Below are 57,671 nucleotides of genomic sequence, written 5' to 3' on the forward strand. Positions count from 1 at the left end.
CTGTCGCGGGTCTGGCTGGGTTCCATTGCGCCAGAATCGAAGATCGCCTGCAGGGACTCGGCCATGCCGCGCTTAGCGGCCACGAAGCTTGCGTAGCGGTCCATCCAGCGTCGCAGCGCCGTCGTGGGCGGATGCCGCCCGAGCAGCTGCCCGGCGGCCTCGGCCACCTCGGCGAGCTCGGCGCGGTAGATGGCCTCGACGAGGGCCTCCCTGTTGGGGAAATGGCGGTACAGCGTGCCGATCCCGACGCCCGCGTCGCGGGCGATCGACTCGAGCGAGGCCGCCGCGCCGTGCTCGGTGAACGCCGCGGTGGCCGCCTCCAGCAGCCGCTCGCGATTGCGGCGCGCATCCGACCTTCCCACCAAAGCGGAGGCACCTCCGTTTTCTGCTACGCTGACGAAAGCGGAGGACCCTCCGCATTTCTCCAGTGTCTCACGATCAAGGGAGCACCATGACCGATCTCAACCCCGGCGGCATCGGCACCATCGGATCGCATCCCGTCGCCCGCATGGGCTACGGCGCCATGCAACTGTTCGAGACCTCCCCGCAGGACGCGGCGGCGGTGCTGCGGCGCGCGATCGACCTCGGCGTCAACCACATCGACACCGCGTCGTTCTACGGTCCCGGCGAGGTCAACCGCCGGATCCGCGCGGCGCTGGCCCCCTACCCGGACGACCTCGTCATCGTCAGCAAGGTCGGCGCCCGCTACACCGGCGAGCAACCCATCCCGCTGGCTCCAGCGCAACGGCCCTCCGAGCTGCGCGCCGCCGTCGAGGACGACCTGCGCCAGCTCGGCCTCGACCGCGTCCCGGTGGTGAACCTGCGGCGGCTCGACTCGGGCATCGGCATGGCCGCCGAGGGCGATCAGATCGTCGACCTCGACGACCAGCTGGCCGAGATGATCGCCCTGCGCGACGAGGGCAAGATCGGCGCGATCGGGCTCAGCAGCGTGTCGCTCGACGTGCTGCGGCGGGCGCTGCCCGCCGGCATCGCCTGTGTGCAGAACGCCTACAGCCTGCTGGACCGCTCCCAGGAAGCCGCGCTCGAGCTGTGCGTCGACGAGGGCATCGCGTGGGTGCCGTACTTCCCGCTCGGCTCCGCCTTGCCCGGATTCCCGAAGGTCGCCGACGATCCGGTGGTGGCCGGCATCGCCGGCGAGCTGGGCGTCTCCGGCGCCCGGGTCGGGTTGGCCTGGATCCTGGCGCATGCGCCGAACACGTTGCTGATTCCGGGCACCCGGTCGATCGCCCACCTCGAGGAGAACATGGCCGCGGCCGACGTCACGCTGAGCGCCGAGGCGATCGCCCGGCTCGACGCGGTCGCCACACCCGGCGTCGACCCCTGGGCGCAGGGCGCCGAGCCCTTCCGGGAGGCGTCCCGGAGCTGACTAGTGTGTCAGGCATGGCACGCGCTGACGGGCTCAAGCCGCCCTGGTGGCTGAAGCCGGCGAACAAGGTGTTCATTCAGCTCTCCCGGCTGGGCCTCAGCTTCGGCGGTGAAAGCCCGGTGGTGTTGACCGTGCCGGGCCGCAAGTCCGGCACGCCACGGTCGACGCCGGTGACACCGATGACGGTGGACGGCAAACGCTATGTGGTGGGCGGGTTTCCGGGCGCGGATTGGATCCGCAACGTCCGCGCCGCCGAGCACGCGACGCTGGCCCGCGGCCGGCACCGCGAGCGGGTGAGGATGGTGGAGCTGCCCGCCGACGTGGCGCGCCCGTTCCTGCGGGCGTTTCCCACCGAGGTGCCCACCGGGGTCGGCTTCATGAAGCGCTCGGGGTTGGTCACCGACGGCCGCCCCGAAGAGTTCGAGGCGCTGGCCGGCGTGTGTCCGGTATTCCGGCTGGACCCGGCATAGGAGTTCAAAGACGTTGAGTGACAACCCGTTTGATGCCGACCAGTGGCGTCCCGTTGAGGGCTTCGGCGACCTGACCGACATCACCTATCACCGGCACGTCGACGACGCCACGGTGCGGGTGGCGTTCGACCGGCCCGAGGTGCGCAACGCGTTCCGGCCGCACACCGTCGACGAGCTCTACCGGGTGCTCGACCACGCCCGGATGTCCGCGGGAGTCGGCGTGGTGTTGCTGACCGGCAACGGCCCCTCGCCCAAGGACGGCGGCTGGGCGTTCTGCTCCGGCGGCGATCAGCGCATCCGCGGGCGCAGCGGCTACCAGTACGCCAGCGGCGAGACCGCCGACACCGTCGACCCCGCCCGGGCCGGACGGCTGCACATCCTCGAGGTGCAGCGGCTGATCCGGTTCATGCCCAAGGTGGTCATCTGCCTGGTCAACGGGTGGGCGGCCGGCGGCGGGCACAGCCTGCACGTGGTCTGCGACCTCACCCTGGCCAGCCGCGAGCACGCCCGCTTCAAGCAGACCGACGCCGACGTCGGCAGCTTCGACGGCGGCTACGGCAGCGCCTACCTGGCCCGCCAGGTGGGCCAGAAGTTCGCCCGCGAGATCTTCTTTCTGGGCCGGGCCTACACCGCCGAGCAGATGCACCACATGGGCGCGGTCAACGCCGTCGTCGACCATGCCGAGCTGGAATCCGAAGCCATCGCATGGGCGCGCGAGATCAACGCCAAATCCCCTCAGGCGCAACGCATGCTGAAGTTCGCGTTCAACCTGCTCGACGACGGCCTGGTGGGCCAGCAGCTGTTCGCGGGCGAGGCCACCCGGCTGGCCTACATGACCGACGAGGCCGTCGAGGGCCGCGACGCCTTCCTGGAAAAGCGCGACCCCGACTGGAGCCGGTTTCCCCGGTACTTCTGAGCCCGCCCGCCCGCCTAGACTCGCGTCCCGTGAGCAAGAGTCCGCTTCGCCGGTTCACCGACCAGCTGGTGCTGGCCACCATGCGACCGCCGATGGCCCCGCAGGTGCTGGTCAACCGGCCGCTGATCAAGCCGATCGAGCTGGCGGGCAAGCGCATCCTGCTCACCGGGGCGTCGTCGGGCATCGGCGAGGCCGCCGCCGAGCAGTTCGCCCGCGAGGGGGCCACGGTGGTCGTCGTGGCCCGTCGCCAGGAGCTGCTGGACGCACTGGCCGAGCGGATCACCACGGCGGGCGGTGACGCCACGGCGATCGCCTGCGACGTCTCGGACATGGACGCCGTCGACGCGCTGGTCGCCGACGTCGAGAAGCGGCTCGGCGGCGTCGACATCCTGATCAACAACGCCGGCCGGTCCATCCGCCGGCCGCTGGCCGAGTCGCTGGAGCGCTGGCACGACGTCGAACGGACCATGGTGCTCAACTACTACGCGCCGTTGCGGCTGATCCGCGGCCTGGCGCCGGGAATGATCGAACGCGGCGACGGCCACATCATCAACGTCTCGACGTGGGGGGTGCTCTCGGAGGCGTCGCCGCTGTTCTCGGTGTACAACGCGTCGAAGGCCGCGCTGTCGACCGTGAGCCGGGTCATCGAAACGGAGTGGGGCGAGCGGGGTGTGCACTCCACGGCGCTGTACTACCCCCTGGTGGCCACCCCGATGATCGCGCCCACGAAGGCCTACGAGGGCGTGCCGGCGCTGACGCCGGAAGAGGCCGGCGAGTGGATGATCACCGCCGCCCGCACCCGCCCGGTGCGCATCGCGCCGCGCATGGCGATCGCGGCCAAGGCGCTGGACACCTTTGGCCCCCGCTGGGTCAACGCCGTCATGCAGCGCCAGAGCATCCAGCCCAATCGCAAGGGCGACCGCTGACCGGACCGGCGCGATCGGGCCCGTGTGATAGACACGAGTTATGGAGATCCTGGCCAGCCGGATGCTGCTCCGGCCCGCGGACTACCAGCGGTCCCTGGCCTTCTACCGCGACGAGATCGGCCTGGCGATAGCGCGTGAATACGGCGGCGGCACAGTGTTTTTCGCCGGGCAGTCGCTGCTGGAGCTGGCCGGGTACGGCTCCCCGGACCATTCCCGCGGCCCGTTCCCGGGCGCGCTGTGGCTGCAGGTCCGCGACCTCGAGGCGACCCAGGCCGAGCTACGCGGCCGCGGCGTGTCGATCGCCCGCGAGGCGCGTCAGGAACCCTGGGGCCTGCACGAGATGCACGTGCTCGACCCCGACGGCATCACGCTCATTTTCATCCAGATCCCCCCGGACCACCCGTTGCGCCGCGACACCCGAGGTGAACGGCAGGGAAATTCCGGTTAACTGAGAGGTAACATCTGGCGACGACTCAAGGTACACCCGCGTTTCATGTCATGCCGCATTCGACAATGGATTGCCCCTACCACCAGAATCAGGCCCTGTGAACATCCAATTGTTCCTCTTGATCATTGTCGTAATCACGGCACTGGCTTTCGATTTCACCAACGGCTTTCATGACACGGGCAACGCGATGGCGACCTCGATCGCCAGTGGCGCGCTCAAGCCCAAAACGGCGGTTCTGCTCTCGGCGGTACTGAATCTGGTGGGCGCGTTCATGTCCACCGCCGTCGCCGCCACGATCGCCAAGGGCCTCATCGACTCCAACATCGTGACGCTGGAGCTGGTGTTCGCCGGCCTGGTCGGCGGCGTCGTCTGGAACCTGCTGACCTGGCTGCTCGGCATCCCCTCGAGTTCGTCGCACGCCCTGATCGGCGGCATCGTCGGCGCCACGATCGCTGCCGTCGGCGCGCACGGCGTGATCTGGAAGGGCGTGATCTCCAAGGCCATCATCCCGGCCGTCGTGTCGGCGATCCTGGCCATCGCGATCGGCGCGGTCGCCACCTGGCTGGTCTACCGGATCACCCGCGGCGTGCCGAAGGCCCGCACGGAGGCCGGTTTCCGGCGCGGCCAGATCGGTTCGGCGTCGCTGGTCTCGCTCGCCCACGGCACCAACGACGCACAGAAGACGATGGGCATCATCTTCCTGGCGCTCATCTCCTACGGCTCGGTCAGCAAGACCGCCACCATGCCGCCGCTGTGGGTCATCGTGAGCTGCGCGCTGGCCATGGCGACCGGCACCTACCTCGGCGGGTGGCGCATCATCCGCACGCTGGGCAAGGGCCTGGTCGAGATCCAGTCGCCGCAGGGCATGGCCGCCGAATCCTCCTCGGCCGCGGTGATCCTGCTGTCGGCCCACTTCGGCTACGCGCTGTCGACCACCCAGGTGTGCACGGGTTCGGTGCTGGGCAGCGGGCTGGGCAAGCCCGGCGGCGAGGTCCGCTGGGGCGTCGCCGGCCGCATGGGGGTCGCCTGGCTGGTCACCCTCCCGCTGGCGGGGCTGGTCGGCGCCTTCACCTACGGCATCGTGCACCTGATCGGCGGCTACCCGGGGGCGATCACCGGTTTCGCGCTGCTGGTCGCGGTCTCGGCCACCATCTACCTCCGGTCGCGCAGGGTCAAGGTCGACCACCACAACGTCAACGCCGAATGGAAGGGCGATCTGACCAGCGGGCTGCAGGCCGCCGACCAGCCGCCGCCCGGCGATGACGGACCCACGCTCGGCGGCGTGTCCGCCCGGTACGACTCCGACGACCCGTCGCTGAAAGCCAACGCCTCATGAGCCACATCGGCGACTGGTTCAACTACCAGGCGAGCCTGAAGATTCTGGTCTTCGCGATGCTGGCCGGCGCCGCCCTGCCGGGGCTGTTCGCCCTCGGGATCCGGCTGCAGTCCGCGGGGGCGGGCGACATCAGTCTGGACGGCGCCAGCAACGGCTCCGCCCCGCGGCGCAACCCGATGCTGACTGCGTTGGCGTGGAGCATCTACGCGCTGGTCATCGCGGTGATCGCGCTGGCGTTGCTCTACATTGCCCGCGATTTCATCGCCCATCACACCGGCTATCCGCTGCTTGGAGCGAAACCCAAGTAGCATCGTTTGATGCCCATCGAGTCGGCGAACCGGACGCCGGGGAGAGCTGTATCCGCGTGAACGGATTTCTCAATTCCATCGTCTCGTGGCTCCGCGCGGGCTACCCCGAGGGCGTGCCACCCACCGACACGTTCCCGGTGCTCGCGCTGCTGGCCCGCCGGCTGTCCAACGACGAAGCCAAGGCCGTGGCGTGCGAGCTGGTTCGGCGCGGCGAGTTCGACGACGTCGACATCGGCGTGCTGATCACCCAGATCACCGACGAGCTGCCGTCGCCGCAGGACGTCGAGCGGGTACGGGTGCGGCTGGCGGCCCAGGGCTGGCCCTTCGACGACGCCGATCAGGCCGGGGATCCGGCATAGCCGTACTGCGCGCGCTGCACGTCCCGCCGGGCGCGGCGGCCGAGACGCTGCTGCCCGCCCTGGCGGGCGTGCTGGAGGGACGCGACCCGGCGCTGGTAGCCGTCGGCGACGATCGCGAGTCGGCGGCGCTGCGGGCGGGGCTGCGCGTCGGGGAAACCATCGACGACGACGTGGCCCTGGTGGCGGCGACGTCGGGCACCACCGGCAACCCGAAGGGCGCCCTGCTGACAGCGGCCGCCCTGCGGGCCAGCGCCGCGGCCACCCATGACCGCCTGGGCGGCCCGGGCAGCTGGCTGCTCGCCCTGCCGCCACACCACATCGCCGGGGTGCAGGTGCTGGTCCGCAGCCTGCTCGCCGGCACGTCGCCGGTCGAGATGGATGTCACCGGCGGCTTCGATGAAACCGAATTGCCCAGGGCCATCGGCGCTTTGGGCCCCGGCAGGCGGTACACCTCGCTGGTCGCCGCGCAGTTGGCCAAGGCGCTCGCCGACCCGGCGGCCGCGGCCGCCCTCGCCGAACTCGACGCCGTGCTGCTCGGCGGCGGGCCCGCGCCGCGTCCGGTCCTGGACGCCGCGGCCACGGCCGGAATCACCGTCGTGCGCACCTACGGCATGAGTGAGACCGCCGGCGGGTGCGTCTACGACGGCGTCCCGCTGGCCGGGGTGCGGCTGAGGGTGGCCGACGGGCGCATCGTCATCGGGGGCGCGACGGTGGCCAAGGGCTACCGCGACCCCATCGACCCCGACCCGTTCGCCGAGCCCGGCTGGTTCGTGACCGACGACCTCGGCGCCATCGACGGCGCGGGCGTGCTGACGGTCCTGGGCCGCGCTGACGACGCGATCAGCACCGGCGGGCTGACGGTGTTGCCGCAGCCGGTCGAGGCGGCGCTGTGCAGCCACCCGGCCGTCCGCGATTGCGCGGTGTTCGGGGTGGCCGACGAACGCCTCGGGCAGCGGGTGGTCGCCGCGATCGTGGTGCACGACGGCCGCGTGGCGCCGACTGTGGAGGCGCTGCGCGCGCACGTGACGCGCGCCCTGGACGCCACCGCGGCGCCGCGCGAGGTGCACGTCGTCGACGCGCTGCCGCGCCGCGGCATCGGCAAGGTCGACCGCGCGGCGCTGGTGCGCCGCTTCGCCGGCGCGAGCGATCAATAGGCTGTGCGTCCGTGAGGCGGGGTCGACGGCAGGCGGTGCGCGACGCCGTCGCGGTGTCGATCGGCGCGGCGCTGGTGGCGGCGGCGTTCGTGCTGCCGCGGATGAACCTGGGGGTCCGGCCGCGCCTGGATGTCGGGGCGGAAAAGTTCGCCACCCACGCCGGCTCGGCGCCGATCTTCGGCGAGTGGCTGATCCACGCCGGCTGGGGCACCGGCCCGGCCATTGCCCTCGCCGTCGTCGTCGTCGCGTGGGGACCGACTCTGGCGCAACGACTTTCGTGGCGGGCGCTGACGCTGGGCAGCTGGGCCGTCGCCGGCGGGTGGGCGTTCGCGCTGGCGATGATCGACGGCTGGCAGCGCGGCTTCGCCGGCCGGCTGACCACCCGGGACGAATACCTGTCGCAGGTGCCGGGCGTCACCGACATTCCAGCCACGCTGCGCACGTTCGCCGGCCGGATCGTGGACTACCAACCGCATTCGTGGACCACCCACGTGTCGGGGCATCCGCCCGGGGCGCTGCTGACGTTCGTCTGGCTGGACCGGATCGGTCTGCACGGCGGCGCCTGGGCCGGGCTGCTGTGCCTGCTGGCCGGCTCGAGCGCCGCCGCCGCGGTGGTGGTCGGCGTGCGCGCGCTGGCCGACGAGTCCACCGCGCGGCGGGTAGCCCCGTTCGTGGCGCTGGCGCCGACGGCGATCTGGGTGGCCGTCTCCGCCGACGGATACTTCGCCGGCGTGGCCGCGTGGGGCATCGCGCTGCTGGCCGTGGCGGTGCACCGCCCGGTCCGGTTCCCCGCCCTGACCGCCGCCGCGGCCGGGCTGCTGCTGGGCTGGGGAGTGTTCTGCAACTACGGCCTGATGCTGATGGGGCTGCCGGCGGCGGCGGTGCTGGCGTCCGCGGCGGACTGGAGGGCGATCCTGCGGGCGCTCGGTCCGGCGGCGCTGGCCGCGATCGGGGTGGCGGTGGCCTTCGCCGTCGCCGGGTTCTATTGGTTCGACGGCTATCACCTTGTGCAGCAACGCTATTGGCAGGGCATCGCCAAGGACCGGCCGTTTCAGTACTGGAGCTGGGCCAACCTGGCGTGCGTGGTGTGCGCGATCGGGCTGGGCGGCGTCGCCGGGCTCGGGCGGGTGTTCGACGGGGCCGCCGTCCGTCGCCGCTCCGGTTTTCACCTGCTGTTGTTGGGCGTGCTGGCCGCCGTCGTGTGCGCGGACCTGAGCATGCTCAGCAAGGCCGAGGTGGAACGCATCTGGTTGCCGTTCACCATCTGGCTCACCGCGGCGACCGCGCTGCTGCCGGTGCGCTCGCACCGGATCTGGTTGGCGCTCAACGCCGCCGGCGCGATTGCGCTCAACACGATCATCCTGACGAACTGGTAGGTCCGGTACGAGTGTGAGCTGAGGGCAACGAGTGTGAATCCTGGGCTTTGAGTGTGAACGAGCGGCGGGATTTCAGCGATTTCTCCGCCCTGGCTGCACTCCCAAATCCAACGATTCACACTCAAAGCGCCAGACGCACCGCCGATTCCGCGCTCACAGGCCGGCCGCGCGGGTGATCCGCGCGAAGCGGCTGTCGGGCCCGCAGGCCTCGCGCACCGCGGCGACGTCGTCGACGACGTCGACGTCGGCCAGCGTCTGCACCGTCGCGACGTCGATGCCCGTGTCGCGCAACGCCTTCAACGTCAGTTCCCCGGTGTCGGGCGCCGACATCGGTACGGTGCGCAGGCACTGGGCCATCGCCGGTGCGCCCACGCCCAGCACCCACCAGCCGCCGTCGCGGGCCGGCCCGAGCACGGCCGGCGCCTCGAGCAGCCGGCGCGCGCAGCCGGTCAACAGCTCGGCGGTGACCTGGGGGGTGTCCATCCCGATCTGCAGCACCGGCAGCCCGTCCGACGAGGCGTCGGCGTGCGCGTTGGCGAGGCGTGCGGCGAAATCGTCGCCGCGCTGGGCGATCACGGTGAAGGACGCCAGTCGCCGCCGGATATCGGCGGCGCTCGCGGCGCGGCCGAGGTCCCCGGTGAGGGCGACGACCCGCGCCGCCACCGGCGCGTCGGCCACGGCGTCCAGCGTGTCGAGCAGTGCGGCGGCGGCGATCTCGGCGGCGACGCGGTCGCCGACGCTCGCCGCGAGCCGCGTCTTGGCCCGGCCCGGCTCGGGCGCTTTGGCGACCACCAGCAGCGTCACCGGCAGGGCGGTCACGAGATCACCTTCCAGAAGTCGAGGATCGCGGTGATGCTGCCGCGCAGCGATCCGCTGACCTTCGACTTGCCGCCCGTGCGCGGGCCGTAGCTGACGTCGAGTTCGACGACGCGCCAGCCGGCGGCCGCGGCGCGCACCAAAAGCTCGAGCGGATAACCGGATCGGCGGTCGGCGACGCCCAGCGCCAACAGCGCCTCGCGCCGGGCCACTCGCATGGGCGCGATGTCGTGCACCGGCAGGCCGTGGCGGGTGCGCAGCCGCCAGCTCATGACGACGGTCCCGATGCGGGCCACCCACGGCCAGTGCAGGCCGGGCACCGGCCGGCGCCGGCCGGTCACCAGGTCGGCGCCCTGCTCGAGCGCGGCGACCAGCCGCGGCAGGTCGGCGCCGTCCATCGAGCCGTCGGCGTCGATGACCGCCACGATCGGGGTCGTCGCGGCCATCACGCCCGCGTGCACGGCGGCGCCGTACCCGGCCCGTGGTTCGGCGACGACCCGGGCGCCGTGGCGCGCCGCGACGCCGGCGGTGTCGTCGGTGCTGTTGTTGTCGACCACCAGCGCCCGGTAGCCGGCCGGGATGGCGGCCAGCACGGCCGGCAGCGACTCCTCCTCGTTGAGGCACGGCAGGACCACCGTGACCAGGCCGTCGGCGCCGGGCACGCGTCAGAACCCGCGGTGCGTGCGGGGCTCCTGCGGGAACAGCGGCTGCTGCGAGTGCGTCGGCGGCGCGGTCTGCTGGGTGTGCGTCTGCACCGGCGGTTGGGTGGTCGCCTTGGTGCTCGGCGGCGCATACGTCGTCGTCGGGGGTGCGTGCGTGGTCGTCGGGGGTGAATACGTCGTCGTCGGGGGCGAATACGTGGTCGTCGGGGGCGAATACGTCGTCGTCGGCGGCGAGTACGTCGTCGTCGGCGGCGAATACGTCGTCGTCGGGGGCGAATACGTCGTCGTCGGCGGCTGGGACGTCGTGATGGTCGGCGGCGTGTAGGGCGTCGTCGGGTTGTACGGCGGGTTGTAGGGCGGTTGCCACCCCGGGATCGGAATGGGAATCGGAATAGGAACCGGCACAATAGGATTCGGCCGCGGCGCCCAACCCGGATCGGGGTTGGGCACGACACCGGGGTTGCTCGGCGCCTCGGGAACGGGAGCGACCTGCGGGCCGCCTCCGGACGGGGGCGCGACGTGTTCGGGAGCCGGGACGGTGCCGCCCTGGAACCCGGCGTTGGGCGCCTCGGGCGGGGGTGGGGGCAGCGGCGCCTGCTGCTGGCTCGGCAAGATCGGCATGAATTTGCCCGGGGTGCCGTTCTGCACGCCCACCACCGGCTGCTGGGCGGCGGTCGGGCGGACGGCCACCGCGATCGCGGTGGCCAGCGACGCTAATCCGATGACCGCGAAGGCGATGACGGCGTTGCCGATCACCAGCGACCGCCGCGACAGCTTCGTCGGCGCGTCCTCGCCGGCCTCGGCGTCGTCGCCGAACTCCGGGCCGTAGTCGTAGTCGTCGAATTCGGGGTCGTACTCGTCCATCTCGCCCGGATAGACCCCGCCCTCGTCGGCCATCGAGTACGCCAGCTGCGGCTCCTCGGCGTCCGGCGCGGGCACGACCGTCGTCTCGTCCCCGGTGAGGCCGGCGGCGGGGGCCATCGCGGTCGCGTCCCCGGCGGCGGGGGCCATCGCGGTCGCGTCACCGGTCAGGCCGACGGCCGGCGCCATGGCCGTCGCATCCGGCGCGGACGCCGCCGCCGCGGCGATCGCGGCGCCGCGCGCGAGCGCAAACGTGGGGTCCTCGGCGACCTGCACCCGCATGGTGGACGCGTCGCGCAATTCGTCGGCGACCCGGTTGAGGTCGGGCGAGGCGCCGAGCAGATACACCTCCCCCGGCGCGTCGGGATGCGTGCCGAGGTTCGCCATCATCGTCTGGAACGCGGCGGTAGCGTCCGGGCCCGTGGCGCCGGTCAGCGGCTGGCTGGCCAACACGGTCGGCGGCGCGTCGGGGTCCCCGGCGTCCGGGCCCACCACCGACAGGGTGGCCGTCGCGTCGTCCATCACGAGCGCGGCGCCGGGCCGCCCGGCCGCCCGCATGAGGGCGGCGACGGCCTGCGACTCCGAGAGCACCGCGACGTTGTGAACGCCGGAGTCCTCCAGCGCCCGCCGCAGCTCGTCAGCCCGTGGCTCGTCGGACCAGCACAGGCGCGTGCCGACCAACCGGTGGTTCTCGTCGGCCAACAAGCGATTGGTTCCGACCACGGTCTCGGTGAGCGTGCCGAGCGGGTTGTCGGCGAGATCGATGACGGATTGGTCGATCACGTCGGTGCCCTGGGCGCCCGACCCCAGGAGCGCCAGGCGGGCGACGGGACCGGTGACCGCGACCCCCAAAACGACGTCCATCCCGCTTCTCCTTCACCCTGGCCACCCCGCACCAGCAATGTCCCGGCATCATTACACTTGCGATACCGTCGGCAGTATCAGTCATTCGGCGACAAGGTTCGCCACTAGCGCAGCGTAACCAGCTTTTCGAAGGACAGGACGGTCGCCGCGGAATCGCCTCCGCCCAGCGGCCCGTCCCAGCCACTGCCACGGCAGCCGAACGGAGAATATGTTCGCAAGCGAGCGGTGCATGTGGCTCGGCAGGGCATTCCCCCGCCGGACACCGGCAGCTGCGCCGAAAGTAGTCGTCCTTGAATCCCGGGGGGCATGGTGAGCCAGAGCAGCGACGACACGCCAACCGGCCCCATCGGGGCCCGGGCCCAGCAGGCGCCCGCGCCCCGCATCATCCGCCCGCACGCCACCGGCGGCACGACACCCGTTGCCGCGGGCACGGGACGGCGCCGGGCCATCGTCAGCGACGCGACCGCGGTGGTGCTGTTGGTGCTCGCCGTGTTCTTGCCGTGGAATCTGTACTTCGGTGTCGGGATTCCCGACAGCAGTCCGGCCCTGTTCGCGGTGCTGCTCGCTGTGACGGTGCTCGCCGTCGCCGCCGTCGCGGTGGCCGGTTCCTGGCGGTCGGGCGGCGAGCGGTTCAACCCGGCGTCCGCGGCGCGGCTTCGGTTGGCGCTCAACGCCCCCTATCTGCTGCTGGTGCTCGCCGTCATCGCGTTCGACGCGTACGAGACCGTCCGGTTCGGGGGCACGGTCACCGTGCCCGGCGGGGTGGGGCCCGGGGCGTGGGTCGGCGTCGCCGGCTCGCTGCTCAGCGCCCAGGCGGTGCCGGCCGGGCCGATCCCGGCCGACGACGAGTACACGGGCTGGCATCGCTCCGCCCGGATGATCGGCGCGCTGTCGATGCTCGCGGCGGTGCTCAGCTTCGGGTTCAACCTGTACTGGCGGGTGCGCTACGCGCTGCAAAGCACTAACGGCGCGGCGGAATTCGGCAAGCAGAACATCGCGGTGATCGCCACGGCGGTGGTGTACGGGGTGGTGGCGCTGGTCGCGGTCCTGGTCGCGTCCAGGTGGCTGCTGCAGCGCACCCGGGCGAGCCGGCTGACCACCGTCGCACTGGGTGCGTCGGCATTGGCCGCGGGGATCCTGGTGTGGATCCTGCCCGTCGGCCGCGACCTCGATGCGTTCCACGGCATCGCCCAGAACACCTCGACCGCCGGGGTCGGGTTCGAGGGTTACCTCGCCTGGGCGGCCGGGGCGGCCATCTTCGCGCCGCGGGCCCTGTTCGGTCACCGCAACCCGTCGCCGGCGGAGGAATCCGCGTGGCGGTCCACGACCCGAAATGGCTTGCTGCTCATCGCCGTCTGGGCCGTGGGGTCGATCGCGATGCGGCTCACCGACCTTGTCGTCGGCATCGCCTTGAACTATCCGTTCTCCGGGTACGACAGCGTGGTGCTGGCCGCGTTCGACCTGGTGACCGCGGCCCTGGCGATCTGGCTGCGCCGCCGCCTGGCCGGAATCTCGGCGCGACTGGTCACGTCGCTGTGCGGGCTCGTCGCCGCCCTCAGCGTCGCCCGCGTGATCGTCGGCGTCGCGCTGGCGCCGCGGTTCGCCGACTCGCCCAATTCGCCCGCGCAGCAACCTGTCTACGGCAACGACCTCGCCCAGCAGATCACCAGCACCTTCGACGTGACGCTGTGCGGGCTGGCGCTGGGCATCCTGGCGGCCGCCGTCGTGGCCGGGCAACTGCACGGGCGGCGCCTGGCTCGCCGCGCCGCCCGCAAGCGCGCGGCCGACGCGAATGCGGCGGCGCCGACCACCCGGGTCCGCGTGGGCCAGGCCGCCGGGCCGTCGGCCGCGGCCACCACCCGCATGCCCACCGGGGGGCCCGGCGCGGAGAGCGACCCGCCCACCGCGGAGATCCCGCCGCTGGCCGGCTCGCCCCGGATCTTTCGCGGCGACGACTCCGGCACGCGGCAGATACCGGTGCGGGGGCCCCAGATCTTCCGCCCGCCGCAAACGTAGGGGTTTACCGAAGGGGCGCGAACGCGAACTCGCGCAACCCGTCACCCGGTAAGACCGAAGCGCTAAACCCCAGCACCTCGGCCGCCCGGGACGGGTCGGCGACGATGTGGCGCACGTCGCCGCTGCGATATTCACCGGTGACCACCGGCGACAGTGAACCGCCCCGCGCGTCGCACAGCGCCGCGGCCACCTCGAAGATCGAAATCGGCTGCCCCGAGCAGACATTGGCCGCGAGAAAACCGTCGTCGTGCGCTAGCGCCGCGACGTTGGCGGCGGCCACGTCATCGACGTGCACGAAGTCACGCATCTGGCCGCCGTCCTCGAAAATCCTTGGCGGCTCGCCCTTTTCCAGCGAAGACCGGAAGATCGCCGCCACGCCCGAATACGGGGTGTCGCGCGGCATGCCGGGGCCGTAGACGTTGTGGTAGCGCAGCGCCACCACCGAGCCGCCGGTGGCCTCCGACCAGGCCAGCGCGTAATGCTCCTGCGCGGTCTTGCCGGCCGCGTACAGGCTGCGGGGGCGCAGGCAGGCGTCCTCGTCGACGAGGCGCCACGCCAACTCCTCCCCGCCGACCGGGCACCGGTGCTCGAAGGCCCCGGCGTCGAGGTCCGCGCGCCGGCGCGGCAGCGGGTCCACGCGCCCGTGCCGTCGGCAGTGATAGTTCCCCTGCCCGTAGACGACCATCGAGGACGCCAGCACGAGGCGCCGCACCCCGGCGGCGAACATCTGCGCCAGCAGCACCGTGGTGGCCAGGTCGTTGTGGCCCCCGTAGGCGGGCGCGTCGGCGGCGTCCACGCCGGCGCCCACCATCGCCGCCTGATGGCACACCGCGTCCACGCCGTCCAGGAGCGGGGCCAGCGCGTCGGCGTCGCGCACGTCGACGCGGTGACATCCCTTCGGCAACACCGGGTTCGGGCCGTGCGCGGCGGGCAGCAGGACATCGACGGCGACGACGTCGTGGCCGGCGGCGCGCAGCGCGGCGCCCACCCGCGAGCCGATGAACCCGGCCGCGCCGGTCAACAACACCCTCATGGCAGCTCGATGGGCAGCGTCACCCCGGTGTGCGGCAGGCAGGTGGTGCAGGTGCGGTCGGCGGCGACCCGGCCGATGGCCGCGCGCACCAACGCCTTGAACGGCCCGATGTTGCGTTCGAATTCGGCGAACACGTCGACGGTCCGCACGCCCTCCCCGGCGCTCACGCCGGCGTCCAGGTCGGTCACCAAAGCGATTGCCGCGTAACAGATTTCGAGCTCCCTAGCGAGCACGGCCTCCGGGTATCCGGTCATGTTCACCAGCGAGAACCCGGCGGAGGCGAACCACCGGCTTTCGGCGCGGGTGGAAAAGCGCGGCCCCTGGATCACCACCATGGTGCCGCCGTCGACCACGCCGGGGAGGTCGGTGACCGCCGCGCGCAGCGTCGGGCAGTACGGATCGGCGAAGTCGACGTGGATCCCGCCGGAGTCGAAATAGGTGTCGGCGCGGCCCCGGGTGCGGTCGACCAGCTGATCGGGCACCACGATGGAGCCCGGGCCGAGTTCGGGTTTGAGGCTGCCGACCGCGCACGGCGCGAGCACCCGCCGCACGCCGAGTTTGCGCAGGGCCCACATGTTGGCCCGGTAGGGAACGGTGTGCGCGGAGAATTCGTGCTTGGCGCCGTGGCGGGGCAGGAAGGCGACGTCGTGTCCCTCGATGGCGCCCACGGTGACCGGGGCGCTGGGCGCTCCGTAGGGGGTGTCGACCGTGACGTCGTCGGCGTCGGATCCGAAGAAGGTGTAGAAGCCGCTGCCGCCGATGACTCCGAGCATCCGACCATTGTGGTGCATGACCACGCGGTGATCGCGGGGCCTGGGGAGCGGCGGCCCGCATCCTGGCAGGATGACGTTGTGGCCAATCTCGGGCAGTGGGTTTCGGGTGCGCGGCCGCGGACGTTGCCCAACGCGGTGGCGCCGGTCGTCGCCGGCACCGGCGCCGCGGCCTGGCTGGGATCCGCGGTGTGGTGGAAGGCGCTGCTGGCGCTGGCCGTAGCGCTCGCGCTGACCGTGGGCGTCAACTACGCCAACGACTACTCCGACGGCATCCGCGGCACCGACGACGACCGGGCCGGCCCGGTGCGCCTGGTCGGCTCGCGGCTGGCGGCCCCGCGGGCGGTGCTGGGCGCCGCGCTCGCGAGCCTGACGATCGGGGCGCTCGCCGGGGTGGTGCTGGCGCTGTTCAGCGCGCCGTGGCTGATCGCGGTGGGCGCGGCCTGCATCGCCGGGGCGTGGCTGTACACCGGCGGCTCGAAACCCTACGGCTACGCCGGTTTTGGCGAGGTCGCGGTGTTCCTGTTCTTCGGGCTGGTCGCCGTGCTCGGCACCCAGTACACGCAGGCGTTGCGGGTGGACTGGGTGGGGCTGCTGCTGGCGGTGTCGGTCGGGGCGCTGTCGTCGTCGGTGCTGGTGGCCAACAACCTGCGCGACATCCCCACCGACGCGCGGTCGGGGAAGATCACCCTCGCGGTGCGGTTGGGCGACGCCCGCACCCGCGTCCTGTATCAGGCGCTGCTGGGCACCGCCGGTGTGCTGACGCTGGCGCTCATGGTGGCCACCCCGTGGTGCGCCGCCGGACTGGTGGCCACGCCGCTGGCCCTGCGCGCCATGGCCCCGGTGCGATCGGGCCGCGGCGGCCCGGAGCTGATCCCGGTGCTGCGCGACACCGGGCTGGCGATGGTGGTGTGGGCGATCGCGGTGGCGGCCGCGCTGGCGATAGGTACCTAGAGTGCGAGCAGAGGCAAAGGCCCCCGAAAACGGCGCTGGTGGGGTACTTTTGCGTCTGCCCCGGGGATAGCGAAGGACCGCAATGAAGCAGATTTCCGCGACCAGCGGGCCCACCAACATCGGCTTGCTCAGCGTCGGGTCATACCGCCCCGAACGCGTGGTGACCAACGACGAGCTCTGCGAAAACATCGACTCCTCCGACGAGTGGATCTATTCGCGCACCGGGATCAAGACGCGCCGGTTCGCCGCACGCGACGAATCCGCCGCCTCGATGGCGACCGAGGCCGGGCGGGAGGCGATCGCCAAGGCCTCCCTCGAGGCCTCCGACATCGACTGCGTCATCGTGGCCACCAGCACCCACCTCCTGCAGACCCCCGCGTGCGCCCCCGCGGTCGCGGCGGCGCTGGGCGCCACCGGCGTGCCCGCCTTCGACATCTCGGCGGGCTGCGCCGGGTTCGGGTACGCGCTGGGCGTCGCGGCCGACATGATCCGCGGCGGGACCGCCGCCAGGGTGCTGGTCCTGGGCTCGGAGAAGCTGTCCCCCACGATCGACATGCAAGACCGCAGCAACTGCTTCATCTTCGCCGACGGCGCGGCCGGCGTGGTGGTGGGCGAGACGCCCACGCAGGGCATCGGGCCGACCGTCTGGGGTAGTGACGGCAACCAGGCCAGCGCCATCCGCCAGGACATCGACTGGCTCGACTACCTGGAGAATCCCACCGGCCCGCGCCCCTTCCTGCGGCTCGAGGGCAGCGCGGTCTTCCGCTGGGCGGCTTTCGAGATGGGCAAGGTCGGCCAGCAGGCCATGGACGCGGCGGGGATCCGGCCCGACGAGATCGACGTCTTCGTGCCGCACCAGGCCAACAGCCGAATCAACGAGATTCTGGCCAAGAGCCTCGAGTTGCGGCCGGACGCGGTGATCGCCAACGACATCGAGCACACCGGCAACACCTCGGCGGCGTCCATCCCGTTGGCCATGGCCGAGGTGCTGGCGACCGGGGCGGCCAAGGCCGGCGACCTGGCCCTGCTGATCGGTTACGGCGCCGGCCTGAGCTATGCCGCCCAGGTCGTCCGGCTGCCCAACGGCTGAGCCCTCACCCGTCCTCGCGCGTCTCGTCGGGCGGGGCGTCCCCGTGCAGCCGGGCCTGCAGCAGCTCGCGCTCCCGTCGGCGCCGTTCGCCGGCGATCGCCAGCGCCGCGGTGGCGCGCCGGCGCAGCGGCCCGAACACCCAGATGCCCAGCGGCATCGCGATGATCAGCGCGAACAGCGCGGCCACCACGAGGGGGAACTGCGTGATGCCCGCCAACCGCGCGACGCCATAGATCACGGCGGTGAGCACGACCGCCAGCAGCAACCGCGCCGCCATATATGCCAAAACGGGGACGACGACGTGGTTTTCGGCGCTCTCGCCGCCAGCGCCGTTTCCCGGGCCCCCGATGGTGTTGTCGCTACCTTCGTGTGACACAGCCAAAGCCTACGGCGCGGGTATATTCGCCCGAAGGAGGTGTTGTGTGGTCTACCTGCTGCTCGTCGTGATTTTGGGAACGCTGATCTACGTCGGCTGGCGTGCCGCGCGATCCCAGGTCCACCGACCGAAGACGCGCGTCATCGGACCCGACGACGATCCGGATTTCCTGCGGCGGCTGGGCCACGGCGATAACAACCCGCGCTAGCCAGCTGGATAGCGACCGCCGCTAGCCCAGGACTCCCGGGTTGCGCTGGTCGCCGGGGAATCCGTCGGCGACGATGGCGGCCAGCTCGGTGAGCGCTTCGCGGGTGGGCCGCCGCAGCCGCTCCAGGTCGATCTCGGCGCCCTCCTCCAGGTGCGGGTCGAACGGCACCAGCTGGACCGCGCGGCAGCGCCGGGAGAAGTGCTCGATCACCTTGTTCATGTCGACCTTGCCGGGGCGCGGGCGCACCCCGTTGATGACCGCGATCGAATTGCGGACCAGGTCTTCGTGGCCGTGGGCGTCCAGCCAGTCCAGCGTGGCCGACGCGCTGCGCGCGCCGTCGATGGAGGCCGAGCTGACCACGACCAGGGCGTCGGCCCTGTCCAGCACCGACTTCATCACCGAGTGCAGCAGGCCGGGTCCGCAGTCGGTGAGCACCAGGCCGTAGAACCGCTCCAGGATGTCCAGGATCCGCCCGTAGTCCTCGGCGCTGAAGGCCTCCGAGATCGCGGGGTCGGTCTCCGAGGCGAGCACCTCCAGGCCGCTGGGACCCTTCGAGGTGTAGCGGCGCACGTCGCTGTAGCGCTCGATGGTTCCGGCGTCGTGCAGCAGCTGACGCACGGTCGCGGCGGTCTCCAGCGGGATCTTCTGGCTCAGCGTGCCGCGGTCGGGGTTGGCGTCCACGGCCACCACGCGGTCGCCGCGAATGGAGGCGAAGGTGGCGCCCAGCGTCGCCGCGATCGTCGTCTTGCCGACACCGCCCTTCAGCGACAGGAACGCCACCCGGTACGAGCCGCGCAACGGCCGGTTCACCTGGGCGACCAGGTTGTTGTAGCGGCTGGCCCGGGGGCTTTCGCCCAGGTTGATCAGCCCGCCGGACATCTTGTACAGCAGCAGCCGCCACCCGTCGGACGGCGGCGGCTGGACCGGCCGCAGCAACATGCCGGTGGACAGCTCCGGATACGGCGTGTGCGGGAGGTGCTCGGGGCGCTGCGGCGCCCCCTGCATCTGGGTGGGCGGGGCGTCCGGCCCGGCGTAATAGGCGCCGTAGGCGGTCGGGTCGACGCGCGGGATGCCGGTGACCGGGGTGGAGTCCCACGGCGGCATGGCGCCGGGCCGCGGCGCGGTGGGCGGGGCCGCCTGCTGGTGTTCGGGGGTGGGGACGCGGCGCTCGGTGCGGAATCCGGCGAAGGCGCGAGTCGGGGCGTCCCCGCCCGACTCCGGTTGCGGTTCGCCCGCGTCCTGCTGGGCGGGCGCCGATGACGTCTGTGGGGGAATTTGCGTGGTCGGTTGTTCGGGCGCCCCCACGCCCGCCGTTGGATGCTCGGACACTGCATTCCCCCTTGTTGTGCGCTTGTCGTGCGCTATTCCGTTGTGTGCGTTATTCGGGGCGGTTGTTCGCTCTCACCCGACGCCCGCATACGAATGCAGGCCGACAGTCACCAGATTAACGAAGAACAAATTGAAGACCATCGCCACAAAGCCCGCGACGTTGATCCACGCGGCTTTGCGGTCCCGCCATCCGGCGGTCGACCTGGCGTGCAGGTAGGCGGCGTATATCACCCACGCGACGAAGGACACGGTCTCTTTGGGGTCCCAGCCCCAATACCTGCCCCAGGCCTCTTCGGCCCAGATGGCCCCGAAGATGACCCCGAACCCGAAGACCGGAAACGCGAAGATCGTCGTGCGGTAGGCGATGCGGTCCAGGGTTTCCGCGTCCGGGAAGCGCCGCACCAGCCGGGCCGCGGCGCTGTCGGTATCGGGATCCCCCAGCCGCGAGGTGCGCAGCAGGAACAGGATGCTGGCGATCCCGGCGACCAGGAACACCCCGGATCCCAGGCTGACGACGGACACGTGGATGGGCAGCCAGTAGGACTGCAACGCGGGCATCACGGGCGCGGCGTTGGTGTAGAGCCAGCGTCCCGACACCGTGAGCAGGATCAGCACCGGCAGCAGCAGAAAGACCCACAGGGGACGGTATTGGGGGCGGCGCAGCACGACGGCCCCGGCGATCAACCCGCACAGGCAGGTCAGGTTGATGAATTCGTACATGTTGCCCCACGGCACCCGCACCGTGGCCAGGCCGCGCAGCACCAGGCAGGCAAACAGCAGGCCGATGCCCAGGTACACCACGGACAACCCGGCCCGCCCGACGCGCTCGTCGAGCGGGCGCTGGTCCGGCTGTTCGACCACCCCGGGGGTGGCGGAGTCGGCGCTCACCGCGCCGGCCAGCACCCGGGCGCGCTGGTCCGCGCGGCGCCCGCCGGCGTACGCCAGCTCGAAGGCCAGCAGCAGCAGCGCGATGACCAGCGCGACGACGGCCGACGTAAACGCCCAGTCGGAGTAGCGCGCCAGCTCGACGTTGACGTGCAGCGTGTTCATGTGACGTCCACCTGAGAACTCCTTTGGGACGCGGGGGGCGTCTCGGCGCGGCCGGCCCCGCCCAATCCGTCCAGCAACCGCTCGGTCAATCGCTCGAACTCGTCGCCCCACCCGGAGTTGTCGGTGCGCGCCAGCCCGCCCAGCTCGACGTTCACCGTACCGGGTGCCCCGCCGGCGTCGGGCGTCAGACGGACCCACACGCGGCGGCGGCGCACCAGCAGCGACACCACCAGACCGCCCATCATCGTGATCGCGAAGACGAGCACCCAGGTCTGGCCGGGGTCGTGGGAGACCTGGAGGTTGACGAACGGCACGGCGCCGACGAAGCGGATCACGGTGCCGGCGGCCGGCCCCTGGTCGATCCGGACCGCCTGGCCCGCGCGCAGGTTGACCCGCTTCTCCTTGGTCAGCCGGCCCTGCTCGATCAGCCGGGGATCGAGGGTGAACAGCGACTGGGGCCGCCCGGTGTCCAGGCCGGTGTCGCCGCGGTAGATGTCGACGGCCACCGCGGGGGCGTTCAGGGCCGGGAACCGCGACGACAGCAGCGTGCCGTCCAGCTGCTCGGTCGGCGCGAGCAGGCCCTGGATCGCGATCTGGTGCGCGCGGCGCTCCGCCGGGGTGGGATAGGTGCCGGCCGGCGGGTCGATGCGGGCCACGCCCGAGGAGAGCAGGGTCTGCGGATTGTCGGGTCGCCACTGCACGGTCGACGTGCGGACCTGCCCGTCCGGGAACGTGACGCTGAAGGTGGGCGCGTAGCCGTGCCCCTGCAGGTACACCCGGTCACCGCCGAGCCGCAGCGGGTGGTTGACCTCGAGCCGGTAATGGCGCCAGGTGTTGGCGGTCAGGTCCTCGCCGGACTGGTAGGCGATGTTCGCCGCGAACGAGGTGGCCTGCCCGGACGGCAGGTAGTGCGCCGCGAAGTCGTCGACCCGGATGCACAGCGGGTGCAACGAGGTGCCGTCAACGGTGTTGCCGGCTCGGAACGAGTCGAACGCGGCCGGCGACGCGGAACAGAAGCCGGGGCCGCCGTCGGCGATGACGATCACGTTGCCCTCGTAGCCGAACAGCTTGCCGACGGCCACCGCGACCAGCAGGCCCAGCAGCGAGAAGTGGAAGACGATGTTGCCGAATTCGCGGAGGTAGCCCTTTTCCGCGGACACCTCCACGACGTCGGAAGCCGCGCCGTCTTCGTGGCGGATGGCGGTGCGCCAGCCGCGCAGCCGGTCGGTGATCGCGTTGGCCAGGGTGTTGAGCTCTTCGGCGCCGGCCCGGATCTGGTGGCTGGCGTGCTTGGGCAGCCGGGCCAGGTTGCGCGGGGCGGCGACCGGGGTGGACCGCAGGCTGCGGACGTGCTCGATCATCCGTGGGGTGAGGCAGCCGACCAGGGACACGAACAGCAGCACGTAGATGGCGGTGAACCAGAAGCTGGAGAACACGTTGAACGCCTGCAGCCGGTCCAGCCAGGGCCCGATCACGGGGTGGGCCTTGAGGTAGTCGTCGACCTTGCCGGCGTTGAGGTTGCGCTGCGGCAGCAGGGCGCCGGGGATGGCGCCGAGCGCGAGCAGGAACAGCAGCACCAGCGCGGTGCCCATCGAGGTCAGCGCGCGCCACGTGTTGCGCCCCCACGCGAGGAGTTGCCTCAAATCGGGAGCCTCACGTCGGACACGAACGCGTCGCGCAGCCAGGAGACGAAGTCGTTCCACACCCCGGTGACCAGCAGGGCGCCGACGGTGATGAGCAGCACGCCGCCGAACACCTGGATGGCCCGGGTGTGCCGGCGCAGCCAGCCCAGGCCCGCCACCGCGCCCGCCGAGCCGAATGCCAACAGCACGAACGGGATCCCCAGCCCCAGGCAGTACGCGATCACCAGCACGATGCCGCGCGCCACGCTGGCGCCGTCGGTGGCCGAGGCGACGGTGATCACGCCGGCCAGCGTCGGCCCCAGGCACGGCGTCCAGCCCAGCGCGAACACCGCGCCCAGCACCGGCGCCCCGGCGACCGTCGTCAGCTGCCGCGGGCTGAACCGCGCCTGGCGCTGCAGGGCCGGGATGAGCCCGACGAACACCAGGCCCATCACGATGGTCAGCACGCCGCCGGCCCGCTGCAGCAACAGCTGGTTGGTGATCAGCGTGGTCGTCATGCCCAGGACGGCGACGGTGCCCAGGATGAACACCGCGGTGAACCCGGCGACGAACAGCGCCGCCGATCCCGCGACCCGCCAGCGCGCGCCCGGCGGGGCTTTCACGGCGCCGGGGGGCGGTTGTTCGTCCACGCCGACGACGGCGGCCAGGTACGACAGGTAGCCGGGCACCAGTGGCACCACGCAGGGCGAGGCGAACGACACCAGCCCGGCCAACAGGCACGCGCCGAGCGCCACCAAAAGCGGTCCGGCGGCGGCGATCTGGGTGAAACCGGTCACTCGTGGGCCAATCGTTGCACCATCGGCTGCAGGTCGCCCGCCAGCATCTCGCGCAGGAAGACCGCCGCGACGCGGTGCTGACGGTCCAGGACCAGCGTGGAGGGGATCACGGTGGTGGGGTACTTGCCGCCGAACGCGATCACCGTGCGCATGGCCGGGTCGTAGATCGACGGGAACGTGACGTGGCGGTCGTTGACGAAGTCCAGTGCCGCCTGCCGGTTGTTGTCGCGGACGTCGATGCCGAGAAACGACACCCCGGCGCCGCGGGTGGCGTCATACACCTGCTGCAGCTGGGTGACCTCGGCGCGGCACGGCCCGCACCACTGCCCCCAGATGTTGATGACCACCACCCGGCCGGCGAAGATCGGATCGTCCAGCGACAGCGTGTGCGCGGGGTCGGCCAGGTCGGGGCCCGCCAGGGGGCCGGGGCGGCCACGGCTGGACGGCGGGTCGTAGGAGATGTCGGTCTTGCCGCCGGGCGAGACGAACTCGAAGGTGCCGCCCTGGGCGACCGCATCGTGGCCCGAGGAACAGCCGGCGAGCAGGCCGGAAACCAGGGTCGCCAGCGCGGCCCCGGTCATCGCCAGCCCTCGTATGTTCAAGGGGCCGCCGGCTCGGAGTACTCGACGCCGGCCAGCCGGTCGCCGTCGTAGACCAGGGTGGTCACCGACGCGAGGCCGCATTGCCGCCGCCGCGGGTCGTGCCACAGCCGCTGACCGGTCAGGTGCAGGCGCAGCGTCCACACCGGCAGTTGGTGGCTGACGCACACCACCTCGTGGCCGGCGCCGCGGGCGCGGGCCTTGTCCACCGCCGTCTCCATCCGGGCCGCGATCTCGGTGTAGGGCTCCCCCCACGACGGCCGGAACGGGTTGCGCAGCTGCCACCACACCCTGGGGTCGCGCCAGGCGCCGTCGCCGGGGCTGACGCGCCGGCCCTGGAAGAAGTTGGCGGATTCGATGAGGTCCGGGTCGGTGTCGACGGGGAGGCCGTGCTTGGCGGCGATGGGCGCGGCGGTTTCCTGGGCGCGTTGCAGGGGCGAGGCGATCACCGCGACGATGTCGCGGTGATCGAGGGCGTCGGCCACCGCGGCCGCCTGCGCCCGGCCCGCCTCGGACAGGTGAAACCCGGGCAGCCGCCCGTAGAGGACGCCGCTCGGGTTGTACACCTCGCCGTGCCGCACGACGTGCACCCGGGTCTGCTCGGCCATCAGGACTTCCCCTCCTCGGCTTCGGCGGCGGCCCGCGCGGCGCCCGGCAGCGCCTCGGCGATGCGGTCGAAGGCGCCGTCGTCGAGCGCGGTCGAGACGAACCACGCCTCGAAGGCGCTGCACGGCGGGTAGACGCCCGCGTCCAGCAGCGCGTGAAAGAACGGTGGATAACGCCAGGTCTGGCTGGCGCGCGCGGAGCCGAAGTCCGTGATCGGAGTGTCGGAGAAGAACACGCTGAGCATGTTGCCGGCCCGCGGAATCTGGTGCGCCACACCGGCATTCGTCAACGCGTCGGAAAAGAGCCCGGCCAGGCGGTCGGCGTTGGCGTCCAGGGTCGTGTAGGCGGCGGCATCGGCGTTGCGCAGTGTCGCCAGCCCGGCGGCCATCGCGACCGGGTTTCCCGACAGCGTGCCGGCCTGATACACCGGGCCCAGCGGCGCCAGCCGCTCCATCACCTCGGCCCGCCCCCCGAAGGCGGCGGCCGGCAACCCGCCGCTCATCACCTTGCCGAAGGTGAACAGGTCGGCGTCGACGGGATCGATTCCGTACCAACCGCTTCGGCTGACACGGAAGCCCGTCATCACCTCGTCGATGATCAGCAGCGCGCCGTGTTCGGCGGTGATGGTCCGCAGTGCCGCGTTGTAGCCGGGCGCGGGGGGAACCACCCCCATGTTGCCGGGACTGGCTTCGGTGATCACCGCGGCGATCTGGTCGCCGAACCGGGCGAAGGTCTCGCGCACGGCCTCGATGTCGTTGTAGGGCAACACGATGGTGTCGGCCGCCGTCGCCCCGGTGACGCCCGGTGAGGACGGCAGACCCAGCGTCGCCACCCCGGAGCCCGCGTCGGCGAGCAGCGCGTCGACATGGCCGTGGTAGCAGCCGGAGAACTTGATGACCTTGGCCCGGCCGGTGAAGCCGCGGGCCAGCCGCACCGCGCTCATGGTGGCCTCGGTGCCGGAGTTGACCAGGCGGACCCGGTCGACCGGTGCCACCCGCCCGATCATCTCGGCGGCCAGCTCGCTCTCCGCAGGCGTGGGCGCCCCGAACGACAGGCCCGAGGCGGCGGCCTTCGCGACGGCGTCGACCACGGCGGGGTGGGCGTGGCCCAGGATCATCGGGCCCCACGAGCAGACCAGGTCCACGTAGCGGTTGCCGTCGGCGTCGGTCAGCCAGCAGCCGCGCGCCTGCGTGATGAACGGCGGCGTCCCGCCGACCGCGGTGAATGCTCGAACGGGAGAGTTCACGCCGCCCGGAATGACGGCGCAGGCGTCCTCGAACAGCCGCGCCGAGGCCGCCGTGGCCCGAGGGGCTCCGGTGGCGTGCGCGGTCGCCCGATCACTGCTTCCCATGACGACTAGTGTCCCAGCCTTCGCGGCCCGTCCAACTACAGGGTGTAGCAGGGCAGGCCGGTCGGCCGGTCAGGCCCCTTGCCGTTCGGCTTCCTGCGCCTTTTGATAGTCGTGGCGCGCGGCGTCGCGTTCCTTTTCCGCCGCGCGCTGGTGCGCGGCGACATCGCCGAGGCGCTGGGCGACCGCGCGCTCATGGACTTCGGCGGCCCGCTCGTGCGCGACGGCGGCGTCGTAGTGGCGCTGCACTCCGCGGCGGTGAGCCTCCTCGTCGCGCTCGTGCGACGCCTCGGCGCGCTCGGCGGCGCGGCGCGCGTCGTCCACGGTGACGGCCTTGCCCGCGGCGAGTTCCTCCCCCCGGCGCACCAGCTCCTCCGCGCGCCGGGCGGCCTCGTTACCTGCCGCCTGCCCCATGAGACGACATTAGACCCGTGGCCCCACAAAGATCGGGTTGTCCTGGCCCGGGGCCTGCGAGTTGGATGGGAGGATGCAACTCCCCCAAGGACTTGCCCGGTTCAACCGTCACGTCACCAACCCGATCCAGCGGATGTGGGCCGGTTGGCTCCCGTCCTTCGGGATCCTGGAGCACGTGGGGCGGCGCTCGGGCAAGCCGTACCGCACACCAGTGAACGTGTTTCGCACCGAGGTCGACGGCAAACCCGGGGTGGCGATCCTGCTGACGTATGGCCCCGACCGGGATTGGCTGAAGAACCTGACCGCGGCGGGCGGCGGGCGCCTACGCACCCGGGGCAAAACCGTGGGTGTCGCCGATCCGCGCGTGGTCTCCAAGGCCGAGGCGGCGGCGCACGTGTCCCGCGGCGTGCGACGGGTTTTCGCCAGGCTGCCGTTCGAGCAGGCGGTATTGCTCACCCTGACGTCCTGAACGCGCGGGTGATGCGGATCGCGGCGATCGTCGAGCGGGCGGTCGGCCTCGAGGGCGGTCGACGCGGCGGGCCCGCCAACGCGGTGGTCAACTTCTCCGGTCACACCGTCTCATTGGTCGCGGTGATCGCCGACGTGATCCGGGGCGGGCGGCCCGTGGCGGGCGTGGCGTTCAACTCGATCGGGCGGTTTGCGCAGAGCGGGATCCTGCGCGACCGGATGATCCCGCGGGTAATGGCCGCCTCCCCCGACACGCTGCTGGATGCGTCCGGGTTCCTCGATCCGGCCGCGGTCGTGGCGCGCGCGCTGGCCGACGAGAAACCCGGCGGTCATGGGGACCGGGCGGCCGCAGCGGGAGCGCTGGAACTGGCGTGCTGGGACCTCAACGCCAAGCTGCGCGACGAGCCCGCGTGCGTGACGATCGCCCGCCACGCCGGGCGGGATCCCGCGCCGGCGGTGCCGGTGTATGCCGCCGGCGGCTACTACTACGCCGAGGGCGGCGTCGAGAGGCTGCGCCGCGAAATGCGCGGGTACCTCGACCTCGGCTATGACGCGGTCAAGATGAAGATCGGCGGCGCCGCGCTGGGCGAGGACCTGACGCGGATCGAGGCCGTCGTCGACGCCGTCGGCGACGCGGGACGGGTCGCGGTCGACGCGAACGGCCGCTTCGTCCGCGCACAGGCCACCCGCTGGGCGGACGCGCTGGCCCCCTACGGCCTGCGCTGGTACGAGGAGCCGGGTGATCCCCTCGATTACGCGCTGCACCGCGCGGTGACGGACCGCTACGACGGCGCGGTGGCCACCGGCGAAAACCTGTTCTCGGTGCCGGACGTCACAAACCTGGTTCGCTACGGGGGCATGCGGCCGAATCGTGATGTCTTCCAAATGGATCCGGGGCTGAGCTACGGGCTGGGCGAGTACATGCGGATGCTCGACGTCCTGGAGGCTCATGGTTTCGATCGCCGGTTCGCGTTTCCGCACGGCGGGCACCTGATCAACCTGCACGTCGCCGCCGGGCTCGGCTTGGGCGGGTGTGAGGCTTACCCGGGAGTGTTCGCGCCGTTCGGCGGCTATTCCGATGCCTGCGTGGTCTCGGGCGGCCGGATCGCGCCAACGGACGCAGCCGGGTTCGGCCTCGAGGAGAAGGCCGGCCTGGCCGAACTGATCGCGGAGCTGACCGGAGGGTGCGGATGAAGATCGCGGTAATCGGTTGCGGGGCAATGGGTTCCATTTACGCCGCCCGGCTGGCGACCGCGGGTAACGACGTGCTGGCCATCGACCGCCACGAGCCCAGCGTCGAACGGATCAGCCGCGACGGCCTGCGGGTCACCGGCCCGGGCTACGACCGGGTGGTGCCGCTGCGGGCCAGCACCACCGCGCCGGACGAGCCGATGGATCTGATCGTGCTGGCGATCAAGGCGGCCGACGTGACAGTCGGTGCGCGCCAAGCCCTTCCGATGCTGGGGCCGGCCACACCGGTGCTGACCATCCAGAACGGTTTGGGATCGGCGGAGACGGTCGCCGGCATCGTCGGCGCCGAGCGCGTCGCCGTCGGCATCGCCAGCGGGTTCGGGGCGTCGCGGGTGGCCCCCGGCCATGTGCATCACAACGCCATGCGGGCGATGCGCTTCGGCGCCCACTCGTCGCTGCCGCATGCGACGGTCGAAACGATCGCGCGGGCCTGGACCGACGCCGGATTCGACGCCGCCGCGGTCACCGACATCGCCGCCATGCAGTGGGAGAAGCTCATCTGCAACGCCGCCTACAGCGCGCCGTGCGCGCTGACCGGCATGACCGTCGGCCAGGTGATGGACGATCCGGAGATGGCTCCGGTCAGCCGGGCCGCCGCCACCGAGGCGTGGACCGTCGCCCGCGCGTCCGGCATCGCGGTGGCCGTCACCGACCCTGTCGCCCACGCGCGCGACTTCGGCGCGCAGATGCCCGACGCCAAACCGTCGGCGCTGCTGGACCACGAGGCCCGCCGCGTCAGCGAGATCGACGTCATCAACGGCGCGGTGCCGCGCCAGGGCGCACGGGTCGGCGTCGCGGCGCCGGTGAACGCGACGCTGACCGCCTTGATCAAAGCGATCGAACGGCAGTGGGGCTGACCGGGCTCCGCTAGAACGGGCCAGGACGGGTATACGGCACCGGCACGCGCCGCGATGAGAGGAAGCCGCCGATGACCGACACCGTCACCGACTCGGGCCGCGAGCAGCGCCTGACCGAGCGCGTCGAACAGCTGTACGCCAACGACCCGCAGTTTCGGGCCGCCGCGCCGTCGCAGGAGGTGACCGAGGCCGCGCACCGCGCGGGACTGCGGCTGGCCGAGGTCGTCGACATCTACCTGAGCGGTTATGCCGATCGGCCCGCCCTCGGCCAGCGCGCCTGCGAGGTGGCGCGCGATCCGGCGACCGGGCGCGCGGCGACGTCCCTGCTGTCGGGGTTCGAGACCATCACCTACCGCGAGCTGGGTGACCGGGTCGCGGCGCTGGCCGCCGCGTGGCGCTCCGGCCTGCCCGGCGGGTTGCGCCCCGGCGACTTCGTCGGCGTCCTGGGCTTCACCAGCATCGACTACGTCGTGCACTACCTGGCGTGCATCCGGCTGGGCGCGGTGTTCGTGCCGCTGCAGACCAGTTCGACGGCGGCCCAACTCGCCCCGATCGTCGCCGAGACGTCGCCGCGCATCCTGGCCGTGAGCGTCGAGTCCCTCGGCACCGCGGTCGATGTCGTCCTCGAGGCACCGTCGGTCCAGCGCCTGGTGGTGTTCGATTACACCAGCGACGACGACGAACAGCGCGGCCGCTACGACGACGCCCGCGCGCGCCTGCGCGACGCCGGGCACGGCGCCGAGATGGTGGCGCTCGCCGCCGAGCTCGCGTCCGGTCGCGGGCGCCCGGCGCCGGAGGCCCACGTTCCGGGCCAGGGCGAAAACCCGCTGGCCACACTGGTTTACACCTCCGGCAGCACCGGCACCCCCAAGGGCGCGATGTACACCGCCGACATGATGACCCGGATCTGGCAGCGCCCGCACAGCCCCTCGGTGGACATCGGCCGGGTGATCCCGGCCATCCACCTGCAGTATATGCCGCTGTCGCACGTGTACGGGCTGGAGTGGCTGATCGCCACCCTGTCCTCCGGCGGCATCGGCTACTTCGCCGCCAAGAGCGACATGTCCACCCTGTTCGACGACATCGGCTTGGTCCGGCCCACCGCGTTGAACCTCGTCCCCCGGGTGTGCGACATGTTCTTTCGCCGCTACCGCAAGGAGCTCGACCAACGAGCCGGCGACGGCCTCACCGCCGAACAGCGCGACGAGGCGGTGAAAGCCGAACTGCGGCAAGACTTCATCGGCGGGCGGGTCATCTCGGCGATGTGCGGCAGCGCGCCGCTGTCCAAGCAGATGCACGCCTTCATGGAGTCGCTGCTCGACGTCACCGTGGCCGACGGCTACGGCGCGACCGAGACCGGCGGCGGCATCATGCGCAGCGGCCGGATCAGGCGCCCGCCCGTCACCGACTACAAACTCGTCGACGTCCCCGAGCTGGGCTACCTCACCACCGACAAGCCCTACCCGCGCGGCGAGCTACACCTGAAGGCCAGCAACGTGATTCCCGGATACTTCAAGCACCCGGAGCTGTCGGCGCAGATCTTCGACGACGAGGGGTTCTACAAGACCGGCGACATCATGGCCGAGCTGGGGCCCGACCACCTGATGTATCTGGACCGCAGCAACAACGTCATCAAACTCTCGCAGGGTGAATTCGTCGCCGTCTCCCAGCTGGAGGCCACCTTCTCCACCAGCCCCTACATCCGCCAGATCTTCCTGTACGGCAGCAGCGAGCAACCGTTCCTGCTCGCGGTGATCGTGCCGAACGTCGACGCCGTCGGCGGCGGCGACGCGCGCGCCCTGATCGCGGAGTCGCTGCAGCAGATCGCCGCCGACTCCCACCTGCACCCGTACGAGGTCCCGCGCGACTTCCTGCTGGAGCCGCAGCGTTTCACCCGGGACAACGGCCTGCTGTCCGGGGTGGGCAAGCTGCTGCGTCCGGCCCTCAAGGCGCGCTACGGCGAGCGCCTCGACGCCATGTACGACGAGATCGAGGCCAGCCACGGCAACCAGCTCGACGAGCTGCGCTCCGCGAGCCGCGAGCTGCCCACCATCGACACGGTGCGGCGGGCGGCGGCGGCAACCCTGGGCCTGCCGGCGGACACCGCGCTGCGCGGCGACGCGAAGTTCATTGAGCTGGGCGGTGATTCGCTGTCGGCGTTCTCCTTCGCCACGCTCCTGTCGGAGATCTTCCACGTCGACGTGCCCGTGCAGACCATCGTCAGCCCCACCGCGACCCTGGCCACCGTCGCGAACTACGTTGACGGCGAACGGACTTCGGAATCGACGCGGCCGACGTTCGCCTCGGTGCACGGCCGGGGCGCCACCGTCGCCCGCGCCGCGGATCTGACGCTGGCCAAGTTCATCGACGACGACACGTTGGCCGCCGCGCCCCACCTGCCGGCGCCGACCGGCGCCGTCAACACCGTGCTGCTGACCGGGGCCAACGGCTACCTCGGGCGCTTTCTGTGCCTGGATTGGCTGGAGCGCCTGGCCCCCACGGGCGGCACGGTGATCTGCCTCGCCCGCGGGGCGGACCCGACCGCCGGGCGTCAGCGCATCGAGGCGGCCATCGACAGCGGCGACGCCGAATTGTCGCGGCGTTTCCGCCAATTGGCCGACAAACATCTTCAGGTGCTCGTCGGTGACGTGGGCGCCGCCAACCTCGGGCTGGACACGCCCACCTACCAGCGCCTGGCGCGATCGGTGGACCTCGTCGTGCATTCGGCCGCCCTGGTCAACCACGTGCTGCCGTACAGCCAGCTGTTCGGCCCTAACGTGGTGGGCACTGCCGAGATCGTCAAGCTGGCGATCAGTGAGCGCCTCAAGCCGATCAACTACATCTCCACCGTGGCCGTGACGACGCTGCCGTATGGCAGCTTCATCGGCGAGGACGCCGACGTGCGTTCGGCCAGCCCCTCGCGCTCCCTCGACGAGTCGTATGCCAGCGGGTACGCGACCAGCAAGTGGGCCGGCGAGGTGCTGCTGCGCGAGGCCCACGACCTGTGCGGCGTGCCGGTCGCGGTCTTCCGGTCCGACATGATCCTGGCGCACAGCGATTTCGCCGGTCAGCTCAACGTGCCGGACATGTTCACTCGGCTGATCTTGAGCCTGGTGGCGACCGGGATCGCGCCGCGATCCTTCTATCAACTCGACGCGTCCGGCAACCGGCAGCGCGCCCATTACGACGGGCTACCAGCCGATTTCACCGCCGAGGCCATCACCACGTTGGGCGCGCGCACCCGGCAGGGTTACCACACCTACAACGTGCTCAACACCCATGACGACGGGGTTTCGTTGGACACGTTCGTGGACTGGCTCATCGCCGACGGGCACGAGATCGAACGGGTCGACGACTACGACGAGTGGCTGGCCAGATTCACCGCGGCGATGAAGTCGCTGCCGGACAACCAACGGAAGAGTTCCCTGCTGCCGCTGATGAGCGCCTACGCCAAGCCGGGCCAGCCGACGCACGGCACCGGCATGCCCGCCGAAAAGTTCCGCGCGGCAGTGCAATCCGCGGGGATCGGCGCCACCCGGGATGTCCCGCACGTCACGCAGGCGTTGATCGACAAATACGTCGCCGATCTGCAGCGGCTGGGATTGTTGCGCACCCGTGCCGGAGCGCACGCGGGATGAGGGACCGCGCGCCGGTGTGTGCTCAGTCGCCGGGAGCCACGCCGACGCGTCCGCGCCGCCGGGCGACGACGTAGAGCCCGATCACCACCGCCCAGGACAGCAGGCCGAGCCACAGCTGACTGCGCGCCCGCTGATCGAACGCCATCTGCACCAGCACCGCGGTGATCCCGGTCAGGGTGAGGATGGACAACACCGGGAAGAACCACATCTTCACCGTCAGCTTGTCCGCGGGCGTGCGGCGGCGCAGGACGATCTGCGACAGCGCGATCAGCCAGTAGACGAACAGGATGACCGCGCCAGATGAGTTGAGCAGGAACAGGAATACCGTGTGGGGCGCGACCCGCGCCATGATGACGCACCCGAATCCGACGGCCGACGAACACAGGATCGCGAGATGGGGGACGCCGCGGCCGCTCAGCCGGACCAACCGCATCGGCGCCTCCCCCCGATCGGCGAGGACGAACAGCATGCGCGACGCCGTGTACAGCCCGGAGTTCAAACACGACAGCACCGCGGTGAGCACGACCGCGTTCATCACCTGATCCGCTCCGGGCAACCCCATGTGCTTGAGCGCGGCCACATACGGCGAGCCGCCGAGTTGTCCCGAGTCCCACGGCAGGATCGCGACGAGCAGGAAGACCGAACCGACGAAGAAGATGCCGATGCGCACCACGATCGACCTGGTCGCCCTTTGGACCGCGAGCTCGGGGTCGCGGCTTTCCGCCGCCGCGACGGTGACGATCTCGGCGCCCACCATCGAGAAGATCACCACCACGATCGCGGCGAACACCGCGCCCACACCGTGAGGAAAGAACCCGCCGTGTGCGTGCAGGTTGGCCAGGCCCCCACGATGGCCCGGCACCAGGCCCAGGACGTACGCCGAGCCGACGGCGAGGAAGATCGCGATGCTCGCGACTTTGATTCCGGCGAACCAGAATTCGAACTCCCCGAACGACGTCACGGAGAAGAGGTTGGTCGCGGTCATCAACACCATCAAACCCAGCGACAACACCCAAAGCGGCGCGTGCAACCAGTAGGTGAGGACTTTACCGCCGGCGACCGCCTCGAAGCCCACCACGATCACCCAGAAGTACCAATACAGCCAGGCGACCGAAAACCCCGCCCATCGGCCCAGGGCGCGGGCCGCGTAGTCGGCGAACGATCCCGTCGACGGGTTCGCGGCCGCCATCTCGCCCAGCATCCGCATGACCAGGACGACGAGCAGGCCGCACAGGGCGTAGGTGAGGAATGCGGCCGGCCCGGTGTCCTTGATCACCACGCCCGATCCGACGAACAGGCCGGCACCGATCACGCCGCCGAGGGCGATCATGCTGAGTTGGCGCTGCGACAGCCCTTGGCGCAGTTGCGAAGTGCCAGCCACGACCAGCCACCCCCTGCGCGCATCCCGGTGTTGGTTATCAACCACAGCACATCGGGCGTCGCGACACCAGGTCCGCGCCCCTAAAGATACAAGTCGCGCTCGCGAATCAGCGCCGTGGCCACCACGCTAATGACCGCTGTCACAACCAAATACCCGCAGGCCAGCCACGGCGCGCCGCCGTGGGCCGCGATCAGCGCGGTCAGGATCATCGGGGTGACCCCGGAGGCATAGATCCCCGACACCTGGTAGACGAACGACAGCCCGGTGTAGCGGGTGCTCGTGGGATACAGGGCGGAATACAGCGTGCCCTGCGCCCCGTAGAACAGCGCGTGCACGACGCCGAAGACGATGATCATCGCCAGGCCGAACCACAGCAGCTTCTTGGTGCCGAACAGGGCGAAGGCGGGGAAGGCCGTCAGGCCGTAGCAGGCGATACCCACCAGGTACACCCGTCGCGCACCGAAGCACTCGGTCAATCGTCCCGAAATCGGCAGCAGCACAGCCATCAACAACGCGGCGACGGTCACGGCCACCAGGACCGACACCCGGTTCAGCCCCAACGCTCCCGTCGCGTAACTGATCGCGAACACGCCCCAGGTGTTGAAGGCCGAGCCTTCCGCCCAGCGCGACAGCAACCCGAGCAGCGTGTTGCGCCGCGCGCGGGGCTCGCGAACGATGTCCCGCAGCGGCACGGTGGACGCGGCCTGAAGGTCTTGCAGCTCCCGGAACGCGGGAGTCTCGTCGACCCGCAATCGCACCACGATGCCGATCACCACCAACAGCAGGCTCAGCAGGAATCCGATGCGCCAGCCGTATGCGAGGAATCGGTTCGGCCCCAACACAATCTGCAGATAAGCGAAGATGCCCGTACCCATGGCCAGTCCGAGCGCCAGCCCGACTTGTGGGACGGCACCATAGCGGCCGCGCCGGTCGTCGGGGCTGTGTTCGACGGCCAACAGCACCGCGCCGCCCCATTCGCCGCCGAGCGCGAAACCCTGCAGCACGCGCAGCACCAGCAGCAGTACTGGTGCCCACGCTCCGATCTGCGCGGCGGTCGGCAACAGCCCGATCAATGCCGTCGCGCCGCCCATGATGAGCATCGTCAAGGCCAGGCTGCGCTTGCGGCCGATCCGGTCACCGATGTGCCCGAACACCACGCCCCCGATGGGCCGCATGACGAACCCGACGGCGAAGGTGGCGAACGCCAATAGTGTTCCCACCAAGGAACTTTCATTCGGAAAGAACACCTTGTTGAAGACCAGCCCGGCCGCCGTGGCGTACAGGAAGAAGTCGTACCACTCAACCGTGGTCCCCAACAGGCTCGCCGCGACGACGATGCGCAACCGCCGACGCCGCTGATCGGATCGTTCGGCGACCGGACACGCGTCGGCCAGCCCGGCGGCGGGTGCCGATGCGGGCGACGTGGCGGCCATCGCCCTTAGTGCGCCGACGCGACCGCGAAGGGCGTCGCCCCGGCCGGATGCGACTGGCGGTTGGGGTGACGCCACAGGCCCATCCGCTCCAGAATCGGCAGCACGCCCTCACCGAACCAGTAGGCCTCCTCCAGATGCGGATATCCCGACAAGATGAAGTGGGTGATCCCCAAATTGGCGTATTCGGCCAGCCGTTCGGCGACCTCGGCGTGCGACCCGACCAGGGCGGTGCCCGCTCCCCCACGCACCAGGCCCACGCCGGCCCACAGGTTCGGCGCGATCAGCAACTTGCTGCTGTCGCCGCCGTGCAGCTCCCGCATCCGGCGCTGGCCCTCGGATTCGCTGCGCGCCAGGCTGTCCTGAACCCGTGCGATGTCCGCGGGGTCGATGGCGGCCAGCAACCGGTCGGCCTCCGCCCATGCCTGCGCGGACGTGTCACGGCTGATCACGTGAATCCGCAAGCCGTACCGCAGGATTCGTCCGGCGTCAACGGCCAGCCCACGGACCCAGTCCAACTTCTTGGCGACCGCGGTCAGCGGCTCGCCCCAGGTGAGATACACGTCGGATTGCTTGGCCGCCACCGGACCCGCGGCCGCCGACGACCCGCCGAAGAACACCGCCGGTATCGGATCGGGCGGGTTGTTCAGTTGCGCGCCTTCGACCCGGATGTGCTCCCCGGAAAAGGTCACCGGCTCCCTCGAGGTCCACAGCTGCCGCACCACGTGCAAGAACTCGGCGGTGCGGGCGTAGCGCGCCTCCTTGTCCAGGAAATCCCCGTAGGCGCGCTGCTCGTGCGGTTCGCCACCGGTGACGACGTTGAGCAGCAGGCGTCCCTCCGAGTGCCGCTGGAAGGTCCCGGCCATCTGGGCCGCCAGGGTGGGACTGAGCAGCCCGGGCCGAAACGCCACCAGAAATTTCAGGGTTTCGGTCGATTCGACCAGCATCGCCGTCGTCAACCACGCGTCCTCACACCACAATCCGGTGGGGGTGAGAACCGCTTCGAACCCGTTGTCTTCGGCGGCCGTACAGATCTGGTGCAGATACCGCAGCGTGGCGGGCCGGTCGCCGGACATCGGCGTTCCGTGCCCGCCCGCGACCAGATTCCGCGAATCGCCGTAGGTCGGTAGAAACCAATGAAACGCGAGACTCACGTCACAATCCTCTTTCGCCCCTGTGCACACCAAAGCTCCATCCTTCGCAATTCGCGGCCGTAGGGCGAGGGTTGAAACCTTCGAGATTGCATTCCCGGCGCGGGGGTCTGCCGCTGCGCCAGAAGGCAATACGATCGCAATGTTTCCGGTGGTGGCAAGCCTCGTCGCCACCGCTACGATGTGAGCCGGCGCCGCAACCCGTTGCGGAGGCGCAAACCCTCCGGGCCGTCCTTGTCGCCCGTAAAGATCACCGCATCGTGACCGAAAGGTCACGCCAGATCACACAATGCTTCCAATACGGCGTGGCTCGGCGGGTAATCCCCGCTGCGGGCGGCATCATTGCGATCATGCCTGACCTCACACGCCGGGCGGTGCTCCGGATGGGCGCCGGTGCCAGCCTCGGAGCCGCCGGCGTGTTCGCGTTCAGCTCGCTGCTGGCCGCGGAGACGTCGCAGGCCGCGACGCTGCCGCAAGCTCCCGCCCCGTTCGAGCCGCCGACGGCGGGCAGCGCCCTGCCGAACAGGCTGACCGGGTCGTTCGTGTCGGCCGCCCGTGGGGGCATCAAGACCAACTACGTGATCGCCATGCCGCCCGGCCAGAGCAAGATGCTGCGTCCGGTGATCGCGCTGCACGGTGTGGACGGCGACGCCAACCAGATGATCGACATGGGCGTGCCCGACGGGCTGGCCCGGCTGGCCAAGGAGGGCAAGCCGCCGTTCGCGGTCGTCGGCGTCGACGGCGGCAACACCTACTGGCACAAAAGGACTTCCGGCGAGGACTCCGGCGCGATGGTGCTCGACGAGCTGCTGCCCATGCTGTCCACGATGGGTTTCGACACGTCCCGCGTCGGCTTCATGGGGTGGTCGATGGGCGGGTACGGGGCGCTTCGTTTGGGTGCCAAGCTGGGCCCGTCCCGGACCGCCGGAATCTGCGCCATCAGCCCGGCCCTGTACACGTCGTACGCGACAAGCGCCCCGGGCGCATTCGACAGCAACGAGGACTTCGTGCAGAACAGCGTGATGGGTGTGCTGGCGCTGAATTCCATTCCGCTGCGCGTGGATTGCGGCAACTTCGACCGCTTCTATTTCGCCACAAAGCAATTCGTCTACCAGTTGAAGACGCCACCGGCGGGCAGCTTCTCGCTCGGCGGACACGACGTCGCCTACTGGCGCAGCCAACTACCCGGCGAACTGGCCTGGATGGCGACCTGAGCCAACGATGACACTTCGGGAGGAATCAGTCGCCGGCAGCCCACACCGCGTGGAGCGGCGGACTTCCCGAAGGGGATTCCGGCCCGACATCGAGGGGCTGCGCGCCGTCGCGGTGATCGCCGTCGTGCTCTACCACGCCGGCATCCCCGGGGTCAGCGGCGGCTACATCGGGGTGGACGTCTTCTTCGTCATCTCCGGCTTCCTCATCACCGGGCTGCTCTTCCGGGAGGCGGACGCCACGAATACCGTTGCGCTGGGCCGGTTTTACGGCGTGCGCGCCCGACGACTGCTGCCGGCCGCGGCCATCGTCGGCACCGTCACGGCCATCGCCGCCGCCGCGGTGCTGCCGCCGCTGCAGGCCCGCAGCGTGTTCCTCGACGGCATCGCCAGCGCCCTGTACGTCGGCAACTATCGGTTCGCCCTGCACGGCACCGACTACCTGACCACCGACGCGCCGTCGCCGTTCCAGCACTACTGGTCGCTGGGCGTCGAGGAGCAGTTCTACCTCGTGTGGCCGGTGCTGATCATCGCCACCGCGTGGTTGGTCCAGCGCGTCCCGTTCCTGCGCGGCGCGGTAAAGCGGGCGGCGCCGTACGCGGCGGTCCTCGCGGTGGTCGCCGCCGCGTCGTTGACGGCCGGCGCGCTGTGGACCCGGACGTCGCCGTCGTGGGCGTTCTTCTCGCTGCCGACCCGGGCCTGGGAACTGGCGGCCGGCGGCCTGGTGGCCCTGTCGCTCCAGCAGTGGCGGCGCCTGTCGCTGCTGACCGCGTCGATCGCCGGGTGGGGCGGCCTGGTGTTGATCGTGGCGACCTGCACCCAGCTGGGCGCCCACACCCCCTACCCCGGCGTCGAGGCGCTGCTGCCCGTGCTGGGCACCGCGCTGATCGTCGGCGGCGGAGCCGTCACCGGCGGGCTCGGGCCCGGCCGGCTGCTGTGCCGCCCAGCGATGCGCGCCATCGGCCGCATCTCCTACTCCTGGTACCTGTGGCACTGGCCGGTGCTGCTGCTGATGCCGGCGCTGCTCGGCGAGCCCGCCGGGCTGCCGGCCCGCCTGAGCGCGACGGCCGTCTCCGCCGGGCTGGCCGTCATCACCCTGCATCTGGTGGAAAACCCGGGCCGCTTCGCCGCGGCCCTGCGCCGCTCGGCGAAGGTCAGCCTGGCCGTGGCGGGCGGGGCCAGCGCCGCCACGGCGTGTGCATGCATGCTGCTGCTCAACGTGATCCCCGCGCCGGTGGGCCACGGCGTCGCGGCGCCCCGGGCCAACATCGTCGCGGCGCCCCCGGCGGGCGTCGCCGCCGTCAGCCCGCAGGAAGCGGCGGTCCGTCAGGCCTTCGACCAGGCGCGCGTCGTGCTCGCGGGGGCGGCCGGCCTGCGCGCCGTCCCATCGAACCTCGACCCCCCGCTGGACAAGGCGCCGGCCGACAAGGCCGCCGTGTTCGTCAACGGCTGCGTGCGGTCCTGGCGCGACGTCGGCCAAAGCGAATGCGCCACCGGCGATACCGCCTCGCCGACCACCGTGGCCCTGATCGGCGACTCGCACGCCGCCATGTGGAACCCGGCGTTCGAGCAGCTCGCCGAGCAGCGGCACTGGCGGCTGGAGACGCTGGCCAAGGTGACCTGCCCGCTGCAGGACCTGCACATCGTGAGCCCGTATCTGGGCCGCGAGTACACCGAATGCGAGCAGTGGCGCGCCGACATCATGGGCCGGATGAACGCCGAACACCCGCGCCTGGTCGTGCTGGACATGAGCCGACGCTACGGCGGGGACTTCGGCTTCACCTCCTACGATCCGGCGTGGATCGACACCCTGGGACGCACCGTGGCGCAATTGCGCGCCACCGGCGCCACCGTCCTGGTGCTGGGGCCCGGCGCCGATCCGCACTCGCCCGCCCCGAGCTGCCTGTCCGCCCACCTCGATGACGCAACCGCTTGTGCGCCAACACGATCCGTGGCCGTCAACGACGACGGGATCGCCGCCGAGCGCGCCGCGACCGTCGGAAGCGGCGGGCACTACGCCGACCTGACCGACCTGTTCTGCGCCCCGGACCGCTGCCCGCTGATCGTCGGCAACACCCTGGTGTTCCGCGACGACAACCATGTGACGACGCAGTACGCGCGGCTGCTGGCGCCGGTGATGGGTGTGCTGGTGGACCGCGCCGTGGCGGACGGGTGAACGGCGATGAACTTCTCGCGGCGGACGAACGTCAGATCAGTGAAGGGTTTTTGGAGGGTTTAGCTCATGTCTCCACTGCTGCTGGTCTGCATCGCGGTCGCCGCGCCCTTCGCCGGAGTCGGCCTGCTCCACCTGCAAGATCGCCTGGAGCGGTGGGACTACGAGCGCCACGCGGAGGACTAGGCGGCCCGTAGCAAAGGAACCTTGCGAGTAAATCCGCATGGCGTATGTCTGGTTCTACGCGTTTGCGCTGATGTTTTTACACCCCTGGCGCCCGCATGCTGGCTAACATGATCAGCATTGATCCGCCGGCCGACATGCCGCTGCTGAACTGGAGCGAGCAGATCGTGAGCGAGCTGCCCACTGGAACCGTGACGTTGCTGCTCGCCGACGTCGAAGGCTCCACGCGGTTGTGGGAAACCCAGTCCGAGACCATGACAACCGCGCTCGAGCAGCTCAACCACACCGTGAACGATCTGGTCGCCCACTACGGCGGCGTGCGGCCCGTCGAACAGGGCGAGGGCGACAGCTTCGTGGCCGCGTTCGCGCGCGCCAGCGACGCCGTCGCGTGCGCACTGAAGCTGCAGCTAACCGTGCAGCCGCCGATCCGCATCCGCATCGGCCTGCACACCGGGGAGATTCAATTGCGCGACGCCGGCAACTACGCCGGGCCCACCATCAATCGGACCGCGCGGTTGCGTGACCTCGCCCACGGCGGGCAGACCGTGCTGTCCGGCGCGACCGAGCCGTTGGTGATCGACCGGCTGCCGACCGACGCGTGGCTGACCGAGCTGGGTGAGCACCCGCTACGGGATCTGCCGCGGCCGGAACGGGTCGTCCAACTCAACCATCCCGGTCTGCGCAACGACTTCCCGCCGTTGCGCGTGGCGAATGACGGTGCCAGTTCCCGTCTTCCGAGCCAGTTGACCAGCTTCGTCGGGCGCGGCACCCAGATCAGTGACATCGGGCAGGCCCTGCGCGACAACAGGTTGGTGACCCTGACCGGCGCGGGTGGGGTGGGAAAGACGCGGTTGGCGGTGCAGGTCGCCGATGTGATAGCCGGGGAGTCCGCCTGCGGGGCTTGGTTTGTCGATCTCGCCCCGGTGACCAACCCCCTCGTCGTGCCCGTCACCGTGGCGCGCACTCTGGGTCTTCCCGACCAGCCGGGCCGCTCCACCATGGAAACGCTGTCGAGGTTCGTCCGCAATCGAAAGATGCTGCTGATCCTGGACAATTGCGAGCACCTGCTGGACGCCAGCGCGGCGCTGGCCGTGGCCCTGCTCGACGCGGGCCCGGATGTCACCGTGCTGGCGACCAGCCGGGAGCCGATCGGCATCGCCGGAGAGCTCACCTGGCGCGTGCCGTCGCTGTCGGTGGATGGCGAGGCCGTCGAGTTGTTTATCGACCGGGCCCGCCGTACACGGCCGGATTTCCGTCTGTCCGAGGACAATTCGGCCGCGATCGTTGAGATCTGCCGGCGCCTGGACGGCATGCCGCTGGCGATCGAGCTCGCCGCCGCGCGCACCCGCACGCTGTCGCTGACCCAGATCGTCGATGGTCTCCACCACAACTTCCGCCTGCTCGCCGGAGGCGCGCGCACCGCGGTCCGCCGTCAACAGACGCTGCGCGCCTCCATCGACTGGTCGCACGCCATGCTCACCGAGCCCGAACGCATCCTGTTTCGCCGCCTGGCCGTGTTCATGGGCGGCTTCGATCTCGATGCCGCCCACGCGGTGGGCGCCGACGCGGACGTGGAGCACTTTCAGCTCGTCGATCAGCTCGGACTGCTCGTCGACAAATCGCTGATCGTCACCGAGGAAGTCGACACGATGATGCGATACCGCCTATTGGAGACCGTCCGCCAGTACGGACTGGAAAAGCTTGCCGAATCGGGCGAGGCCGAGGCGGTGCGGACCCGTCACCGCGACCACTACACCGCGGCCGCCGCGACGCTGGAATCGCAGACCCGCGGCGACGGGACGCCGTTGGTCCCGTGGGGCGAGCTCGAGATGGACAACCTGCGGGCGGCGCACGCGTGGAGTTGTGACGCCGGTGAGTTCGGCCCTGCGCTGCAATTGGTTTCAGCGTTGCAGCGACTGTGGGTGACGCGCGGGCGGTTTCGGGAGGGCGTCGCGGGGTTCGAGGCCGTCTTCACCGACGAGCGGTACCGCGACGACGACGTCGCTCCCGAGACCTGGATACGCGCCGTTGCCGACGCCGGATTGCTGGCGGTCTGGTTCTCCGTCCCGGCCAGCCTGCAGCGGGCGGAAGAGGCGTTGGCCGCCGCCCGCGAAGTCGGCGACCGGACGCTCGTCGCGCACTGCCTAATGACCTGCGGCATGCTGGCCATCGGCAACCCCGAGTTGGCGGAACCGTATCTCGCCGACGGCGTACAACTGGCTCGCGCGTCGAAAGATGCTGCGGCGCTTTGTCACCTGCGCGCCTATCAGAGTTTCGCCGAGGGCGTCGCCGGAGACCCCATCGCTGCGCAGGCGGCCGGCGAGGAGGGACGAGACCTCGCCGACGAACTCGGTGACAGCTTCATGTCCCGGTACAGCCGGACGTTCCTTGGGACTGCGCTGGCAACACAGGGCAAGCTGGCCGAGGCGCTCTCTGTGGCCCGTTCGCTGGTCGAGGAGGCGCGGGCCGCCGGGGACCGACCGATGGAAACGTTCGGCCTGATCGTATTGGCGCAGGTGCTCGCGTTCACCGACCCCGCGGCGGCGAGCACGGCGGCCGAAGCCGCCCTGGAAGTCGGAGCCGCCTTGGGTGGATTCCACGAGGATTCGGCCTACGTATCCCTGGCCAATGCCGCGCTGGCCAGAGACGATGCCGTCGCCGCCAAACAGGCCTGCGACGCCGCCTTGCGGCACACCTACCCGCTGAAGGAGCTGTTGACCCGAAGCACGCTGCCGATGGCCGAGGCGGCCATGGGCTGTGGTGATCTCGTCGCTGCCCGTCGTTGGGCCGACGACACGGTCCAGACCGTTCCGGGCTGGCATCGGCTGATGGCGCTGATCGCGCGCGCCCGGGTCGCCGTCGCGCAGGGCGAGCCGCAGCAGGCCGACCGCGACCTGCACGACGCCCTCGAAGTCGCCGAGCGCACCGGCGGATACCTGCACCTCCCGGACACGCTCGAATGCCTCGCCGCGCTGGCCGCCGCCACCAACCCCGAGCACGCCGCGCGGCTTCTCGGGGCGGCCGAAGCCGTGCGGCAGCGCCACGCCGAGGTTCGCTTCAGGGTCTTTGATGCGGATTACGCTGCTTCACTGGCGGCCATACGTAAAGCATTGGGGCAAACAAACTTTGAATCCGCCTGGTCCGAAGGCATGGCGCTGTCCACCCCCGAGGCCATCGCGTACGCGCAGCGGGGTCGCGGCGCGCGCGGCCGGCCGGCCAGCGGATGGGAGTCACTCACGCCGACCGAGCGCGATGTCGTTCGGCTCGTCAGCGAAGGGTTGCCCAACAAGGACATTGCGACGCGCCTGTTCGTCTCACCACGCACCGTGCAGACCCACCTGACACACGTCTACGCCAAACTCGCCGTGTCGTCGCGGGTGCAACTCGCGCAGGAGGCGGCCCGTCACGTCGACAGCTGAGTACGGATCAGCGGCGCGATCTTGTCCGCCATGTACTGGTGCCCCGCGTCGTTCGGGTGCACGCCGTCGGGGCCGATCAGGTCGGGCCTGCCGACGAACCAGTGCTCGGCGATCGGGTCGATGAACGTCGCCCCGGCGGCCCCCGCCGCGCCGCCCAGGACGTCGCGAATCAGGAACATCGCTGGCGGAACGTCGGCGGTCGGCCACGGCGGACCGATCACCAGCAAGCGCGCGGCCGGCGCAAACCGGCGCGCCAGATCCAAAGCGGCGTGGGTCTTTTCGGTCAGCAGCAGGGGATCGATACCCTGGTCGTTGCGGGAGCCGAAGAACACCACCAGCGCGTCATCGGGGTGGACGGCCCTGGCGGTCAGGTCCTCGAAGGTGCTGCCGTGGTCGCCGGGCGCGGCGTAACCGGCGCGGCCCTCGGCCGCCACATCGGCCGAAACCCGCGAGCCCCGCGCACCGAGCGCCTGCCACGCGCGCGACGGCCACGACCGCGCGCCCAGGCCGCCCTCATCGGTACCGGTGGTGTACGAATCGCCGATGACTGCCAGGTGATTCAGCCGGAAGTCCAGCGTCAGCGTCGCGTAGGTGCGCACCTGCGGTGGGTATGCGATGCCCACGCCCCCCAGAAAACTCAACCCAATGAGAAAGGTGGCCAGACGACTCACTCATACCTCCACTGTCAACGGCATGGTCGGGTGCCGCCGTGTTCTCATCGAATATTGCCCGTGACTCGCGGCCGGGCGCAAAAGCAGCCATCACACCGCGCGGACCGAAATCGCTTCCAGCGGACGGTCGATCGGATGGGGCTTGCCGTTCGTCGACTCGCCAGGATCACTCCTCGCGTTCACGGCCCGGACGTCGACCATCTTGCGCATCCAGCGGCGGGCGGGCTCTTCGACGGCGTGATACAACACGATCGAAAGGACCACGGCAATCGCGAGCAGACCGATGACGTTCCATTTCCACGGATTGTCCTGCGTTGCGAGCTCGAATTGTTCCACGGCCCAACCCCAGGACGTGTGCACCAGCTCGTGAACCATGTACAGGCAGAACGAGATCTGACCGCCGTACACCATCACCCGCGTCGACAACATCCTCGGCAGGCTCCCCAAGCCGACGGCCAGCGAGATCACCAGCGGAACGAACAACACGTCGACGACGCCGCCGCTGTCGTTTTCCACCACCCCGGATATCGGGTGTGCGCCAAACCAATACAGGACGCCCACCATCGCGGCCAACAGAAGCAGCGAGATGTACCCCGCGACGCGGCGGCCGCGGTCGGTCAGCCGCAATCTGCGCACGGCGGCACAGGCCAGCGCGCCAGCGGTGAACTGCGTGACGATCCGCGGCAGCCAGCTCCACGGCGTGTAGAAGTGCCCGCTGGCCAGCAGCATCACCACCGGCGGCAACGACGCCGCGAATGCCAGCACCATGAGGCTGCGCGCCCGCGTCGCCTGCTTCATCCGCAACAACACCAACACCAGCAGGGCGAAAAGCACGTACGCCAGCCATTCGGCGCTGATCGACCAGGCCGGCCCATCCCAGCTCGAGTCGTCGAAGAACGGCACAAACCACAACTGCACCAACAGGATCTGCCGCACGTAGCTGACCGCGGTGAGCGAGGCGGCGTCCGGCGACGGCACGTGGCCCACGTGCAGGGTGAAGATCACCCACAGGGCGGCGAGGTGCAACGTGACCAGGTACACCGGCCATACCCGGGCCAGCCGCAGCCACAGGAAGTGCAGGGTGGCACGGGTCGACCAGGACCGTCCCATCCGGTCGAGGTAGTTGTACGTCAGCACGAAGCCGCTGAGGATGAAAAAGAGGTCGACGCCCTGGGCGCCACAGTTGAGGACGGGGGCCAGCGCGTCGCGGAAATCGGGCGACGCATCCCCGAGCATCGGCCGGAAGTGAAACAGCACCACCCAGAGCGCGGCGACAATACGGAGTCCCGTCAGGGCCTTGATTTCGCCCCGGATCTCTCCGCCCCGCACGCTGCTCTTCCCGTCTGGATCCTGCCGTTCCGTTCTCCTGCTATCGGCTGAGCGGGCGATCTCGCCATTTCGCAAGCCCCCCCGACTAGCAACCGGCAGCCATGGCAGCCTAGCAGCGCAATCGCCGACATGCGGGGACGGTTGTGGTGTGGCACACGGCCTTCAGGGCCGCCCGGAATGCGCGACGTCGATTATGGAGGTTTGCTCGCCGCGAAATCGCATTTTGCTTCTTAGCAAAGCGTTAGGCGCGGCTACCGGTGTCCTTAGGCTTGCGGCCTAGCGTTTAAGGCAGCTTTGGTGAGCGGGGAGGCGCGCCCCAAGGCCAGCGCGAGCGACACGGAGAGTGAGGGGTCCTCATGACGATCGCAGGCACCGGGAGTCGCCACGACAACTGCGTCTTTGAGTGCGATGGCGCTCAGGTGCGGGCGCACTACCGCCACTTGGCGACAGTGGTGCATATCCGCGGCGAAATCGACGACGCCAATGTCGACCGCGTCAGTCGCCACATTCGGCGTTTCACGCTCGGGGAAAACCCTGTGGTGCTCGATGTCGCCGATGTCGGTCAATTTGCTGAGGCCGGTATTTCGCTCTTGTATGCGTTCGATGCCGATTGTCGGGCCGCCGGTGTGGATTGGACGCTGGTGGCCAGCTCGGCGGTCATCGCGGTGCTCGAGGACACCGATCATGACGCCAATTTCCCGCTGATGCGCTCCGTTCAGGAGGCACTGCGCGACCGGGCCGACGCCATCAGGGTCCGCCGCACGATGGCGTTGCCGCTGGTCAGGAAGACGTCGTAGCGCCGGAGCGGGCACGCCGCAGCCTGGCCGCGCCGACGACCACCAGCACGCCGGCGCTCGTCAACAGCACGAGTGTCAGAAGCAACAGCTGCGGGTCATAGACCACCGACGTCGTAAAGGGCTGCCCCTCCGCGATGGGCGCGACGGCCACCGTGTGATGCGAGCGCGTCCAGCTATATCCCGAGCCCGCGAGGGCGGCGACCGCCACGGCGAGCTCGACCAGCGCTCGGTAGCTGGCGATCATTGCGCGGGCCCGGCCTGATCGCCGGCGGGGTCGTCCGGATCGCCGTCGATGACGTCGGTGCCGGTGGGCTCCACCCGCTCTTGGACCAGCGGAGTCAGGGCCGCCCGCAGCTGGCGATGACGGCGCGCCCACGCCTGGGCGGTGCGGCCGTTGGTGAGCTTGAGGCCGATGCCGATCCGTCCGCGCGGCACCCCGACCAACTCGCCGAGCGCCCGCGCCGACTGCCAGCGCGCCAGCTCCTTGCCGGAGGCTTCGTGGTTCTCGGGCTCGGGATAAACCCTGACGATCTCGCGGACCAAGATGGTCTCGGTGCCTTGGCGCAGGGCGTCTTCGGTCAGCTCGACCGAGACGTGGATCCGCGCCGCCTTCACCTGCAACCCCACGAACGCCGACACCAGGACGAAGAAGATCGCGGGGACCACGAGCGACACCTTGGCACCGCTCCAGATTTCGATCAGGACCATGGCCGCCGCCGAGGCCGGGCCGCACGCCACCCACCACCAGGTGGCGCCGGGTTCGTAGAACAACGGCTTCGGTTGGGTATCGCTTCTGGTCGTCTCTGATGTCAACGCAAGCCCCGTCTCACGAAAGCCACCCTGCCGCATCCGCGGCCCAATAGGTGAGAACGATATCGGCTCCGGCGCGCCGGATGCTCGTCAATGATTCCAGCGCCGCCGCGCGCTCGTCGATCCAATTGTTCGCGGCCGCAGCGCAAATCATCGCGTACTCCCCCGACACCTGATAGGCGGCCACCGGCACCGGCGAAATCGAGGCCGCCGCCGACACAACGTCCAGATAACCCATCGCCGGCTTCACCATCACGATGTCGGCGCCCTCGTCCAGATCGAGCTGGATCTCGCGGAGCGCCTCGCGGGAATTGCCCGCCTCCTGCTGATAGGTGCGCCGGTCGCCGGAGAGGCTGGAACTGACCGCTTCGCGGAACGGGCTGTAGAACGCCGATGCGAACTTGGCGGCGTAGGCGAGGATCGCCACGTCGGTATGGCCGGCCGCGTCCAGCCCGTCGCGAATCGCGCCCACCTGACCGTCCATCATCCCGCTCGGACCTACCACGTGCGCGCCCGATTCCGCTTGCGCCACAGCGAGTTTCACATATCGGGCCACGGTCGCGTCGTTGTCGACCCGACCGCGGTCGTCGAGGACGCCGCAGTGGCCGTGATCGGTGAACTCGTCCAGGCAGGTGTCGGCCATCAGCACGGTGGCCTCGCCGAGGTCCTTGGCCAGGTCGCGCAGGGCGACGTTGAGGATGCCGTCGGGATCGGTGCCGGCCGACCCCACCGCGTCCTTGTCCTCATCACGCGGCACACCGAACAGCATCAGCCCGCCCACCCCGGCGGCGACGGCGCTGGCGGCGGCGCCGCGCAACGAATCGCGGGTGTGTTGGACCACCCCCGGCATCGAGGCGATCGGCCGGGGTTCGTCGATGCCGTCGGCGACGAACATCGGCAGCACCAAATGCCTTGGCTCCAGCGACGTTTGCGCGACCAATCGGCGCAACGCCGGGGTTGAGCGGAGCCGACGCGGACGCTGCCGCGGGTAGGACACTAGCGCCTGCGGCTCTTTTTGCGCGGCGGTGGCAGCGCGCCCTCGGCGCGCAACCGCGCGGCGTGTTCGGCCAAAGCGTCGACCAGCGGACCAACCGCGGCGGTCTCGGGCTGGACATCGACCCGCAGACCGAACTCGGCGGCGGTCTCGGCGGTCTTGGGGCCGATGCAGGCGATGATCGTCCGCGCGTGCGGCTTGCCGGCGATACCGACCAGGTTGCGCACCGTCGAGCTGGACGTGAAGCACACCGCGTCGAACCCGCCGGTCTTGATCATTTCCCGCGTCTCCGCCGGCGGCGGCGCGGCCCGCACCGTCCGGTAGGCGGTGACATCCTCGATCTCCCAACCACGTTCGCGCAGGCCCTCGGCCAGCGTCTCGGTGGCGATGTCGGCCCGCGGCAGCAAGACCCGGTTCACCGGATCGAAAACGCTGTCGTAGGGCGGGAAGTCGTCGAGCAGACCCAGCGAGGACTGCTCACCGGCCGGCACTAGCTCGGGGCTGATCCCGAACGCCCGGACCCGGTCGGCGGTCGACTCGCCCACGCATGCGATCTTCACTCCGGAGAACGCGCGCGCGTCCAGCCCGAACTCGCCGAACTTCTCCCACACCGCACGCACCGCGTTGGTGGAGGTGAACACCACCCACTGGAAGCGGCCGTCGACCAATCCCTTGACGGCCCGTTCCATCTGCGCGGGGCTGCGTGGCGGCTCGACGGCGATGGTCGGCACCTCGATCGGCAGCGCGCCGTAGGACGTCAGCCGCTCGCTCATTTCGCCGGCCTGGTCCTTGGTGCGGGGCACCAGCACGGTCCAGCCGTACAGGGCGCGGCTCTCCCACCAGTTCAGCTTCGCCCGGCTCGACACCGTCTTGCCGATGGTCACCACCAGCGGACCGGTCAGGGGGCCCGCCGGGTCGGTTCCACCCAGCACGGCCGAGTCGGTCAGGCCGTGCAGCGTCGTCTCGATGGAACGCTGCTGGCAGGTGGTGCCCTGCGCGGTCACCACGCACGGCGTGTTCTCGGCGAGCTCGTGTTCGATCAGGGTGCGCGCCGCGTCGGCCAGATGCGACGACGTGGCCTGCAGGATCAGCGGCCCCGGCGCCGCGGCCAAAGCCTCCCAATCCACATTGGGGTCGCGCACGTCGGCCACCGTGTGGGAGGAGCCCAGCGGCAGCCCCGCGTACGTCGGGACGGCGTTGGTGGGCGCCAGCCCCGGCACGATCTCGATGTGCAGGTGGCTCCGCGCGATGGCGTTGACCTCGGTGATGACGGCGTCGACCGTCAGCGGGTCACCGGCCACCAGGCGGACCACGTCGACGCCCGTCCGCGCCTCGTGGGTCAGGGTCTTGGCCACCTCGGCGGGGTCACCCAGCGCCGGGCGGATGTCGGGGCCACCGGAGATCACCGCGGGCTGCGTCTGGCCCTGGTCGGCGCCGTCGCCGCTGGAGGCGGCCGGGTCGGCCGGGGCCGGGCCGGAAACCGGCGGCAGGTCTTTGCCGATCAGCGCCAGCACCGGCTCGGGCACGTCAGGGTCGGTGAACACCAGAGCGGCGTTCGTCAGCACCGCCGCGGCCCGGGTCGTCAACAGTCCCGGGTCACCGGGGCCGGAGCCCACGTACGTGATGCGGCCGGGTGTCGGCTTACGCCCTCGCGTCGTCATTGTCGCTCCCACGTAACTCGCATTTAATTTCCTCGCGTCGGGTCTTGCCGCGCTCCGCGCATCAGCTCCCGGGCGCCAAGTTCGAACAGCTCCGCGGCGACCGAAAGCCCAAGCTCTCGTGCTCGACCGGGAGTGCCGATGCCGGACGCGCGGATCACGTCGGACCCGTCCAGCGCCGCCACGCAGCCACGCAGCGACAGCTCTTCGAAGATCCGGCCTTCCTCATCGATGGACTCGACCACTTCAGCGATCGCGCCCACCGGTGCGGAGCAGCCGGCCTCCAGTTCGGCCAACAGAGTTCGCTCCGCGGTGACCGACGCGCGCGTGTCCGCGTCGTCCAGCTCCGCCAGCACCGCCGCCAACCGGGTGTCATCGGCACGGCATTCGACGGCGAGCGCGCCCTGAGCCGGTGCTGGCAACATCTGCACCGGCTCTAGCGTCTCGGTGACGTCATCGAGGCGACCGAGTCGGGCCAGACCCGCCCGGGCCACCACGATCGCGTCAAGATCACCACTGCTTACCCTGTTCAACCTGGTATCTAGGTTGCCTCGTAGGGGGCGGATTTCCAAACCGAGACCCAATGCTCTAAGCTGCGCGGCCCTCCGCGGCGAGGAGGTACCCACCAGCGAACCCGGTGGCAACTCCCCCAGCACCAGTCCGTCCCGGGCTACCACCGCGTCACGCGGGTCGTTGCGCACGGGTATGGCGGCCACAGCAAACCTCGGGTCGTCGGCCGTCGGCAGGTCCTTGTGGGAGTGCACCGCGGCGTCCACGCGGCCCTCTTCCATGGCCTCGCGCAGCGCGGTGGTGAAGACACCCACCCCCAAGGATTCGATGGGGCCCGACGACCGGTCCCCGGCCGTGGTGATGGTCACCAGCTCCGCCGGGTGACCCAGCGCGATGAGGGCGTCTCTGACGACGCCGGCCTGGGTGGTGGCCAGCAGGCTGCCCCGCGTGCCTATCCGGATCACGTTCGCCAATCGGCTACTCGGCAGGTTGCTGCGGGGGGCCCGCGTCGAAACCGTTTGCGATGACTGGCAATTCGCCCGCGGCCACGGCGTCGACGGCGGTCTGGTCGAGTTCGAAAAGCTCGCGCAACGCCTCGGCGTAGCTGTCGCCGCCGGGGGCGCTGGCGAGCTGCTTGATGCGCACCGTGGGGGCGTGCAGCAGCTTGTCCACCACCCGCCGCACAGTGCGGGCGACCTCTTCGCGCTGCGCGCTGGCGAGCCCGGGGAGCCGGTTGTCCAGGCGCAGCAGCTCGGCTTCGACCACATCGGCGGCGCGCTGGCGCAGCGCCGTCACCGTCGGGGTGACCTCGGCCATCCGCTGGCCGGCCAGGTAGGCGGCAACTTCGGTGGCCACGATGGTGCGGGCCGCGTCGACGTCGGCCGCCGCGGCGTGGGCCGAGGGCTCGTGCTGCACGCGGTCCACGTCGACGACCCACACACCGGGCAGACCGGCCACCGCCGGGTCGACGTCGCGCGGCATGCCCAGGTCGCAGATCACCAGCGGGTCCGTAGCTTCGTCCCGGTTCGCGGCCGCGAGCGCGTGGTGCACGTCGGCCAGCGAGACCACCGGGCTCACCGCCCCGGTACAGCTGACCACCACGTCGGCACCCGCCAGGACGTCGGTCAGCCGCTCCAATGGCAGCGCGTCGGCCCGCACACCGGTTTCGCGGATCTTGCGGACCAGGCGCTGCGCCCGGGACAGCGACCGGTTGAGTACGTGGACCTGGGTGATACCGGCGCGAGACAGATGCGCCGCGGCCAGGGCGCCCATCGCCCCGGCGCCGACCAGCACGGCGGTCCGGCCCGACAGACCGCCCAGCCGGCGTTCGGCCATGTTCAGGGCAACCGACACCACGGAGGCGCCGGCGGCGTCGATGGCGGTCTCGGAATGCACCCGCTTGCCGACCGAGAGCGCGCGTTGGGCCAGCTCGTGCAGGACGCGGCCGACGGTGCGATTGGTCTCGGCGGTGGCGTACGCGCGGCGCACCTGACCGAGCACCTGCTGCTCTCCGATCACCGCCGAATCCAGGCCGCTGGCTACCGCGAACAGATGCTCGACGGCGGCCTCGCTGTACCGGACGTAGGCGTATTTGGTGAGGTCGGTCATCGACATCCCGGAATGCTCCGAGAGCACCTGTCCGATCACCGCGAGCCCGCCGTGGAACGCATCCACCACCGCATAGACCTCGACCCGGTTGCATGTCGACAGCACCATCGCCTCGGTCACCAGCGGCGACTGCAGCACCCGGTCGACGATCTTGCCTTGATCGGACTCGTCGATGCTGAGTTGTTCCAGGACGGAGACCGGCGCACTGCGGTGCGAAACCCCGAAGAGCAAGACGCTCACGGCAGCATCACCTGGCCAGCTCCCTTGCATCTCCCAGTAACTGAACTGCTGTCCACGGTAAACGTTTATCAGCTGGGCTACCAAATAATTGCCCCGCGGCCACCCGGCCGCCTCGTCAGCGGGCGAGATCCGCGCGCAGCCGGGGCTCGTCGAGCTCCCAGTAACTGTGTTCGCGCCCGTCGAGCAGGACCACCGGCAGCCGGTCACCGAACTCGGCGCGCAGCGCGGGGTCGCCGTCCGCGGCCGCGGCGTCGACGTCGGTCGTCGACAGATCGAAGCCCAGCTCACCGGCCAAAACGACCAGCCGGGCGTGGATGCGCTCGCAGATGGTGCACCCGTCGCGGGTCAACAACTCCACCTGCGGGCGGCCGGTCGCTCGGGTCATGGGAATCAGTGTGTCATCAGCGACTTGTGGGGGCGTCTACCAGGAGTTATGTTCCGGCTATGGCCGACAACACGGTGCGGGTCGATCCGGTGGTGATGCAGGGCGCCGCCGTCTCGCTGAGCGGTGCGGCCGAGCATCTTTCGGCCCAGCTGTCCCAGCTCGACGATCAGGTGGGCCAGATGCTGGGTGGTTGGCAGGGCGCGGCCGGGGGGCCTATGCCTCGGCATGGGAGCTGTGGCACAAGGGCGCCCGCGAGGTCGAGATCGGGTTGTCGATCCTGGCGCGCCTGGTGGGCCAGGCTGGGGGCGCGTATGAGAGCAACGAGTCCGCCTGCGCCCAGGCCGAGCGGGCGGTGCGCGATGGCTGAGGCGTTTCGGGTTGATCCGCAGGCGTTAGCCGACGCGGTGCAGCGGATGGCGGCGTTTCAGCGCTACGCCGAAGATATGGTTGCCGAAATCGATTCTCGCGTAACGCGTTTGCATGGGACGTGGACGGGAGAGGCCGCGGCGGCCCATGCCGAGGCGCATCAGCACTGGGTGCGCGGCGAGGCGATGATGCGCGAGGCGCTGGCGCAACTGGAGAAGGTGGCCACGACAGCGCACGGCAACTACACCGGCGCGATGTCGACGAATCTCGGTATGTGGTCGTGAATACATGGCGCCGCTGGCGTGTGACCCGACTGCCCTAGATCGCGCCGGCGCCACGGTACTGTCCACCGGCGAGTCGCTGGGATCGGTGATCTCGGGCCTGACCACGGCGCTCGCCGGCAGCGTGGGCATGGCCGGTGACGATCCCGTCGGTGCGGCGCTGGGCCGCACGTACAACGGCGCAGCGGCAAAGGTCATCGAGGCGATGACCAGTACCCGCAACGGACTCTGCAGCATCGGCGACGGCGTGCGGATGTCGGCACACAACTATGCGCACGCCGAGGCGATGTCGGATGTGACGGGCCGCGCCGAAGGCTTGCCGACGCCGCCGGTGACCGCGCCATTGAGCGCGCCGTCGCATCCGCCGTCGGCGGTGGGCGCCGGTAGCAGTGCCCCGGCGGGCTGGAGCTGGGTTGCGCCGTACATCGGAATGATCTGGCCCACTGGCGATTCGGCGAAGTTGCGTGCCGCTGCGGCGGCATGGACGACGGCGGGCGTCAACTTCATGACGACCGAGATCGCGGCCGGTGGCGGGAGCATGGCCGCCATTGCCGGGCAGCAGATTCCCGAGGCCGCGGCCATCAACAAAGCGTTGGCCGATGCGTCCGGAGCCACGGCCAGCGTTGCGCAGCAATGCCAAACGATTGCCGCGCAACTCAACAGTTACGCGGCCCAGATCGACAAGGTGCACGCGGCGATCCTGGATTTGTTGTCCCGCATCTGCGACCCGATGACTGGGATCAAAGAGGTGTGGGACCTCCTGACCGATGAAGACGAAGACGAGATCAAGAGGATCGCCGACGACATCCGGACCGTCGTCAATAACTTTGCGCGGGAAGCCGAAACGCTGGGCGGCCAGATCGAGGCCACGATGTCGGCGGCCGAAACCGCCGCGAAGGATATGGCCCACTGGGCGGATAAAGAGTGGGACCACTTTCTGCACGGGACGCCGGTCGGCAGGGCCCTCAATCAAGTGGGCCAGACCCTGAAAGGCGTCGGCGTCGAGGGCTACGACTTCCTTGAGCAGCTCGCGAAGTTCAGCCCGAACCGGCTCCAGACCGATCCGATCGGCTACGCCAAAGACGTATACGGCATGGTCTCCGGGGCCGCGCCGCTCGTCGGCTTGGGCCCCGACGGAGGGCCCGGCGTCGCCGACTCGTGGAAGGCGCTCGGTAAGGACGTCACTCACTGGGACGAGTGGGGGTCCAACCCCGCCGAAGCGCTCGGCAAGACCCTTTTTGATGGATTGACCTTGGCCTTGCCTGGCGGACCACTCTCCAAGGTGGGCAAAGCGGGAAGCCGGGCGGCCGATGTGCTGAAGGGTTTGAAGAAGCCGCCTGAGATTCCTCAGCCTCCGTCGATCAAGCCGCCGGAGGTCAAACCGCCGGAGGTCAAGCCGCCGGAGCCGGGTCGTCCCGCGCCGGCTCCTTCGGGCAAACCGGCACTGGGCCCCGCCGACGGCCCCCTGCCGCACAGCCCGACGGAATCCAAGCCGCCGGTTGGCGGGACACCGCACAGCGCCGAACCGAAAACGCTTGGGGTCCCGCCGGAATCGGGGGGAAAGCCGCCGGTATCGGCGCCCGCGGAAGGCACGCCACCACATCCGCAGTCGCACGAGGCTGCGCCTACGCGGCTACCACCCGCGGAGCCGGCAGCGGCCGCGCCCGCCGCTTCGGCGCCCGCAGCTTCGATGCCGGCGGCCTCGGCTCCTTCGATGCCATCGATGCCGGAGCCGCCGTCGCTTCCCTCTATCCCAGCGGGCGGCCTCCCTGCCGAAGCACCTCCCGGCCTCGGCGAGGTGCCTCATGGCGGAGAACCCCCTGCCCATCCGCCCGAGCCGCCTGGCGGCGGTTCACACCCGCCCGGCGATGGGAACGGGGCTGACCTTCCTGGTGACGGGGCGCGCCCGTCGGGCTCCGGCCCCAATGAAACTTCAAAGGAGCCGCCATACAGCGGTGACCAACCGCCCGACCAAGGCCAGCATCAACCGGGGGAACTTCCCGGTCACGGGATTCCGCATGACGAGATGCCGCAAGGCGAGAGGCACACAATAAGCGGACATGGAAGTTATGATCCCGACAGCGGTTTCTTTACTGTGCCGAAAGGCTCAAGTATTACGACTTTTGCGGAACACGGCTCGACCATCACTGACTCATTGGGCAATCTCATCGAGACCGGCGGAGACACCTCCGGCGTTTATTCCAAGACTTTTAAAGCCGGTGAGCTTATTCCAAACTACACAATACATCCGCCGGACGGGTTAAACATTTTGGGAGCACCACAAACTGTGACGAGCCCTACCCTCATCAGTAATCTCATCCACGAAAACATGGGCCCCGTCGATTTAGCAGTATGCACATTTGACCCAACTTCGCCGACTGGCAAGGTGTATCACGTGCACGGAATATATGATAAATTCAATGACAAGTTCACGCCATACGAAAGGCATAAACATTGACGGCACCCCACAACGCTGGAATCGATGAACTGATTGATTTCGCTGCTCAACAAAAGTCGCCGCAGGCAGATCGACGTCTTTTTTTGGCACTTCGTGGTATCGAATTGTTTTTCCCTCGAACGACTGTTGAGCACGAGGGAAAGCAACTGAACGCCACCCCGTTGCTCCGATTGCCCGACGGTACAAATGCCATGATGCTATATACATCGGAAGACCACCCAGACCTGCCCAACACCTTCGCCGGAGGTGCTTTCGAAGATGCGCTTGCCGCAGCGCTCGACATGCCGGACCTAGACTGGGTGATCGTCTGCAATCGTACGTCGCAGTGGGTGGGAATTAATAAACAACAAATAACCGAAGTCCTCGATGTTCTGCGATCTAGAGAAACTCACGTGAATAAACTCACTGACCGTCCGCCGGATAACGAGAATGCGGTCGAAGATCTGATAACACGCGCTCTTCACACGCCGCCAGAAAAACTTTCGCCGTCGATCGGGTCTGTCCTGCGAGGACGCGAGCTATTCATTGAGCTAGCGAAAGCGCAAAGCGAAGACGGCCAACCGATTATGAAAACGTTTGCCGTCCAGCACATGCCACGGGTAATACGCGCATACACGACGCGAACACGTCCAGGGATCAGATACGGGGGCATGAAGTGGGAGGCGCTCAAGGATATGCTCAGAACCACCACCGAGCTCGACGGGGTCCAGATCGTCAACAACGCCGATGACTGGGTGATCTTCGATCGTGAATCACTGACCGCCAACGGAACAGACGAATCATAAACGTCTTTGCAGCAGACGCGTCCACATAACAATCAGTCGCCCGCGGTGTCCTCGGCTTCGTCTACTCTCAACCCTGGTGCCAGCTGTTCGGGCAGCTAGGACGATTATCGAAATGATCGAACGCTGACTAGCTGTTGACTCGCACCTCCTTGTCATGATGGGAGTCCTCAATGAGCAAAAAGATTGCCGGTAAGACGTTTTCGACGCCAGAAGAAGCCGGTGTCAGCGCGCCAACAGAAGAAGAATTAGCGCGCGCAAGAAACGCCTTCGACGAATTTCAGGCCAGAGTCGACGCTGTTGCGCCAGAAGACCGCAAAACAGACGTCTCGCCGAAATTTTGGGATGACACATCCGGTACCGAGTGGGATCCCAACAAGGAAGCTTAAGGCCGTTTCCTGCACTGACGCCCACGGACAAGTCTTGTCGCGCCCCGACCAACCCGGCCTGCCCAGCCACGAGTGTGACGGTGCAGTCACACTCGGCGTCGAACGTGACGCCAGCGTCACGTTCGGCAGGCCGAGGCATCAGCCCGGCAGCCATAACCGCCCCCACGCCAACTGCCCGATAGGGTTGGATATCGGGCACCCGCCGGGTCACCAGGCACCACAGCGATCTAGGAGGTTGGGCGATGACTTCCTTTGACCCGGTCAACGCAGACCACACCGGTTACGTTGACTTGGAGTCGCTGGGCGCGGACGCCAGCGCGGCCCGCGCGATCGAGGGCATGCAGGAGGAAGCCGCCGCCACCCCGGACCGTCCGCAACCCCCGGTCGACCTCACCGCCGCCGCCTTCTTCGACGTCGACAACACCTTGGTGCAGGGCTCCTCGGCGGTGCATTTCGGCCGCGGGCTGGCCACGCGCAACTACTTCACCTATCGCGATGTGATCGGATTCATCTACGCCCAGGCCAAGTTTCAGGTCCTCGGCAAGGAAAACAGCAACGACGTCGCCGCGGGCCGGCGCAAGGCGCTCGCCTTCATCGAAGGCCGGTCGGTCGAGCAGCTGGTGGCCCTGGGCGAGGAGATCTACGACGAGATCATCGCCGACAAGATCTGGCCCGGCACTCGCGAGCTGACTCAAATGCATCTGGACGCCGGCCAGCAGGTGTGGCTGATCACCGCCACGCCCTACGAGCTCGCCGCGACCATTGCGCGACGGCTCGGCCTGACCGGCGCGCTGGGCACCGTCGCGGAATCGGTCGACGGCGTCTTCACCGGCAGGCTGGTCGGCGACATCCTGCACGGCACCGGCAAGGCGCACGCGGTGCGGTCGCTGGCAATCCGCGAGGGGCTCAACCTGAAACGCTGCACCGCCTACTCCGATAGCTACAACGACGTGCCCATGCTGTCGCTGGTGGGGACCGCGGTCGCCATCAATCCCGACGCCCGCCTGCGCGCGCTGGCACGGGAGCGCGGATGGGAGATTCGCGACTTCCGCACCGCCCGCAAAGCGGCCCGGATCGGGGTGCCGTCGGCATTGGCGCTGGGCGCGGCCGGCGGTGCGCTGGCCGCGGTGGCCTCT

Annotated in this window: 54 protein-coding genes and 1 pseudogene (2 of these 55 running past the window's edge); 28 read left to right on the top strand and 27 right to left on the bottom strand. The window is 69.9% G+C overall.

Annotated features, from left to right (window positions below):
- Positions 1-365: the 5' portion of a TetR/AcrR family transcriptional regulator gene (locus tag W7S_RS22475; RefSeq protein ID WP_036429528.1), read on the bottom strand. 178 nt of this gene lie to the left of the window's left edge; the window shows 365 of its 543 coding nt (coding positions 1-365); it begins with the start codon at positions 363-365; its stop codon lies beyond the left edge, outside the window.
- Positions 366-451: 86 nt separating this feature from the next.
- Between W7S_RS22475 and W7S_RS22480 the strand changes: the two genes are divergently transcribed.
- The 10 genes from W7S_RS22480 to W7S_RS22525 all read left to right on the top strand — a co-directional run bounded on the left by W7S_RS22480 (position 452) and on the right by W7S_RS22525 (position 8,680).
- Positions 452-1,387, top strand: coding sequence for an aldo/keto reductase (locus tag W7S_RS22480; protein ID WP_008261042.1), 936 nt, complete (start codon positions 452-454; stop codon positions 1,385-1,387).
- Positions 1,388-1,401: 14 nt separating this feature from the next.
- Positions 1,402-1,857 (top strand): nitroreductase family deazaflavin-dependent oxidoreductase, encoded by a 456-nt coding sequence (locus tag W7S_RS22485; RefSeq protein WP_008261044.1) that lies wholly within the window; start codon positions 1,402-1,404, stop codon positions 1,855-1,857.
- A 13-nt stretch (positions 1,858-1,870) separates the two neighbouring features.
- Positions 1,871-2,773: a 1,4-dihydroxy-2-naphthoyl-CoA synthase gene (locus W7S_RS22490; protein ID WP_008261045.1), complete on the top strand. Its 903-nt coding sequence runs from the start codon at positions 1,871-1,873 to the stop codon at positions 2,771-2,773.
- A 29-nt stretch (positions 2,774-2,802) separates the two neighbouring features.
- Entirely contained in the window at positions 2,803-3,699 is an 897-nt protein-coding gene (locus W7S_RS22495) for an SDR family oxidoreductase (RefSeq protein WP_008261046.1), read from the top strand.
- Between the two features lie 40 nt (positions 3,700-3,739).
- Positions 3,740-4,147, top strand: a complete 408-nt coding sequence (locus tag W7S_RS22500; protein WP_008261047.1) for a VOC family protein — start codon at positions 3,740-3,742, stop codon at positions 4,145-4,147.
- A 97-nt stretch (positions 4,148-4,244) separates the two neighbouring features.
- A complete protein-coding gene (locus W7S_RS22505; protein WP_008261048.1) occupies positions 4,245-5,483 on the top strand; it encodes an inorganic phosphate transporter in 1,239 nt (412 codons plus the stop codon).
- Positions 5,480-5,791 carry a hypothetical protein gene (locus tag W7S_RS22510; RefSeq protein WP_008261049.1) on the top strand — a complete coding sequence of 104 codons (312 nt, stop codon included), beginning with the start codon at positions 5,480-5,482 and terminating at the stop codon, positions 5,789-5,791. The genes W7S_RS22505 and W7S_RS22510 overlap by 4 nt, the downstream gene beginning before the upstream one ends.
- 56 nt (positions 5,792-5,847) lie before the next feature.
- Positions 5,848-6,150, top strand: coding sequence for a DUF3349 domain-containing protein (locus W7S_RS22515; RefSeq protein WP_008261050.1), 303 nt, complete (start codon positions 5,848-5,850; stop codon positions 6,148-6,150).
- Positions 6,151-6,218: 68 nt separating this feature from the next.
- A complete protein-coding gene (gene menE / locus W7S_RS22520) occupies positions 6,219-7,304 on the top strand; it encodes an o-succinylbenzoate--CoA ligase (RefSeq protein WP_008261059.1) in 1,086 nt (361 codons plus the stop codon).
- A 35-nt stretch (positions 7,305-7,339) separates the two neighbouring features.
- A complete protein-coding gene (locus W7S_RS22525) occupies positions 7,340-8,680 on the top strand; it encodes a hypothetical protein (RefSeq protein ID WP_008261061.1) in 1,341 nt (446 codons plus the stop codon).
- Between the two features lie 153 nt (positions 8,681-8,833).
- On the opposite strand, the gene W7S_RS22530 is transcribed toward W7S_RS22525, so the two are convergent.
- Genes W7S_RS22530 through W7S_RS22540 form a run of 3 tightly spaced genes read right to left on the bottom strand, consistent with a single transcriptional unit; the run spans position 8,834 to position 11,883 of the window.
- The gene (locus tag W7S_RS22530; protein ID WP_008261071.1) at positions 8,834-9,499 is read right to left on the bottom strand and encodes a DUF2064 domain-containing protein; all 666 of its coding nucleotides are present in this window, start codon (positions 9,497-9,499) and stop codon (positions 8,834-8,836) included.
- Positions 9,496-10,158, bottom strand: a complete 663-nt coding sequence (locus tag W7S_RS22535; protein ID WP_008261072.1) for a glycosyltransferase family 2 protein — start codon at positions 10,156-10,158, stop codon at positions 9,496-9,498. The genes W7S_RS22530 and W7S_RS22535 overlap by 4 nt, the downstream gene beginning before the upstream one ends.
- A gap of 3 nt (positions 10,159-10,161) precedes the next feature.
- Positions 10,162-11,883 carry a hypothetical protein gene (locus tag W7S_RS22540; RefSeq protein WP_008261073.1) on the bottom strand — a complete coding sequence of 574 codons (1,722 nt, stop codon included), beginning with the start codon at positions 11,881-11,883 and terminating at the stop codon, positions 10,162-10,164.
- Between the two features lie 306 nt (positions 11,884-12,189).
- Between W7S_RS22540 and W7S_RS22545 the strand changes: the two genes are divergently transcribed.
- Positions 12,190-13,899, top strand: a complete 1,710-nt coding sequence (locus tag W7S_RS22545; protein WP_008261074.1) for a hypothetical protein — start codon at positions 12,190-12,192, stop codon at positions 13,897-13,899.
- Positions 13,900-13,903: 4 nt separating this feature from the next.
- On the opposite strand, the gene W7S_RS22550 is transcribed toward W7S_RS22545, so the two are convergent.
- Positions 13,904-14,932, bottom strand: coding sequence for an NAD(P)-dependent oxidoreductase (locus tag W7S_RS22550; protein WP_008261075.1), 1,029 nt, complete (start codon positions 14,930-14,932; stop codon positions 13,904-13,906).
- On the bottom strand, positions 14,929-15,705 hold the full coding sequence (locus tag W7S_RS22555) for an S-methyl-5'-thioadenosine phosphorylase (protein WP_014385852.1): 777 nt from the start codon (positions 15,703-15,705) through the stop codon (positions 14,929-14,931). The genes W7S_RS22550 and W7S_RS22555 overlap by 4 nt, the downstream gene beginning before the upstream one ends.
- 78 nt (positions 15,706-15,783) lie before the next feature.
- On the opposite strand from W7S_RS22555, the gene W7S_RS22560 reads away from it, so the two are divergent.
- Positions 15,784-16,656 carry a 1,4-dihydroxy-2-naphthoate polyprenyltransferase gene (locus tag W7S_RS22560; RefSeq protein ID WP_008261080.1) on the top strand — a complete coding sequence of 291 codons (873 nt, stop codon included), beginning with the start codon at positions 15,784-15,786 and terminating at the stop codon, positions 16,654-16,656.
- Between the two features lie 82 nt (positions 16,657-16,738).
- Positions 16,739-17,746, top strand: a complete 1,008-nt coding sequence (locus W7S_RS22565) for a beta-ketoacyl-ACP synthase III (RefSeq protein ID WP_008261082.1) — start codon at positions 16,739-16,741, stop codon at positions 17,744-17,746.
- 4 nt (positions 17,747-17,750) lie between these two features.
- On the opposite strand, the gene W7S_RS22570 is transcribed toward W7S_RS22565, so the two are convergent.
- A complete protein-coding gene (locus tag W7S_RS22570; protein ID WP_008261083.1) occupies positions 17,751-18,122 on the bottom strand; it encodes a DUF4229 domain-containing protein in 372 nt (123 codons plus the stop codon).
- A gap of 46 nt (positions 18,123-18,168) precedes the next feature.
- On the opposite strand from W7S_RS22570, the gene W7S_RS26705 reads away from it, so the two are divergent.
- Complete coding sequence (locus tag W7S_RS26705) at positions 18,169-18,330, top strand: hypothetical protein (protein ID WP_008261085.1); 162 nt, start codon at positions 18,169-18,171, stop codon at positions 18,328-18,330.
- A 21-nt stretch (positions 18,331-18,351) separates the two neighbouring features.
- On the opposite strand, the gene W7S_RS22575 is transcribed toward W7S_RS26705, so the two are convergent.
- The 8 genes from W7S_RS22575 to W7S_RS22610 all read right to left on the bottom strand — a co-directional run bounded on the left by W7S_RS22575 (position 18,352) and on the right by W7S_RS22610 (position 26,095).
- The gene (locus W7S_RS22575) at positions 18,352-19,659 is read right to left on the bottom strand and encodes a MinD/ParA family protein (RefSeq protein ID WP_008261087.1); all 1,308 of its coding nucleotides are present in this window, start codon (positions 19,657-19,659) and stop codon (positions 18,352-18,354) included.
- A gap of 72 nt (positions 19,660-19,731) precedes the next feature.
- Positions 19,732-20,709, bottom strand: a complete 978-nt coding sequence (gene ccsB, locus W7S_RS22580; RefSeq protein WP_008261089.1) for a c-type cytochrome biogenesis protein CcsB — start codon at positions 20,707-20,709, stop codon at positions 19,732-19,734.
- Entirely contained in the window at positions 20,706-22,301 is a 1,596-nt protein-coding gene (locus W7S_RS22585) for a cytochrome c biogenesis protein ResB (protein WP_008261091.1), read from the bottom strand. Before W7S_RS22585 ends, ccsB begins: the two co-directional genes overlap by 4 nt.
- Before the next feature lie 47 nt (positions 22,302-22,348).
- Positions 22,349-23,128 carry a cytochrome c biogenesis CcdA family protein gene (locus W7S_RS22590; RefSeq protein WP_008261093.1) on the bottom strand — a complete coding sequence of 260 codons (780 nt, stop codon included), beginning with the start codon at positions 23,126-23,128 and terminating at the stop codon, positions 22,349-22,351.
- Positions 23,125-23,709, bottom strand: a complete 585-nt coding sequence (locus tag W7S_RS22595) for a TlpA disulfide reductase family protein (protein WP_008261095.1) — start codon at positions 23,707-23,709, stop codon at positions 23,125-23,127. Before W7S_RS22595 ends, W7S_RS22590 begins: the two co-directional genes overlap by 4 nt.
- A gap of 17 nt (positions 23,710-23,726) precedes the next feature.
- Complete coding sequence (locus tag W7S_RS22600) at positions 23,727-24,335, bottom strand: histidine phosphatase family protein (protein ID WP_008261096.1); 609 nt, start codon at positions 24,333-24,335, stop codon at positions 23,727-23,729.
- Positions 24,335-25,684, bottom strand: a complete 1,350-nt coding sequence (hemL, locus tag W7S_RS22605; protein ID WP_008261098.1) for a glutamate-1-semialdehyde 2,1-aminomutase — start codon at positions 25,682-25,684, stop codon at positions 24,335-24,337. Before hemL ends, W7S_RS22600 begins: the two co-directional genes overlap by 1 nt.
- 69 nt (positions 25,685-25,753) lie before the next feature.
- On the bottom strand, positions 25,754-26,095 hold the full coding sequence (locus tag W7S_RS22610; protein WP_008261101.1) for a hypothetical protein: 342 nt from the start codon (positions 26,093-26,095) through the stop codon (positions 25,754-25,756).
- Positions 26,096-26,168: 73 nt separating this feature from the next.
- On the opposite strand from W7S_RS22610, the gene W7S_RS22615 reads away from it, so the two are divergent.
- From W7S_RS22615 to car, 4 genes are all read left to right on the top strand, one after another.
- Complete coding sequence (locus W7S_RS22615) at positions 26,169-26,564, top strand: nitroreductase family deazaflavin-dependent oxidoreductase (RefSeq protein WP_008261103.1); 396 nt, start codon at positions 26,169-26,171, stop codon at positions 26,562-26,564.
- An 11-nt stretch (positions 26,565-26,575) separates the two neighbouring features.
- Positions 26,576-27,757, top strand: a complete 1,182-nt coding sequence (locus W7S_RS22620) for an enolase C-terminal domain-like protein (RefSeq protein WP_008261105.1) — start codon at positions 26,576-26,578, stop codon at positions 27,755-27,757.
- Positions 27,754-28,671, top strand: coding sequence for a ketopantoate reductase family protein (locus W7S_RS22625; RefSeq protein ID WP_008261107.1), 918 nt, complete (start codon positions 27,754-27,756; stop codon positions 28,669-28,671). The genes W7S_RS22620 and W7S_RS22625 overlap by 4 nt, the downstream gene beginning before the upstream one ends.
- A 71-nt stretch (positions 28,672-28,742) precedes the next feature.
- Positions 28,743-32,309, top strand: a complete 3,567-nt coding sequence (gene car / locus W7S_RS22630) for a carboxylic acid reductase (protein WP_014712422.1) — start codon at positions 28,743-28,745, stop codon at positions 32,307-32,309.
- Positions 32,310-32,331: 22 nt separating this feature from the next.
- On the opposite strand, the gene W7S_RS22635 is transcribed toward car, so the two are convergent.
- The 3 genes from W7S_RS22635 to W7S_RS22645 all read right to left on the bottom strand — a co-directional run bounded on the left by W7S_RS22635 (position 32,332) and on the right by W7S_RS22645 (position 36,274).
- Entirely contained in the window at positions 32,332-33,690 is a 1,359-nt protein-coding gene (locus tag W7S_RS22635) for an amino acid permease (protein ID WP_014712423.1), read from the bottom strand.
- Between the two features lie 80 nt (positions 33,691-33,770).
- Positions 33,771-35,123 (bottom strand): MFS transporter, encoded by a 1,353-nt coding sequence (locus W7S_RS22640; protein ID WP_008261114.1) that lies wholly within the window; start codon positions 35,121-35,123, stop codon positions 33,771-33,773.
- Between the two features lie 5 nt (positions 35,124-35,128).
- Positions 35,129-36,274, bottom strand: a complete 1,146-nt coding sequence (locus W7S_RS22645; RefSeq protein WP_008261116.1) for an LLM class flavin-dependent oxidoreductase — start codon at positions 36,272-36,274, stop codon at positions 35,129-35,131.
- Positions 36,275-36,621: 347 nt separating this feature from the next.
- Between W7S_RS22645 and W7S_RS22650 the strand changes: the two genes are divergently transcribed.
- The 3 genes from W7S_RS22650 (at position 36,622) to W7S_RS22660 (ending at position 43,257) form a co-directional block, all read left to right on the top strand.
- Positions 36,622-37,485: an esterase family protein gene (locus tag W7S_RS22650; RefSeq protein WP_193375012.1), complete on the top strand. Its 864-nt coding sequence runs from the start codon at positions 36,622-36,624 to the stop codon at positions 37,483-37,485.
- A gap of 49 nt (positions 37,486-37,534) precedes the next feature.
- On the top strand, positions 37,535-39,658 hold the full coding sequence (locus tag W7S_RS22655) for an acyltransferase family protein (RefSeq protein WP_008261120.1): 2,124 nt from the start codon (positions 37,535-37,537) through the stop codon (positions 39,656-39,658).
- 278 nt (positions 39,659-39,936) lie between these two features.
- On the top strand, positions 39,937-43,257 hold the full coding sequence (locus tag W7S_RS22660; protein ID WP_014712424.1) for a LuxR C-terminal-related transcriptional regulator: 3,321 nt from the start codon (positions 39,937-39,939) through the stop codon (positions 43,255-43,257).
- Here the strand turns inward: W7S_RS22660 and W7S_RS22665 are convergent.
- Together W7S_RS22665 and W7S_RS22670 are read right to left on the bottom strand one after the other, a co-directional pair.
- Complete coding sequence (locus tag W7S_RS22665; protein WP_036453986.1) at positions 43,242-43,928, bottom strand: GDSL lipase; 687 nt, start codon at positions 43,926-43,928, stop codon at positions 43,242-43,244. The genes W7S_RS22660 and W7S_RS22665 overlap by 16 nt on opposite strands.
- Positions 43,929-44,018: 90 nt before the next feature.
- Positions 44,019-45,257, bottom strand: coding sequence for an acyltransferase (locus W7S_RS22670; RefSeq protein ID WP_014712426.1), 1,239 nt, complete (start codon positions 45,255-45,257; stop codon positions 44,019-44,021).
- Positions 45,258-45,613: 356 nt separating this feature from the next.
- Here W7S_RS22670 and W7S_RS22675 point away from each other — a divergent pair, with 356 nt between their 5' ends.
- On the top strand, positions 45,614-46,054 hold the full coding sequence (locus tag W7S_RS22675; protein WP_014712427.1) for an STAS domain-containing protein: 441 nt from the start codon (positions 45,614-45,616) through the stop codon (positions 46,052-46,054).
- On the opposite strand, the gene W7S_RS22680 is transcribed toward W7S_RS22675, so the two are convergent.
- The 7 genes from W7S_RS22680 to W7S_RS22710 form a co-directional block, all read right to left on the bottom strand.
- Positions 46,038-46,298 carry a hypothetical protein gene (locus W7S_RS22680; RefSeq protein WP_008261140.1) on the bottom strand — a complete coding sequence of 87 codons (261 nt, stop codon included), beginning with the start codon at positions 46,296-46,298 and terminating at the stop codon, positions 46,038-46,040. The two genes, W7S_RS22675 and W7S_RS22680, sit on opposite strands and share 17 nt — an antisense overlap.
- Positions 46,295-46,825: a DUF3093 family protein gene (locus tag W7S_RS22685; RefSeq protein ID WP_008261142.1), complete on the bottom strand. Its 531-nt coding sequence runs from the start codon at positions 46,823-46,825 to the stop codon at positions 46,295-46,297. The genes W7S_RS22680 and W7S_RS22685 overlap by 4 nt, the downstream gene beginning before the upstream one ends.
- A 55-nt stretch (positions 46,826-46,880) precedes the next feature.
- Entirely contained in the window at positions 46,881-47,861 is a 981-nt protein-coding gene (gene hemB / locus W7S_RS22690; RefSeq protein WP_014712428.1) for a porphobilinogen synthase, read from the bottom strand.
- Positions 47,861-49,519 carry a uroporphyrinogen-III synthase gene (locus tag W7S_RS22695; RefSeq protein WP_014712429.1) on the bottom strand — a complete coding sequence of 553 codons (1,659 nt, stop codon included), beginning with the start codon at positions 49,517-49,519 and terminating at the stop codon, positions 47,861-47,863. Before W7S_RS22695 ends, hemB begins: the two co-directional genes overlap by 1 nt.
- Before the next feature lie 23 nt (positions 49,520-49,542).
- Positions 49,543-50,490, bottom strand: coding sequence for a hydroxymethylbilane synthase (gene hemC / locus W7S_RS22700; protein ID WP_014712430.1), 948 nt, complete (start codon positions 50,488-50,490; stop codon positions 49,543-49,545).
- Between the two features lie 13 nt (positions 50,491-50,503).
- Positions 50,504-51,874: a glutamyl-tRNA reductase gene (locus tag W7S_RS22705; protein WP_014712431.1), complete on the bottom strand. Its 1,371-nt coding sequence runs from the start codon at positions 51,872-51,874 to the stop codon at positions 50,504-50,506.
- A 115-nt stretch (positions 51,875-51,989) separates the two neighbouring features.
- A complete protein-coding gene (locus W7S_RS22710; protein WP_014712432.1) occupies positions 51,990-52,259 on the bottom strand; it encodes a glutaredoxin family protein in 270 nt (89 codons plus the stop codon).
- A gap of 59 nt (positions 52,260-52,318) precedes the next feature.
- On the opposite strand from W7S_RS22710, the pseudogene W7S_RS22715 reads away from it, so the two are divergent.
- The 6 genes and pseudogenes from W7S_RS22715 to W7S_RS22735 all read left to right on the top strand — a co-directional run.
- Positions 52,319-52,626, top strand: a pseudogene (locus W7S_RS22715) (WXG100 family type VII secretion target).
- On the top strand, positions 52,619-52,909 hold the full coding sequence (locus W7S_RS22720) for a WXG100 family type VII secretion target (protein ID WP_014712434.1): 291 nt from the start codon (positions 52,619-52,621) through the stop codon (positions 52,907-52,909). Before W7S_RS22715 ends, W7S_RS22720 begins: the two are co-directional and overlap by 8 nt.
- 4 nt (positions 52,910-52,913) lie before the next feature.
- Positions 52,914-55,364 (top strand): putative adhesin, encoded by a 2,451-nt coding sequence (locus W7S_RS22725; protein ID WP_014712435.1) that lies wholly within the window; start codon positions 52,914-52,916, stop codon positions 55,362-55,364.
- Positions 55,361-56,149 carry a hypothetical protein gene (locus W7S_RS27060; protein WP_036453991.1) on the top strand — a complete coding sequence of 263 codons (789 nt, stop codon included), beginning with the start codon at positions 55,361-55,363 and terminating at the stop codon, positions 56,147-56,149. Before W7S_RS22725 ends, W7S_RS27060 begins: the two co-directional genes overlap by 4 nt.
- Before the next feature lie 170 nt (positions 56,150-56,319).
- Positions 56,320-56,535 (top strand): hypothetical protein, encoded by a 216-nt coding sequence (locus tag W7S_RS26555; RefSeq protein ID WP_081490141.1) that lies wholly within the window; start codon positions 56,320-56,322, stop codon positions 56,533-56,535.
- Positions 56,536-56,777: 242 nt separating this feature from the next.
- Positions 56,778-57,671, top strand: partial view of an HAD family phosphatase gene (locus W7S_RS22735; protein WP_014712437.1) — the 5' portion only. The gene runs 18 nt beyond the window's last position; only the first 894 of its 912 coding nucleotides appear in the window; the start codon lies at positions 56,778-56,780; its stop codon lies off the right edge, out of view.

The organism is Mycobacterium sp. MOTT36Y, assembly GCF_000262165.1.
Lineage (GTDB): Bacteria > Actinomycetota > Actinomycetes > Mycobacteriales > Mycobacteriaceae > Mycobacterium > Mycobacterium intracellulare.

Coding starts and splice junctions, on each gene's coding strand:
- W7S_RS22480 (WP_008261042.1), top strand. CDS start 452: ATGACCGATCTCAACCCCGGCGGCATCGGCACCATCGGATCGCATCCC.
- W7S_RS22485 (WP_008261044.1), top strand. CDS start 1,402: ATGGCACGCGCTGACGGGCTCAAGCCGCCCTGGTGGCTGAAGCCGGCG.
- W7S_RS22500 (WP_008261047.1), top strand. CDS start 3,740: ATGGAGATCCTGGCCAGCCGGATGCTGCTCCGGCCCGCGGACTACCAG.
- W7S_RS22510 (WP_008261049.1), top strand. CDS start 5,480: ATGAGCCACATCGGCGACTGGTTCAACTACCAGGCGAGCCTGAAGATT.
- W7S_RS22540 (WP_008261073.1), bottom strand. CDS start 11,883: ATGGACGTCGTTTTGGGGGTCGCGGTCACCGGTCCCGTCGCCCGCCTG.
- W7S_RS22545 (WP_008261074.1), top strand. CDS start 12,190: ATGGTGAGCCAGAGCAGCGACGACACGCCAACCGGCCCCATCGGGGCC.
- W7S_RS22550 (WP_008261075.1), bottom strand. CDS start 14,932: ATGAGGGTGTTGTTGACCGGCGCGGCCGGGTTCATCGGCTCGCGGGTG.
- W7S_RS22555 (WP_014385852.1), bottom strand. CDS start 15,705: ATGCTCGGAGTCATCGGCGGCAGCGGCTTCTACACCTTCTTCGGATCC.
- W7S_RS22565 (WP_008261082.1), top strand. CDS start 16,739: ATGAAGCAGATTTCCGCGACCAGCGGGCCCACCAACATCGGCTTGCTC.
- ccsB (WP_008261089.1), bottom strand. CDS start 20,709: ATGAACACGCTGCACGTCAACGTCGAGCTGGCGCGCTACTCCGACTGG.
- W7S_RS22585 (WP_008261091.1), bottom strand. CDS start 22,301: ATGGGCACCGCGCTGGTGCTGCTGTTCCTGCTCGCGCTCGGCGCCATC.
- W7S_RS22595 (WP_008261095.1), bottom strand. CDS start 23,709: ATGACCGGGGCCGCGCTGGCGACCCTGGTTTCCGGCCTGCTCGCCGGC.
- W7S_RS22600 (WP_008261096.1), bottom strand. CDS start 24,335: ATGGCCGAGCAGACCCGGGTGCACGTCGTGCGGCACGGCGAGGTGTAC.
- hemL (WP_008261098.1), bottom strand. CDS start 25,684: ATGGGAAGCAGTGATCGGGCGACCGCGCACGCCACCGGAGCCCCTCGG.
- W7S_RS22610 (WP_008261101.1), bottom strand. CDS start 26,095: ATGGGGCAGGCGGCAGGTAACGAGGCCGCCCGGCGCGCGGAGGAGCTG.
- W7S_RS22615 (WP_008261103.1), top strand. CDS start 26,169: ATGCAACTCCCCCAAGGACTTGCCCGGTTCAACCGTCACGTCACCAAC.
- W7S_RS22620 (WP_008261105.1), top strand. CDS start 26,576: ATGCGGATCGCGGCGATCGTCGAGCGGGCGGTCGGCCTCGAGGGCGGT.
- W7S_RS22625 (WP_008261107.1), top strand. CDS start 27,754: ATGAAGATCGCGGTAATCGGTTGCGGGGCAATGGGTTCCATTTACGCC.
- car (WP_014712422.1), top strand. CDS start 28,743: ATGACCGACACCGTCACCGACTCGGGCCGCGAGCAGCGCCTGACCGAG.
- W7S_RS22640 (WP_008261114.1), bottom strand. CDS start 35,123: ATGGCCGCCACGTCGCCCGCATCGGCACCCGCCGCCGGGCTGGCCGAC.
- W7S_RS22650 (WP_193375012.1), top strand. CDS start 36,622: ATGCCTGACCTCACACGCCGGGCGGTGCTCCGGATGGGCGCCGGTGCC.
- W7S_RS22660 (WP_014712424.1), top strand. CDS start 39,937: ATGCTGGCTAACATGATCAGCATTGATCCGCCGGCCGACATGCCGCTG.
- W7S_RS22675 (WP_014712427.1), top strand. CDS start 45,614: ATGACGATCGCAGGCACCGGGAGTCGCCACGACAACTGCGTCTTTGAG.
- W7S_RS22680 (WP_008261140.1), bottom strand. CDS start 46,298: ATGATCGCCAGCTACCGAGCGCTGGTCGAGCTCGCCGTGGCGGTCGCC.
- W7S_RS22695 (WP_014712429.1), bottom strand. CDS start 49,519: ATGACGACGCGAGGGCGTAAGCCGACACCCGGCCGCATCACGTACGTG.
- W7S_RS22710 (WP_014712432.1), bottom strand. CDS start 52,259: ATGACCCGAGCGACCGGCCGCCCGCAGGTGGAGTTGTTGACCCGCGAC.
- W7S_RS22720 (WP_014712434.1), top strand. CDS start 52,619: ATGGCTGAGGCGTTTCGGGTTGATCCGCAGGCGTTAGCCGACGCGGTG.
- W7S_RS22725 (WP_014712435.1), top strand. CDS start 52,914: ATGGCGCCGCTGGCGTGTGACCCGACTGCCCTAGATCGCGCCGGCGCC.
- W7S_RS26555 (WP_081490141.1), top strand. CDS start 56,320: ATGAGCAAAAAGATTGCCGGTAAGACGTTTTCGACGCCAGAAGAAGCC.